Raw genomic sequence first — 57,671 nt, forward strand, 5'->3', positions numbered from 1 at the left:
CGCGACAGCCGCTCTTTCGCCGCTTACTACGAAAGCATCTCTAAGGTGCTTAGCCAACAGTTGGAAATTTCGGCTCGTGCTGGCCAGTACCATCCGGTTGAGCTTATCGAATGCGAAACGTTCGAAGCTGTGGAACAGGCCATAATCCGTGGTTTAGTTCGTGATTTGCTCGATAGCAGTAAAGCGCTAGACCGGGTTCAGTTTGATACGGTCTTATCAAGACGTCTTGCTAGCCACTGGACATTATCACGCAAAGAATACTTCGCAATTTATGAAGCTATCCGCAACGCTGAAGAGTTAATGCACTTGCGAAATCGCTATGTGGATGGGTTCCACTTTGATAACGCGAAAGCAATGTACGACGCCTATACCACAGACATTTATCGTTTTGACCAGGCTTACCGTTTGTTCAATGAGCATGTGCACTCTGTATTGAGTAAAGGTGCAGACATACTGCGTCAGCTCGACGACGAAGTCGAAAGCATTTATACCAACTGGTACTTATATGAGCTTGGCCTTGCCTGGGATCGTCACTTGGCCAATGAGAAATTACTTGAAAAGTGGCAGATTTCTGGCGTACCGCACCAGTATGGCTTCTATCAAAAAGAAGTTCGCATACGACTGAGTCTGAAACAGACAAAACGCGTGTTTGTGATCATCTCTGATGCCCTGCGTTTTGAAATTGCGAATGAGCTTGGCGCTATCATTAACAACGAGAAGCGATTTAAGGCTGAGGTGTCTACGCAGTTGGGCGTTTTGCCGAGTTATACCCAACTTGGGATGGCGGCATTATTGCCTCATAAGGCGCTCAGTTATCAGCCAGAGCAAGGCACGGCTGTTTATGTGGATGGTATTTCTTCACAGGGTTTAGACAACCGCAACGCCATCCTACAAAAAGTAGGTGGTATGGCAGTGAGTTCTAAGGAACTGATGAGTTGGAGTAACCAGGAGGGGCGTGACAAGATTCGAGACGTAGAAGTCGTTTATATCTATCACGATACCATTGATGCGATTGGTGATAAGGCTGCAACTGAAGAGAAAACGTTTGAAGCCTGTCGTAGTGCCATTGAAGAGCTAAAAGACCTCGTTGGGCGGGTCATCAACCGTCTAAACGGCAGCCGAGTTGTGATCACCGCTGACCATGGCTTCCTCTTCCAACAGAAAGCACTTGTAGCGGCTGATAAAACCTCATTGAAAACTAAACCTGCTGGCGCGATAGAAGCCAAGAAGCGTTACATCGTTGGTAATAACTTGCCTTCAGATGAAGCCTGTTGGAAAGGCTCAATTAACGATACCGCTCATGGCTCTAGTGGCTCTTCATATCAGGCAGAGTTCCTACTTCCAAAAGCGGCTCAACGCTTCCACTTCGTTGGTGGTGCCAAGTTTGTGCACGGCGGAGCGATGCTACAGGAAGTCTGCGTCCCGGTACTGCATGTGCGAGTGCTACAGAAAGAACAAGCAGCAAAACATGAGAAACAACCGGTAGGTGTTGTAGCAGCCACTCAGCCCATTAAATTAGTAAACAATATCGACAAGGTCAGATTTATTCAGACAGACCCTGTAGGCGAGCGTTTTGTCGCACGGTTGTTGGATGTCTATATCGTCGATGCACAAGGTAATGAAGTCTCCAGTCGTGAAACGATTAACTTTGATAGCGTGAGTAAAGTGATGGATGAACGTACTCGCGAAGCCAGGTTAAAGCTTATTGGCTCTCAGTTCGACAGGAACGCTCAATACACATTAGTTCTTGAGAATGCGGAAATGAGAACCCGTTATAGCCAATACGCGGTAACCATTGATTTGGCATTCCAAGATGATTTTTTCTAAGGCTGGGGTGAAACATGACAACTGATTTTTCACAAGATCATAAAGACGAAAAAAATCAGATGCCTACATCTGAAACAAAAGGCGCCGACTTAGACGTATTGCTCAACCAATATTTTAAAGGCCGTGTCGTTCGAAAAGATCTGACAAAGCAATTGAAAGAAGGCGCTAACGTCCCTGTCTATGTGCTGGAGTATTTACTAGGGATGTATTGTGCGTCCGATGACGACGAAGTTGTAATGCAAGGCCTTGAGAATGTGAAAAAAATCTTGGCTGAGAACTATGTCCGACCTGATGAAGCGGAGAAAGTGAAGTCACTTATCCGTGAACGCGGCACGTTTAAAATCATCGACAAAGTAAGTGTTAAGCTCAATCAGAAAAAAGACGTCTATGAAGCTGCGTTGTCGAACCTGGGGATCAAGGATGCCCTTGTACCGACCAAAATTGTACAAGACAACGAAAAATTATTAACTGGCGGCATCTGGTGCATTATTACCGTCCAGTATTTTTTTGAGGAAGGTCAGAAGACATCACCTTTCTCCATTATGAGTTTAAAACCGATACAAATGCCGTCCATGAACATGGATGAGGTGTTTTCAACCAGAAGACATTTTAGTACCGATCAGTGGATGGATGTGTTGCTTCGTTCCGTGGGTATGGAGCCAACCAACTTAGAGCATCGGGTGAAGTGGCATCTTATTACTCGCATGATCCCATTCGTTGAAAACAACTACAACGTTTGTGAGCTCGGACCAAGAGGGACAGGTAAAAGCCATGTCTACAAAGAGTGCTCACCAAACTCATTGCTTATCTCGGGTGGACAAACAACTGTGGCGAACTTGTTCTATAACATGAGCTCACGCCAAGTTGGGTTGGTCGGAATGTGGGATGTTGTCGCCTTTGATGAAGTAGCGGGTATTAACTTTAAAGACAAAGACGGCGTCCAAATAATGAAAGATTATATGGCGTCAGGGTCTTTTGCCCGTGGTCGTGATTCAATCGAAGCAAAGGCTTCCATGGTATTCGTCGGTAACATCAATCAAAGCGTTGAGACACTGGTGAAGACCAGTCATCTGTTGGCACCTTTTCCTGATGCCATGATTGACACTGCTTTTTTTGACCGTTTCCATTCCTATATCCCTGGATGGGAAATACCGAAGATGCGTCCTGAGTTTTTCACCAATAGTTACGGATTAATCACAGACTATCTTGCTGAATACATGCGTGAAATGCGCAAACGAAGTTTTGCGGATGCTATCGATAAGTTTTTCAAACTCGGCAATAACCTTAATCAGCGTGATGTCATTGCTGTGCGAAGAACTGTGTCGGGCTTGTTAAAGCTACTACACCCCGACGCACAGTACACAAAAGATGATGTAAGAGCCTGCCTGACCTATGCGCTGGAAACTAGACGTAGAGTCAAAGAGCAATTGAAAAAGCTTGGCGGAATGGAGTTTTTTGATGTGCACTTTAGCTACATCGATAACGAGTCATTAGAAGAATTCTTCGTCAATGTACCGGAACAAGGTGGCAGCAAGCTAATTCCTGAGGGCTTACCTCGCGCTGGTGTTGTGCACTTGGTTACTCAGGGAAGTACTGGGCAGCTTGGGTTATATCGCTATGAAACCCAGATGATGGCTGGTTCTGGTAAACACTCAGTGTCTGGCCTTGGTTCGAATACCGCAGCGAAAGAAGCTGTGCGTGTTGGCTTTGATTATTTCAAAGGTAACCTGAATAGAATCAGTGCGTCGGCGAAGTTTTCTGATCATGAGTATCACCTCCATGTTGTTGAGCTCCACAATACGGGGCCAAGTACAAAGTCATCGCTCGCTGCATTGATTGCGTTCTGTTCAATTCTGATGAACCGACCGATTCAAGAGCAGATGGTTGTTTTGGGTGAGATGACTTTAGGTGGTGTTATAAATCCTGTTCAAGATCTTGCAGGCAGTCTTCAGTTAGCTATGGACAGTGGCGCAAAGCGTATTTTGCTCCCAATGGCCTCAGCCTCAGATATTCCAACGGTTCCTGCTGAGTTGTTTTCAAAATTCCAGATCAGCTTTTATGCAGATCCCGTCGATGCCGTGTTTAAGGCGCTTGGGGTTAATTGATTAGGTGTCGTTTGACGCGCCATTTTATGGAGTCATTACAGGTATGTTTACCAAAGCTCGTTTCTTTAAATGTGCATTGCAGGTGAATCCGGCAGGGTACATAAAATATCGTGGGCAACAGCAGACCATCACGGAAGATGAATATAACCAAAATCTGCTTGCGGCATCACTGGAAGCGGGCATAGAGGTCATTGGATTAGCTGATCATGGTTCAGTAGCCCTTTGAATCCACAGTACCGAACGCAGAAGCAAACAGTTTTTCAGAAAATCGCCGCTTTTGTTGAAAAATTCAAAGGTGTGGGGGGTCAATTATAAGCTGAACTCCATGGTATAATTAGTGCCAATTATCAGTAAGCGTTGATGATTTCAATGTGATTGTTTGTAGATAATCAACGTCGTGGTTGACAATATATTGCGTTATTCAATGTACAACGCTGATTATAAGGTCATCTAATTTAGAGAGCTTTTTTTTTTAAAAATCAGTTATACTAAAACGGATACTTGAGAGGTTCTACTATAGATGAGGTGACATTTATGAATAAGAGCCTATCTCAATAGGGATTAATTACCGCATAAAAAATATATTATTACTGTAACCAAAACCTTATACAGCCTGACTTTTAAGCATTGATATAGCTGGGTAAGTTCATGAATTTACCTCCTATTGAGATAGGCTCTAAAGCTCTATTTGCCGGTATTATTACAATGTCTTTAATGGCAACTTCCGCTTTCGCAACAACGGACACTAAACCTGTAACGGACACTAAACCTGTAACGGACACTAAACCTGTATCGCAATGGAAGTGTGAAGACTTTTTGGTCATCGATGACAACTTTTATCCAACCGCCATTGGTGCAGCAGAGATTGTGACACAAAAAGGAAAAGTAGAAGACCCCACTTTAAATATTAGTGGTATCGAAACGGTAACTCCCTTGATTGTCGATGCGTGTAAAAAAGCCCCTAAAGAGTCATTTATTCAAAAAGTCGAAGAATATTTGAAAAAATGGTGAGGTAAAAAGCGCTGGGGTAATCAGACAGTAAAAATAAATAATTAGATGATATAAGTGAATTATTTTTCAAGGATTGAGCTTTGTTTTAGGCTTAATCCTTTTATTTTATAGCAGTAAGAGCCAATAAGGGCAAAAAACGATTAAAAGCCTGTGTGAATGAATACACTGAACCGCGAACACGCTTATGGTCTTTTGAAGTCAAAAAAGAATTAATACAAGCAACAATTGCAGATAAAAATAGCTAAAATATCGAAATTATTATCACTGTTTTTTTATAAACGAAATTACCACAGATAAGAAATAGTAAAGTAAGAACAAGAAGTTAGTGTTACGATCTAAAACGCAATAATTATTTTGGTAAGAATATGGAATTCAAACAATTAGTTGATGACTTTATCCCTGAACTAACGAGGTTATCGAAGAAATATGATTTTACTGATGAACTCAATGATGCAGTAAAAACACATAATGAATTTAAGCTTAGATTTCCATTTATCGGTTCATTCAGTACAGGCAAATCGACGCTGATTAATACTTTTTTAGATGACAAATTGCTCGGAGTACAAGTGACACCTGAGACTTGTCTACCCACAGAGATAAGATATGCAGAACATGAAAGTATCAATTTATGCAACAGTGACGGAGTTGTATCAATTATTTCAAGAGAACAGCTGAAGGAACAAGACTTTCCTTTATCTGATAGTAATCGTGATTATTGGGTTGAAATAACTCTACCGAATGAAAGTTTGAAACCGTATCCTGAGTTGACACTGGTGGACATGCCAGGTTGGGAATCTGGTATTCAGGCACATAGTCAGGCAATAGATAATTATATTTCACGTAGTGGAACTTATTGCATTGTTGTCAGTGCAGAGGATGGCACACTGAAACAAAGTATGAAACAAGTGTTACAAGAATTAAAATTATTCAGAAAGCCTATTTCACTCGTGATATCAAAATGTGACAAGCGGCTTCCAGAAGAAATTGACGCAATAGTCTCATCAGTAAAAATTGGAGTGGAAAATATATCTGGTCAGCCTCCTATAGTAACGATTGCCACTAGTGCAAGAAAAAAACAAGTGTCGGGTTTCGAACAGATGCTTCAGAAAGTGATTGAACAATCAGATATCATATATTACCAATCAGTTGGATATAAAATGACAGATATAATAGAGCGTATTCAGCGTAGAATTACTACACAAATGAATAATGATAATCTGACAATTGAACAGATCCGTAATGCTTGTGCACAAATACCACTAGAGTTAGCTCAGATTCAGCAACAACTTTCTACTATAAAACAACAGATTGATGACACAATTCCATCCTGCCTTAATAGTGCAAAAAACAACCTTGAAGTATTACTTCGCAACCAATTATCCAGTCTAACAGATGCACTAAGATTTAATGGTGATATGAATGGCATAATAGGAAATACACTGAGAGAAGCGTTTATTACTGTTATGGAACAAGAGTTTAAACCTACTGTTGCCAGAAAAATGAATACACTGCAAGACTGTGGCGAGTTTGTACCATCCAATATAGATATCACTCACGGATTTAAACAAAGTGATAGTCTCAGTGATTTAATTTCTGTTACATCCATTGTCACCTTCGTCGTTTCTAAACTCATTACACTGATCCCTCAGCTAAAAATAATCGGTCATGCTCTCACGGCGATAGCTACACTGTTCACCTCTAGTGTAAAAGAAAAAATAAAGAATGCAGAACAACAGGAAGAAGCTCAAAACTATGTTATCAAAACACTCATTCCTCAAATTATCAGCCGTGCTGAACCTGAGTTTCGTAAATGTTTTTACGATATGTCAGAGGAAATAAAAGCAGAACTTGATAAAGAAACACAACAAAAAGCTGAAGATAAAAAACAATCACTACAAATACTTGAGAAATCATTATTAGAAGAACAACAGGCTGATGATGCCAAACGAGAAGAATTCGCTCGTGATAATACAACATTGTCCTTATTTAAAGAGAATATTGCGAGAGTTGTGCAATGATATCAATTGATTTAACTGAGGAACAAATAGCTGAACGCTATAAATTGTTTTGTGCAGCAAGCGACTTACAAAGTCAGCAGCCAGAACCACTGAAAGAAGCGTTGTATCAACTTAATAAACTGATACAAAATGACTTAATAGAATTATCACGAAGTAATCCACCAAGTGATATTACTCGTATTTTAGCATCATTGAATGAAGAACTACACCGATTTGGTCTTTTTTGTGAATTTCCTCATCTTGCAACAAAATCAGTCGTAGGCTTCGGCGGAGGATTCAGTGCAGGAAAATCCAGTCTGATCAACCGACTTATTGATAGAAAATACCTCGCTGTTCAGGTTGATCCAACAACATCGATGCCCGCATATGTATTGCACGATAAAGAGGAAAAAATACAAGCAATCAATCTTCATGATAATTTGATTGAATTAACAAGTACTCAACTAAGCTCTTTAACTCATGAAGAAAAATACCTGTATGGTAGCCAGATTGGTAGTTTATTACAGGCAGCGTACATTTCACTTCCTGATTTCCCATGGCATAACTTGGCATTTCTCGATACTCCAGGTTATTCCAAACCTGATGACGATGGTTGCAATGAAAAAACGGATGCCGATAGAGCTGAACTACAGCTTAAAAGTGCCAATTATATTATCTGGGCTGTATCACTTGAGCATGGCACGATCCCTGAAGCTGATATTCAATTTCTTGCTAAACTAAATGATATTCCGAAATGTATTGTTATTACACATGCTGATAAACGGCTCCCTGACGATGTAGTTGCGATCGAGGCCTTAATCCGTCAGACATTGCAGGAACGAGGTATCTCTTTTACGACAATAATTCCATTTTCCCGAAAGAAGAAGAGTGAGTTTTCACTACAACCGTTATTAACACAGTTTGATGAATGGAATAAAAAACCCAGAGCAGTTCAATTTGCTCAAAACTTCAAACGATTATTTATCGATTACAGAACACACTTTAATAAACGTCGCTCAGAAGAAGCGAAACGACTCAATATTCTGAATAAAGTGGTAGCATTAATTGATGATGAAAATACAAGCAAAGAAGCCGAAATTCTCAGACGTCATGCTCAAGGTGAACTCACTAAAATTGAATCATCAAGTAAAGATCTTAGTGAATTAGAAGAAGCATTTTTTACATTACTAAAAAAAATTGGCGATGAGGTCAACATTGAATTACCTGAGCCTCATGATCTAGATTTACTTGATTTAAGGCCTATTAATCTTTCAACACTACTGGAAAATTACTGCAAAGAATATCAAATCAATAATGTGACATATGACTATTTTGCAGATTTACCTCCAATAACTCCAAATAAAACTAAATTACAATCATTATTAAGGTGGAAAAAGCAGTCAGTTATTGAATGGAGCGATGATTTCACGGCCTGCCCTGAACAAAAGAAAGCATTATTGCGCCAAGTGGAAAAAATAAAGTATGTTTGGGAAATAGATGCTATTCCTGATCCCAATATCCTTCGTAAGCTATTACGTAAAAAACAGTATAACGAAAATATTACTCATCTTATCGATCAACTATGATATCAAAAGGTATTGGAATGAAAAATTTACAAATGTGGATAGATACATTTAGTGAAATACATGAAGAAAAACAATTACCGTTTAATACACACTTCGCAAAAAAACAATTGTCTGAAGATGAGTGCCAAATATATACTATTTTTCATGCGGCAGTATTATTAGCTGACGGTGTGATTACTGATGAACAGCGACGACTTTATAAATTTTGGCTACCTTCAATAAGTGATAATACATCGCTCAGCGAGCTTCTTCAAAGCGCATCAAACTTTTCACCAGAAGACTTAAAAATAGCAATTAATATTATCGAGAAAGATAATTTATTTATTCATTTCATTCTTGATACCTTAGTTTTTTGCTATATATCTGGAGAGATTAATCATGCTCAAAAAGAAATAATCAATGAGATTATTAACATATTAAATATCGATAAAAAAGATTTCAATAATATTATAAAAGCAACTCAATCTGTACTTGGCATTAGCAATGAAGAAAAAGTATTTATTGAAAAAAACAGTATTATTAACTCTCTATCTCAATCTTCATGGACTGAATTTTCAGTAGGAAATATTTTTTTTAAAAGATGAAGCTTTAATAACAATACAAATAAGAACGAAAAATTCTTCCGATCTTTTCTTATGGCCTATAAATAGGTCTTCTGAATTTAAGTTAATCGTAAATAGAGGTAATATTATTCATTCAGGTGAAGTGATAGCCATAAATAAGAATAATAAGAATGATAAGATTTCATCTACTTTCAGTGGTTATATTACAGCGATTACTCTAAATGATCTCTACAGCGAGATACAGTTTAAATATCACCCAATTATTATTTAGCAAAAGGTTTATTTATAATGTCTAACTACAAAACTTGGATTAATTCTTTAGATAACCTGATTGAAAAACGCCAACCTGCGTTTAGAATTCATGTGCTAGCAGATAAATTAAATTCATCTGAAAAAGAAAGTTACCTGAAATTTCATGCTGCATTTCTATTACTAAACGGTAGTATAAGTGCTGAGCAAAAAAGACTTTATGAATTTTGGTTGCCTTCATTAAACCAAGAACAGGCAATTAGCGATATTTTAGAACAAGCATTACATTACAGTGAAGAAGATATTTCAGTATTCATTAATTTGATAGAACAGCATAAAATACTGGATATTTTTTTATTGGATATTCTAGTCTTTTCTCAGCTATCAGGAAAATTATCAGCCGAGCAAAAATCGATATTAAATAGAATATTAAACGTGCTGAATGCAGAACAAGAGTTGGTTGATGATGTTATATCTTTTAGCCGAATGATACTTGAAAATAATCTGATTGATAAAAATAACAAATCAGAAACCATATTAAATCTACTTCTTAATAATGTTTGGCATGAGTTTTATCTTAATGATATTACAGAAGATAACCTTCATAAAATAGAAGGGGGATTTTGGAGATTAAGTGAATCCATTGAAGTAAAAAATAATGATATCACTTGGAATAATACGCTGATTGTTTATGGTGATAACTGTAATCTCAATATCAGCAACAGTAATTTTCATATATCAGGCTCAATATTATTAAACCCCATAAATAAATTATTACACTGTGAACTAAAAATTGATGATTGCTATATACATGGTGAATATAGAAAAGAAAATACCATTACTGTATATGAATCTATAAATACACAGTCCATTAATATAAAAAATACCGCTTTTTTAACAATGAACGCAAGAACATTTTATTTTGATGAAGGAAAGACTACTGGCTTAATAGAGGAATGCTCATTTAAACAATGTGGCCATCCGGAGTTGCTTGGTGGTGCTGTAAATTATCAATCAGGTATTATTTTTAAATCTAGCTTATTTAAAAATTGCACTGCTAAGTTGGGTGGTGCAATTTTCGCTAAAAAACCATTACATAAATCTTTCGATAAAGTCTATTTTCAAAATTGTCACTCAGTCTATAAAAAAGCATGGAATGAGCCTGGAGGGATCTATATAACTTACTCAGAGAGAGGTGTTTTTTCAGAATGTTCGTTCGATACACCTGTTTCCGTTTATGCTCTACCTAACTGTCAGGATTATGATTCAAATTCTGGTCTTATGATAAATTCATCTGTTAATACAACTGTTTATTATAATTGCAGTCAATGGGGCACATCAGTACTCAATGATGAATCGGTCAAGCAAAGTGGCTGGACTAGTCGTAGTCAAAAAGCTAAATATGCAGAAATATCAAATTGGGAAGGATGCCAAAATTTATGATGAAATTTAACAAATCAATTCAAGATTTTAATACCGCTCATAGTGCACTGATAGATGCCATAAACACACTCACTGCCAAACAAAAGCGTTTGCAACAGGAGCAACAACTACTGAGTATCGGTATTATGGGGCAGGTTAAAGCAGGGAAAAGTAGTTTTCTTAACGCTTTGCTTTTCGGCGGAAAACCAATACTCCCAGAAGCTGCTACGCCCAAAACAGCAAACCTGACAAAAATTAGCTATGGTAAAAAATATACACTGACCGTCGAGTACTATTCTGAAGAAGAATGGAACGAACTATGTCGACAAGCTAATAGCCCAGATCAGTCCGTCAGTGCAATTGTTGCAAGAGAGCTTGTCGCTATGTCTGAACGCCTCAGAAAAGATGAAATAATCCGTTGTTTGGCACAAGAAAGGGACACTTTTGAAAGTATCGACCTCAATGGATTACAAGGTTTGCTAAACGCTTACACTGGCAATGACGGCAATTATACTGCTTTGGTAAAAAGCACTGGGATTACATTACCTGATACTGCTCTAAAGGGATTTGAAGTCGTAGATACCCCAGGTATGAATGATCCTGTTCAAAGCCGTACTCAGCAAACTCGTGAGTACATGTCTAACTGTGATGTAGTTTTTTTCCTATCACGGTGTAGTCAGTTCCTCGATAAATCAGACTATGATTTGCTCAGTAATCAGTTACCCAATAAGGGGGTCAAACGCCTAGTGCTCGTTGGCGGACAATATGATTCTGCTATTTTAGATGATGGTGCAGATCGTGGCTCTCTCATCGAAACAGAGCAAAACTTGATCAAACGGCTAACTCGTCAGGCAATAACAAAAGGTAGTGAGATTACAGCAATAAAATGTGGACCAGAATCACAACAAAAGTTGATTGAAAGTAGCTTCTCAAAACCCATCTTTGCAAGCACATTTGCCTATGGCTTTGCACAATGGCCACAAGCTAATTGGTCAAAAACGATGTTGCATGTACACCAACAGTTACAGGAATTGGCTGAAGATGAATGGGATTATGCCTTTACGCAGGAAGATTGGTTACGTATTGCCAATTTTTCAGTATTAAAGCAAACTTATGAACAGGCAAAAACGGATAGAAATTCACTCCTTGAAGAGCAATATAAAAGTATGTTACCTGATGGTTATCGTGCAATTATCAGCGCCCTTGAAGTGCTACAATTGAATATTAACGAACGGATCAAAATTATTCAGTCAAATGATATTACTGACATCAAAAATACAGAAACATCCTATTTACAAAGAACAACTGCCATCAGCGTAGTCCTCCGTGAGACACTGAATAAAACACGGGAATCAGCTCGTAAAGATGCACAAGCATTGCTAACACAACTTCAGCAGGATCAGCTTAATTTTTCAAAACTAACATCACGAACGGGCAGTCGTTTAGAATCATACAGTTATGAAATTAGTACTTCTCGTTGGTATAACCCTTTCTCATGGGGAAGCTCAGAAACTGTTCACAGCACACGGAGCGTAGCATATCATTATGTCAACGCCAGTGATGCAATTGAACAACTGAATCAATATGCAGCAGATTGTTCTATGCAAATCGAATCTGCATTCAGCCGATTAATCTCACCCACCATAATTAAACAAGAACTTCGTCAAACATTGCTCAGCGAGCTTGATACAAAGAGCAGTGATTTCAATCCATTGTTATTCCGCTCTATGATTGAAGACTTTATAGAAAAATTAACACTGCCATTATTTTCTATAGATCTTGGAAACATTACTAAACTGATCGTTGGAGAATTTTCGGGTGAAATTACACAGAAGGATAAAATCAGTGAATTGCAAAACCAATTAATATCAGGTTTGCAACTTATTTTTGTTCGGATTCGTAGTGAATTTAAAAAACAATTTGATGAAATAATGAATAAGTTAATTGAGGCAGGTAAATCATTGGAGACTGAGTTAACAAAAGACATTAATGAGCAATTAGATGCTTTAAAATTACAGATAGAGCGTAAGACGAATACAATTTCTGACTACACTGAATTATCGTCAGAAGTAGAGAAATACAAAGTTGAATACATTAAAAAATTAGAGATGTTAGTTTAAATATATAGTTACAAAAACCATCCTACTTTCTATATAAGTGCCTTTTTAGATCATCCTATAAATTAATCTAAAGAAGGCACTTTAATGAAAAAACATTATCAAAACCATCACTTCTACACAGTTAAAAGAATTATATTATTATGATAAATTATTCATTAACCTTGAAAACTCACTCATGCATATATGTATATTTTTCACCCGTTCTTCGGCGGTGCTATTGTAATCATTCGGGTGTACCTTATCAGTGAGTATATATAACTCAACATGTTCCAAATTTTTTGTCACTTTATCTTTTATTTCAATAAAATTACTTCCATTATTTAATTTTGTCGAAACTACTACATGATATTTTAAATTATCAGAAAAAAACCATTCTTTTTTTCTTTAGTTATCCCATCATTGAAAGTGAAACTCGTTCCTTTTAACTTATCTATTTTTTTATTCCACGTATCACAAAATGAAAAAACATCATTTCTAGACCATCCAAAATCAAGCTTTAAGTCTACGATATCGCGACTTATTTTATCATTCATAATTAATATGTCTGGGAAAAATCGTATATTTGCTGCTGATGAAAACAATTGCTGGTCTACGAAATATTGATTACTATCAGGTAAATTTTTTGATAAATAATCAGCAAATAGATCTTCAAAAATACCCGAGACAGAATGACTACGCCCACGAAACACTCTCTTGTTTTCAACATATGTTTCTCTTGAGTTTTGATAGGCATATATCAAATTCTCTATAATGTCTTCTGGTGACTCATTTTTATTTTTTAATTTATTTATTAGCATTTCTATTCTCAAACTAGTTTTATCATTACAGTTACTCCCAACATATACTGAAGTTATCAGCTATCTAATCATAATACTAAGTGGATAGTAAAACTTAGCATTGAATGCGCAATTTACCTTAGGAAAACTTAGGATCTAGGTATTAGAAAAACGTTAGGATTTGTTAGGATTTAATGTCTATATTTGTCGCTATCAGCCTCTATTTACAACCTTTCTAACGTGTCCGAAAACTTATTGCTAGCGCGCCTGAAAATCATTAAAAAAAGGATACTATAATAGCCATCTTCACGGATATCCGTAAAGATGGCTTAAAATAGAGTTTAGTTTGATTAACGTTCTAGCTTATGGATATCATTGGGGTACCACAGCATTCTTTATTTCCCGCCTTAAGAGATGAAAGCGGTTTGACTCTCATGTTGTTGTCCTATCTACTCACCCGTATGATAAACATATCCTCCACTGTGAAAAATGCCGCCTTGTTCAAGACAAACATCACGTCCATAGCGTTCATAGTCAAAGTAATGGGATAAATGACCCAGTTGGGCTAAATCATAACAACCACTTTCTTCTATCCAGTAATAACCTAAATCATATTCATTATTGACCCCCGCTAATTGCTGGAAAGAATCTAAATTATCCGCTAAATGAATTAAATCATGAATTGAACTCGCTGAAGAACCGATTTCAATTGCCGCCTGATAAAGGTCAATTTCATCAGGCGATAACATGGCTAATCGCGAGGCTAACTCGTTCAACTCATCTAAAAGGCTATATTCTGAAATGTAAGAAGAAAGGCCATCAATTGAAGATTCATAGTCCGTCAAGAAATACTCTTCATACTGAATACCATCAATGCCAATCCGCATTAAACAGTGTTCGATCTCTTTTAAGGTTGCAGGAAGCTCAAGCCACTCACCAACCAGTTCACCTTCGTTATATTTACCTAAATTCGTAATAAAAACAGAAATCATCCCCGATTTTAGGCATGGGGAAGCCGTCGCTGTTATGCGCATATTCGTGTCCTATTATTGATGTATTGAGTTTAATTAATGGCGATATTTTGATAAAGGGAGCTATTTCCCTTTAGAAGATGATATTGATATAAAAAGCCAATCAGCTGAAAAACAGACAACTCGCTTTAAAATGATTAATGACGTTTTAGAGCAGGATAATGAGTTGCCTTACAATCCCGATAAGATGTTATGCTTTCTATCATGATCTCAATTTGCGTGGGTTAAAACGAAAAAAGCCCCTGTCCAATAAACTAGGGTCAGTTCAGACTCACAGACTCCTAAGAGATGAAACCCCATCAGGGGTTTCCGTTAACTTATGGCTATCAATCAAACGTGTATTCACACTCGATACATTCATAACGATCAAATACCACGCCATCTAAAGCTGAACCACTCACAGCCCCAGCAGTAGCTCCAGCTACTAAACGTCCAAATAGAGCGCCTACCGCAGCACCAGCAATCGTCCCTATAATAGGAACAGCAGAGCCGATAGACGCTCCAGCTAGTGCGCCTGATACGCCACCAGCAACAGCTCCTGTCTTTTTCCCGATATGACGTTCACGAATACGGGTTGAATCGCAGGCCGGGCAACGAATGTAATTTTCCATGATAATTTCCTTTTAGGTTGATTAAAAAGCAAAAAAGCCCCTGTCCGTGAGGACAGAGGCTTTCAGTGATAAAGCTTTTTTATTGAATGAAATGTATTACGATAAATCGTGGTTAGTTATCATGCGTTTTGACGATGAAAATTCCCATGAACAATATTGCCACCATTTCGCAATGAATCGATATAGTCGGCATACCACTGCATCATTTCACGTCTCCCTGCCAAATATTGCGCCATGGTTATAGGTTCCACGTATCGCATTTTTATTGCTATGCGCCAGCTGTGTTTCAATCCAAGCGCTGTTAAAACCTTTCTCACGATAATCCTCATCTCGTGGCGGAGACCGTGTCCTGTTAGCCTTCCTTCATACCTAAGCAATTAAATCGCTTTCTTGACTAACCAGCTTTTGATGAGTATCTAGCAAGGTATGCAAAACTGTATCTGCAAGCCTCACACTATCTCATTGCCTAATTTAGCAAAACTAAACGGCGAAATTTCCCTTTCCCTATTCGCATCCAGATAATCAGCCCACCATTGCACCATCAGTCGTCTTTCCTCAATATGCTCAGCCTTATGAATATAAGCAGCTCTTACTGAATTGCGTTCTTGGTGGCTCATTTGCCTTTCTACTGCATCCTTCGACCATAGCCCTGACTCAATCAACGAGCTACAAGCCATCGTTCTGAAACCATGTCCACAGACTTCCGTCTTAGTGTCATAGCCCATCACACGTAACGCGTTGTTAACTGTGTTTTCACTCATTGGTTTTCTAGGATTGTGATCGCCGATAAAGATCAGTTCGTGGTTGCCACTGAATTGATAGATCTGTTTTAAGATCTCAATGGCTTGTCGGCTTAAAGGGACTAAGTGAGGAGTACGCATTTTTGATCCACGATGAGAGTGCTTAACCCCTTCTATCGCTTCGCGTTCAGCAGGGATCGTCCACATGGCATTATCAAAATCGATTTCATCCCAGCGAGCAAAGCGCAATTCACTGGAACGAATAAAAACTAACAAGGTAAGTTTGACAGCAAGTTTAGTTAAAGGTCTTCCCTTATAATCATCGATACGTTGTAAGAACTCGGGTAGACGTTTAAGCTCTAAAGCGGCTCTGTGGACTCGTTTACCTGTCGCAACTGCACCCGCCATGTCTTGCGCTGGGTTATAGTCGATTAAACCGCTTTGTACGGCATAACGCATTATGGCTGTCACACGTTGTTGTAAACGTGCTGCAACCTCAAGACGTCCAGACATCTCTACGGCTTTAATCGGTTCAAGGAGATCACGAGTGTTTAGTTCGGCAATATTGCGTTTACCAATAGCAGCAAAGATATTGTCCTCAAGGCTTTTAAGGACTCGATGGCTATGCCCTTCTGACCACTTTTTATTGGTCGCGTGCCAATCACGAGCTACCTTCTCAAAGGTGTTAAATTCCTTTTGCTGTTCTTCCTTTAATTCTTTCTTGAGCTCGCGAGGATCGATACCTAAAGCGACTTGCTTTCTGGCAGCATCCCTTCTTTCTCTTGCATCCGCTAAAGAAATTTCAGGGTATACACCAAAAGCCATCAAGTGTTGTTTACCGCCAAAGCGAAAACGGAAACGCCAATATTTAGAACCATTGGGGTGAATATAAAGAAACAAGCCATCACTGTCTGTCAGTGTATAAGCTTTATCTTCAGGTTTAGCTGCACGAACTTTTGTATCGGTTAATGCCATATTCTTTATCCTCTTCACCCCAGAGTGAGTATATAAACGAGATATCTCAGATTACAGTCGATGATTTCGAGTTACATAAACAACTAAGTATCTACGCCAAAGGCTGCGCCTGCATTGCTTTAGCATTGGTAATTCAAGATATAATGAGTATACAAACATTATCGAAGCGAAGATATACTCAGTTATATACTCACTCGGAGGTTGATGTGGGTTGAGTTAAGTTGACATACATTGACTGAAAACGCGGGGGAAGCCTTGCAAATACTGGATTTTAGATACAAAAAAAGACGTCAGTTGACGTCTCTTGATGTTCTTATGGTGCCGAAGGCCGGACTCGAACCGGCACACCCGAAGGCGGTTGATTTTGAATCAACTGCGTCTACCAATTCCGCCACTCCGGCACGAAGTGATGTGTTTCTTGGAAAACGGTGCCATTATACTTGCCTTATGCTGACTGGCAACATTTATCTTGAACAATCAGGTTGTTCGATTAAAAAAAAAGCACCTGAAAAAATCTTTCCATAAAAAGCGCAATATCCCCTGTTATGTTCAACAACATTTGAATATCTATGCTAATTTTCCTAAGAGTATTTTCATTGTCTTAACCCTTCGGTGACTGGCGACAAAGCATAATTTTTGTTAGTTTATCCGCACTCTTATGTAAAATTATAAAGGCATATTTTATGGGCTTTGTTGGATGGATAGCCACTGGTCTGGTTATTGGCATCTTAATTGGTGTCGTCATGAAAATTTTCTCAAAGAAAAAATAAATATTGGCTGAAAAGTCTTTTATAAACAATCATATCGGCTGGCTTCAAACATGAAGAAAACGTTTCTTAAAATTTTGTCGGTATCCGCACTGTCTGCGGCATTGATGGCCTGTTCCTCAACGACAGAAAAAACCGCGCAAAGCTCACCAAGTGGCATGCTTGCAGGTAACTCCGAGTGGCAAATATTCGAAGGCGATAGAAGAACTTACGAGCGTGTCACCAAAATCGTCGATATGTATGCCAATCGAATTTATAACGAAAGCGATGCCCGAGGCATGGCGATTATCGTCATTGATAACAACCAAACTCTCGCTCGCTATTATGGTGAAACCGCACCGGGTAATGGACAAAAACCGGGACCTAACTCCCTGATCCGCATCGCTTCTGTTAGCAAATTAATGACCAGCGAAATCTTAATTAAGCTGGAGCAAGATAAAAAATTAGCGATCACCGACCCGCTACAGCAATACAGCTACAACGGTGTTACCGTGCCTGATAACAACAGCGGGCAACCTATCCGACTGTATCATTTAGCGAGCCATACCAGTGGCTTGCCTCGTGAACAACCGGGTGGAAAATGGGGTCGCCCTGTCTTTATTTGGCCAACTCAAGAGAACCGTTGGACATGGCTGAAAACCGGTAAACTCGATTTTACACCGGGTACTGAAGCCGCTTATTCCAACCTCGCCTATGATTTACTCGCTGATGCGATGGTCAAAGCGACGGGGCAGTCATACCCGCAATTGTTCAGCAAATACGTGACATCTCCGGCGAAAATGACGGATACCACCTACACCCCAAGCAAAGGTCAGTGCGCCCGTTTAATGGAAGGCACCAAGCCAAGCCCTTGCCATAACACCCTTGCAGCAGCAGGAAGCGGTGGTGTGTATTCTACTCCGGCAGATATGCAAAAGTGGATGCAGCAATTTTTATCCACGGATAATAACCTGCGTAAAGCAACCGCAGCCCGCGAACAAGGTATTTTCTTCCCGCGTGAAAAGCTGTTAGATGCCAAAGGGATGGACGTGGCAGGTTATGCTGATGGACTGGGTCTTGGCTGGGTGTATATGAAGCCTAAAAACGGTATTCCGGGGATCTACCAGAAAACCGGCGGCGGCGGCGGATTTAATACCTATATGGCGATGATCCCACAGCAAAATATTGCAGTATTCGTGGTGATGACTCGTAAAGATGGTAGTAAGTTCAGTAAGTTGACCGCAGGTGTGAATGATATGGTTGCTTCATTATCATCTAACCATGCGTATGGGAAAAATTGAAAGGGTACCGCCGACGCGATTAATGCACTGGCGAGTTATGCCCCTACCTTAAAACGCGGATTTGTGCGCGTACTTACGTTTATCGTGACAACTGCCTGAGCCCTTCAGGCAGTTTTTTATTCGTTGTTATTTTTGTTAGACGACTGCTTTTTTTGATAGACGTCTGCTTTTTATGCAATATTTTAGTATGACCTTTCGCTACTCTTAGGCCTTATTACTTATGATTAGCAAAGGAACTAAGATGAAAATTATCCCGCTTTTCGCTCATAACATAGTGCGCCCCAGCTCCGTAAAATCAGGAAGGAACACTATTTCTGAATTAGTACAGCAACTCAGAAATGTACGTAATCATCCAGAAATCTGTCCACAACCTAAAAAAACCAGACTATGTCGAAATAGATTTTTCAAGACTGGTTAATGAAAAAGCGGATAATCCGAACATTGAAGCAACGGCTGAGTATAAAAAGTTACTCACAGATACCATAAACGAAGCAAAGCAATCATTCATTCATTCAAGCAACCAGGCAAGCAACCTGGAAAAATGCTTACATGATTGAAAAATCATACAGTGCCAATGGCGGTGCTTTCTCTTATGCACAACAGATTGCCAACAAGAGTGGAAAAAATGTGATTGGCATTATCGGTGAATATACATCTCAGACGAAACAAAAAAGGATCCAGCAAGTATTATTTAAGCCACAAGGAAAAATTCAATCGATGCTGAGTAATTTCGGTAATTTTATCTTCAGCAGAAAATGAGTGTGTTCTTGAAGTGGAGAGTTGCCATCAGCAATAAAAAAGGCTGTAAAATCATTCGATTCTACAGCCTTTTTCAATTTAAAGGGAATGGGCTATTTTCGTTTAACTAACAAGAAGATACTCACGCCCAAGAACAAGACACTCGGCAGCGCTGCCGCAAGTACTGGCGGAATGGAATAGACCAAACTCCAGTTACCAAAGCCTTGGTTTAAGATGTAAAACAAGAAGCCGCCCACAATCCCTGAAATCACACGCACACCCATTGGAACCGTACGCAGAGGTCCGAAGATAAAGGAAACCGCCATCAACATCATGACTGCCGCAGAAAGTGGCGCTAGGATTTTTTGCCACATACTCAGCTGATAAACCGAAGCAACTTGCCCACTCTCTTTCAAATAGGTGATGTACTGATACAGACCGCGAATCGAAAGCGAATCCGCATTCAGAGAAACGATACCTAATTTCTCTGGGGTTAAATTGGTTTTCCAATCATAAGTTAAACGCTGTGAACCCGTAATTTTTTGCTGGCTACCCAAGATAGATTCTTGAACTTGGGATAACACCCACAGCTTTTTATCCGCATCATAAGTTCCGCGTGCGGCAAACATCACAGACTGTAATTTGCGATGGTCATCGAAGCGATAAACAGAAACATCTTGGATGGTGCTCGCATCTTTAATACGTTGGATATAGATAAAGTCATGGGCATCTTTCGCCCACATGCCTGAATCCGTAACCACCAAAGAGCTACCAACAATTTTTTCTGCACGATAGTTACGCGCCCACTGCTCGCCTGCAGGTGCAATCCACTCCCCCATGACCATCGTAACGATAACCAATGGAATCGCTGTTTTCATCACAGACATCGCAATTTGCAAACGGGTAAAACCCGACGCTTGCATCACCACCAGCTCACTGCGGGAAGCTAACGCGCCTAACCCCAGCAATGCGCCCAATAATGCCGCCATTGGGAAGAAAATATCGATATCTTTGGGAACAGTTAATAAGGTAAAAACCCCTGCGCTCATTGCTGTGTAATCACCGTCACCCACTTTGCGAAGTTGCTCGACAAACTTGATGATCCCTGAAAGCGAAACCAACAAAAACAGCGTCATCAAAATCGAATTGAGGATGGTTCGACCGATATACCTATCTAAAACACCAAACATCAGGCAACCCCTCTGGTCAACTTAGCACGCACTTTGCGCATTGGTACGGTATCCCATAAATTCAGTATCACTGCTAATAGCAAGTAACCGAAGTTAACCGCCCACATCGCATATTTAGGGTCGACATCCCCCTTGTCTGCGCTATTACGTAACGTACTTTGTAATAAGAAGAAAATCAGATACAGCAGCATCGCAGGGATCATACTGAGCACACGCCCTTGACGCGGGTTCACTTCACTCAGAGGAACCACCATCAACGCCATCACGACCACGGAGAACACAATGGTTAGGCGCCAGTGGAATTCAGCATTGACCTCAGGATTGCTCTCATTCCACAGCTGCATCATGGTTTTTTGTTCCACTTTATCCGTACTGACATCTGTGGCTTTATGGTCAACAACGGCTTGGTAATTTACGAAGTCGGTGATGCGGAAATCTCTCAGCATTGCCGTGCCTTCGTAGCGAGTACCTTGGTCTAGCACCACCATCTGGCGACCATATTCGTCTTCTTTCATATAACCGCTATCCGCGACCACAACGGAAGGACGCTGCTCATTGGCTGTACGCAACTGAGCTAAGAAAACATTTTTAAAATCATTGCCTTTGACTTCGCCGATGTACAACACAAAGTTGCCATCTTTGGTGGTTTTAAACTGCCCTTCCACCATCGCCGCTAAACCGGGGTTGGCTTTTGCATCTGCCAAAACTTGTTCTTGATACTGAGATGACCAAGGCAACATCCAAGTAATATTGGCAACGGCGACTAAGGCAGTTAATGCAGCAAGTACCAGCGCCGCTTTCACAAGCACACTTTTACCTAGGCCGCAGGCATGCATCACAGTAATTTCGCTTTCTGTGTACAATTTGCTGTAAGTCATCAATAGCCCAAGGAATAGGCTCAAAGGTAAGATAAGTTGCGCCATCTCCGGCACACCCAATCCTAATAATGGAAGAACTAAATTCGAAGGAATATTCCCCTGAACAGCGGCACCTAAGATGTCGATGGACTTTTGACTAAAAAAGATAAGCAGCAGGACAAAAAGTATCGCCAGCTGGCTTTTCAGGGTTTCCCGAACCAAATATCGAATAATGATCACGCTTATTACGCCTGTGAAAACTTGTCTTTTGGGATGAAAATGGCTAAGTTCGTTCTATGACAGCCATTTACTAAAATATACTCTGGTTTATTGTTTGGCTAGAATGATATAAAAGCATTATCTATACTAAGTGCTATATCGGAATATGCTTAATATAAGCGAAACTAGGTATTTGCTCAATTTAACACAAAGAGTTCATTCTCTATAAGCCAGATCATGCGAAAGGCTAATTTTAACTGGAGCATCGACCTTTGTCTTTAAGATTCAGGAGAACGCATGGAGTTTAGTGTAAAAAGTGGTAGCCCGGAAAAACAACGTAGCGCTTGCATCGTTGTCGGAGTCTTTGAACCACGCCGTCTGTCCCCTATCGCTGAACAGCTGGACAAAATTAGTGACGGATATATCAGCGCCCTGCTGCGCCGCGGTGAGCTTGAAGGTAAAGTAGGTCAATCCTTGCTGCTGCATCATGTGCCTAACGTTCTATCTGAGCGTATTTTACTGATCGGTTGCGGTAAAGAACGTGAACTCGATGAGCGTCAATTTAAACAAATCATTCAGAAAACTATTAGTACTCTGAATGAAACTGGCTCAATGGAAGCCGTTTGTTTCTTGACTGAGTTACATGTAAAAGGTCGCAACAACTACTGGAAAGTTCGCCAAGCCGTTGAGACAGCGAAAGAATCCCTGTATGTCTTCGACCAGCTGAAAAGCAACAAAACTGAACACCGCCGTCCACTGCGTAAACTGGTCTTCAATGTACCAACACGCCGTGAACTGACCAGCGGTGAGCGTGCTATCGCCCACGGTTTAGCTATCGCCTCTGGCGTTAAAGCGGCTAAAGATTTGGGTAACATGCCACCAAATATCTGTAACGCTGGCTATTTAGCATCACAAGCTCGCCAACTGGCAGACATTTCTGACAGCAAACTGACTACTCGCGTGATCGGCGAAGAGCAAATGAAAGAGCTGGGCATGAACGCGTACTTAGCAGTGGGTCAAGGTTCTCAGAACGAATCTCTGATGTCCATCATGGAGTACAAAGGCAACCCAGATCCAGAGTGCAAACCAATTGTACTGGTCGGTAAAGGTTTAACCTTCGACTCAGGCGGTATTTCCATCAAGCCTGCTGATGGTATGGATGAGATGAAATACGACATGTGCGGTGCCGCGACCGTTTACGGTGTCATGCGCTTTATCACTGATCTGCAACTGCCAATTAACGTCGTCGGCGTACTGGCTGGCTGTGAAAACATGCCGGGTGGGCACGCATATCGTCCTGGTGATGTCCTAACCACTATGTCTGGTCAAACTGTCGAAGTGTTAAACACGGATGCGGAAGGTCGTTTAGTCCTGTGTGATACCCTGACTTACGTTGAGCGTTTCGATCCAGAACTGGTTATCGATATCGCCACATTAACAGGCGCATGTGTGATTGCTTTAGGTAGCCACTACACTGGTTTAATGTCCAACCACAACCCACTGGCTCACGAGCTGTTAAATGCTTCAGAGCAAGCTGGCGACCGTGCTTGGCGTTTACCGTTAGCTGACGAATACTATGAGCAAATCAGCTCTAACTTTGCTGATTTAGCGAACACGGGTGGTCGTCCGGGTGGTGCTATTACCGCAGGCTGCTTCTTAGCACGCTTTACAGGTAAATATAACTGGGCGCACTTGGATATCGCAGGTACTGCATGGCGTTCAGGAAAAGCTAAAGGAGCAACCGGTCGTCCGGTTTCTATGTTAGCTCAGTTCTTACTGAACCGCGCTGGCTTAAATGGTGACGAGTAATTTCAATTACGATTAAACATCGCCATTGATTAAGTTGTTATTATAATATCCCGATGAGCAGGTTCTGCGATTCGGGATATTGTTTTTAAGCAACAAGCAGTTAGGTCACACTCGCCACACCATTTTGAGGCTGTGGTAAAAACGAGTATAATTCAGCGCAGATTTAATCTTGCTGAGACCTTGGGAGCATACATAAGTATGTGACCGAGGCGAGAGAGCGCAGCCAACACCCCTACAAATTGAAGTATGACAGTTTACGGTTATACCCTAGATAATTCAGTTTGTAGGTAAGCGGCAAGTGATTGAGACCTTGGGAGCATACATAAGTATGTGACCGAGGCGAAAAAGCGTAGCCAACACCCCTACAAATTGAAGTATGACAATTTACGGTTATACCCTAAATAATTCAGTTTGTAGGTAGGCGGCAAGTGATTGAGACCTTGGGAGCATACATAAGTATGTGACCGAGGCGAAAGAGCGCAGCCAACACCCCTACAAATTGAAGTATGACGGGTACAGACGGGTATATGAAAAAAGGTACATTCTACCAACTCCAACAGCCCTCCCCACAAGCGGAATATGAAGCCCACGAATGGCTCGCTTGTGAACTTGCTGCAGAGGCATGGCGCAACGGAAAACGCGTTCTGATTGCCTGTGAGGATCAGCTGCAAGCTGAAAAAATGGATGAGGCGCTTTGGCAACGGGATCCTCACCAGTTTGTACCTCACAATTTGGCGGGGGAAGGTCCTCGTTATGGTTCGCCGATCGAAATTTGCTGGCCAAATAAACGCGGCAATACACCTCGCGATATCCTGATTAATTTACAAAGCCAATTCGCAGATTTTGCAACGGCTTTCCATGAAGTGATAGACTTCGTGCCTATCGATGAAACTTTAAAACAGTTGGCGCGTGACCGGTATAAAATTTACCGGAGCGTCGGCTTCAATTTGACCATGGCGACGCCGCCAACTTACTGAACACAAAGATAAAAATGGAAAAGAAACCAGACAACGCAATGATCGAGCCATCCCTCGATAAAACTTATAACCCAGCGGAAATCGAACAGTCCCTGTATACCCACTGGGAAAAAAGCGGTTACTTCCGCCCGAACGGTGATACCTCAAAAGACAGTTTCTGCGTCGTGATCCCACCACCGAACGTTACGGGTAGCCTGCATATGGGTCACGCCTTCCAACAAACCATTATGGATACCATGATCCGTTATCAGCGTATGCAAGGGAAAAATACCCTATGGCAGACGGGTACTGACCACGCGGGTATCGCAACTCAAATGGTGGTTGAGCGTAAAATTGCGGCTGAAGAAGGTAAAAACCGCCATGACTACGGTCGTGATGCGTTCATCGACAAAATCTGGGAATGGAAAGCAGAATCTGGCGGCACTATCTCTCAACAAATGCGCCGTTTAGGCGACTCCGTTGACTGGGATCGCGAACGCTTCACCATGGACGAAGGCTTATCTAAAGCCGTTAAAGAAGCTTTCGTTCGTATGTACAAAGAAAACTTAATCTATCGTGGTAAGCGTCTGGTTAACTGGGATCCGAAACTGCACACCGCAATTTCTGACCTGGAAGTTGAAAACCGCGAAGTTAAAGGTTCTATGTGGCACCTGCGTTATCCGCTGGCTGACGGCGCGAAAACCGCTGAAGGGAAAGACTATTTAGTGGTTGCGACCACGCGTCCAGAAACCATGCTGGGTGATACCGGTGTGGCTGTTAACCCTGAAGATCCACGTTATAAAGATTTAATTGGCAAAGAAATTATTCTGCCAATCATTAATCGCCGCATTCCAATCGTGGGTGACGAACACGCCGATATGGAAAAAGGCACCGGCTGCGTGAAAATCACCCCAGCCCATGACTTCAACGACTACGAAGTCGGTAAACGTCACCAACTGACCATGATCAACATGATGGACTTAGATGGTAACGTTCGTCATGAAGCGGAAGTGTTCGACACTAACGGCAACCCATGCACCGATTACAGCAGCGAAATTCCAGAAGCCTACCGTGGCATGGAACGTTTCGCAGCTCGTAAAGCTATCGTCGCTGAATTTGAACAATTAGGTTTACTGGTCGAAGTCAAACCTCACGATTTAACCGTACCTTACGGTGACCGTGGTGGCGTGGTTATCGAGCCAATGCTGACTGACCAATGGTACGTGCGCACCGCGCCTTTAGCGAAAGACGCTATCAAAGCCGTTGAAGATGGTCGTATCCAATTCGTTCCGCGCCAATACGAAAACATGTATTTCTCTTGGATGCGTGATATCCAAGACTGGTGTATTTCTCGTCAATTATGGTGGGGTCACCGTATTCCAGCTTGGTATGACGACAAAGGCAATGTTTACGTGGGTCGTGATGAAGATGAAGTTCGCCGCGAAAACAACTTAGGTGCCGATGTGGCACTGCGTCAAGATGATGACGTATTAGATACGTGGTTCTCTTCTGGTCTGTGGACATTCTCAACCTTAGGCTGGCCAGAAAATACCGATGCGCTGAAAACTTTCCATCCAACGGATGTATTGGTCAGCGGCTTCGATATTATTTTCTTCTGGATTGCCCGTATGATCATGATGACCATGCATTTCATCAAAGATGAAAATGGCGAGCCACAAGTTCCATTTAAAACCGTGTATATGACAGGTCTGATCCGCGATGAAGAAGGTCAGAAAATGTCTAAATCCAAAGGGAACGTTATCGACCCGCTGGATATGATCGACGGTATTTCATTAGAAGCTTTACTGGAAAAACGTACTGGCAACATGATGCAGCCACAACTGGCTGAGAAAATTGCTAAACGTACTCGTAAAGAGTATCCAGACGGTATTGAAGCACACGGTACTGATGCCCTACGCTTTACTTTAGCGGCGCTGGCATCAACGGGTCGCGATATCAACTGGGATATGAAACGTCTGTCCGGTTACCGTAACTTCTGTAATAAATTATGGAATGCGAGCCGCTTTGTGCTGATGAATACCGAAGGTCAAGATTGCGGTCAAAACGGCGGCGAAATGAGCTTCTCATTGGCTGATCGCTGGATCATGGCGCAGTTCAACCAAACCGTGAAAGCGTACCGTGAAGCGTTAGATACTCACCGTTACGATATCGCAGCGGGTATTCTGTATGATTTCACATGGAATGAATTCTGTGACTGGTACTTAGAGCTGTCTAAACCTGCGGTTCATAAAGGTAATGAAGCCCAAGTTCGTGCGGCACGCTTCACCCTGATTGAAGTACTGGAAGGCTTACTGCGTCTGGCTCACCCAATCATTCCATTTATCACCGAAACCATCTGGCAGCGCGTGAAAGTGGTGAAAGGTATTGAAGCTGACACCATCATGCTGCAAGCATTCCCAGAGTTCGATGCGGCGAAAGTAGATGAGCTGGCTCTGAGCGATTTAGAGTGGATTAAAGAAACCATCGTAGCTGTACGTAATATTCGTGCAGAAATGAACATCGCGCCAGGTAAACCATTGGATGTCATGCTGCGTAGCACCTCTGCGGATGTTGCTCGCCGTGTGACTGAGAACGAAAACTTCCTTCGTTCAATGGCGCGTTTAGCAAGCATTCGCGTGCTGGCTGAAGGCGAAGAAGCCCCAGTTTCTGTGACTAAATTAGTGGCAGGCGCTGAAGTGTTGATCCCAATGGCAGGTCTGGTTGATAAAGACGCTGAGCTGGCTCGTTTAGATAAAGAGCTGGAAAAAGTGGTGAAAGAAATTGATACCATCGAAAGCAAGCTGGCAAACGAAGGCTTTGTGAGCCGTGCTCCTGCTGCCGTGGTTGAGAAAGAGCGTGCGCGTTTAGCGGAAAATATCGAAGCGAAAGCGAAGATTGAAGCGCAAAAAGTGACCATCGCCTCTTTATAATCATTAAGCTTTAAATCTCTAGCCCTGACTTGTCATTGATGAGTTAGGGCTTTTTTTTGTTTATGGATTTTTTGTTTATGGGTGTTGAAAAGCGTTATCACATGCTCAATATCATAATTATTGCACCAGCAAATGATGCAATTAAAAATATAAATAATGCAAATAAAAAGAGATATTCTTATGACAACAAGCACAACCTCAACTGTTCAAGTTCGTTTAATTCAACCTCAAGACAATCCAGGGATCGCCGCTGTTATTCGTGAAGTTTCCGCTGAACATGGGCTCACTGCCGATAAAGGTTTTGCGGTCGCGGATCCTATTTTAGATACGTTGTATGAAGTGTATAGCAAGCCACGTAGCGCGTACTGGGTGGTGGAAATGGACGGTAACGTGGTTGGCGGTGGCGGCATTTCACAAGTCGCTGGTGGTGATGAACATACTGCTGAATTACAAAAAATGTATCTCTCTTCTGTGCTGCGCGGAAAGGGTTTAGCCAAGCAAATCGTTTTAATGTCTTTAGAATTTGCTAAGCAGCAAGGCTATACCCGCTGTTACTTAGAAACCACCAAAGAGCTACAAGCCGCCATTAAACTGTATGAAAAACTGGGCTTCGATTTTATCGACGAACCATTAGGCAATACTGGCCATAGTGACTGCGAAATTCGCATGCTAAAAGCGCTGTAGTCCCCGCTCCCAATAAAAGGATACTGTAGCTAATGATCTCACAGTATGAAGACGCCCTTTATGAAGATCCTAAGCTCGCTCGCTTCTATGATTTAGATAACAGCTTGCAGCGGGCAGACTACGCGGCATACCTTCAGCTAGCCTCTTCAGCGTCTCATATTTTGGATTTAGGCTGCGGTACTGGCACGTTACTCACCGCCATTGCGGAGCAATATCCACACACCACGTTGGTCGGTGTCGATCCCGCGCAAGCGATGTTGGATATTGCTCAACAAAAAACCAATCACGTTCGTTGGGTGAACAGCACGGCTGAGGCGCTCTGTCTGGACATAAAATTTGATTTGATCATTTTATCTGGTCACGCCTTTCAGGTTTTTTTGACTCAAGAACAGCGTATTGCCGCATTGCAAACCATGCAGCGACATCTCACCGCCGATGGCACGATTGTATTTGATAGCCGCAATCCCACGGTTGAAGAGTGGAGAGAGTGGACACCTGAATTATCTCGTGAATCACTCTCGACCCAAGAATTTGGCGAAATCATTCTTTGGAATGATGTTGCCGAACAAAATGGCATTGTTCGCTATCAAACATTCTACCAACAAGGTGAGAGTGGCTCGATATTCCGCGCTGAATCGGATATTGCCTTTCCGACACTCAGCGACATTACTCAGACCCTTGAATCTTGCGATTTAAAGATTCGTCATCTCTATGGCGACTGGCAACTCAATGCTTTTCAAGAGAACTCCCCTGAGATGATATTTACGCTTGAGCACACAGACCCTTTATTGGTGAAATCATGATGATGAACTCAATGATCAATAACGAGCCGCTCGTCATTGAACCTTTAGAGGAAGCAAACATTGATAGTGCTAACACGCTATTTTATGAAGCCTTTTCTTCTAAATTTAAAACCATTCACGATATGCCAGAAGCCCAGCGTCAGGGGGTGTTATCTCTATTTTGGCAACGCGGTCTGAGTGACCCCTATGATAGACACTTTCAGGTTAAATTAAATGGCAAGCTAGTCGCCGTTTATGGCATGACTTACGGCGTAAAACGCATTCAAGAACAAGCACCTACCCCCGTGCCATTAATACAGATTCTGCGTAAAGCAGGTTTTTTCCGCTTTATGAAAATTTGGCGCATTTTCCAGTTATTTGTACACAAACCAAGAGCAGACACTGCCTATCTTTCTTACTTATGTGTCGATAATAAGTTGCGAGCTATGGGAATTGGTAATCGCGTGTTAGATCACATTGAAACCCAAGCAGCCGCAGATCCCAAGCTCACCCGAGTTTCTTTGTATGTATCTGATTTGAATACCAAGGCAAGAGAGCTTTATTTGCGCCGTGGCTATATCGATGAAAAGTATGAAACCTCTCGCACGACATTACGCTATATGGATATTTACGGCTGGCACTATATGGTGAAAGAGTTAGCATCTTGATATAAAACAAAAAAGCACTGACGATATTCTCAATCAGTGCTTTCTTATCTTTCAATTCAGCGATATTACCCGCTATTGAAATTTGAAAAATCAATTAGTGAACGCGATTTTCGGACTCATCGTCCCCTTCGTCGTCGCCGTCTTCATCATCATATTCTGCGTCTGGATCTTCAAAATAGGTGCCCCAACCATCGTAGTTCACACCGATTTTTTCTGCTAATTTCATTAACTGCTCAACTTGCGCGTCGATCAATTCTGCATTTAACGCACTTTCGCTGATCACATCGCAACACATCAAGGTTTCACCGGTTTCAATTTCCAGTTCTTCCGCATCAGTCACTTCATAACCCAGTTTGAATGCTTCAACAGCCGCTTTTTCTAACAATTCAAAATTGTCCGCAGAGAAGTGATGCTCAATCGCGTACAGCGCATCAGGATCACTTCCATCTTCCAGTAACTCTTCAATGATCAGGCGAGTTTCTTCGTACTGCGCATCAAATTCAGCTTTATCTACCATCTCCACACCCCTTGTTCCGTGGTATTAGTCTCCGGCTCATTCTCCCATAGGGTCGAGGGTGAAACCATACCTAATAAAATAATTTCTTTTGCATGAGGGGTTGATTTTGAATTTTTATGAATATAAATTGAATATTAATTCAATTATAAAAGGCTGTGATTTATGAACTCCCTACATGGAAAGCATTTTTTAAGACTATTGGATTTTACCTCTAACGATATTCATGCATTATTAAAACTCTCCGCTTGGCTAAAATTAGCCAAAAAATCTGGCACTGAGCCACCTTTATTATCGGGTAAGAATTTTGCGCTGATCTTCGAGAAAGATTCAACACGGACGCGCTGTGCATTTGAAGTGGGTGCTTTCGATCAAGGGGCGAGAGTCACCTATCTTGGACCATCAGGCAGCCAGATTGGGCACAAAGAGACCATGAAAGATACCGCCAGAGTGCTGGGGCGGATGTACGATGGTGTGCAATATCGGGGTTACGCGCAAAGCACCGTCGAAACATTAGCGCAGCATGCGGGAGTGCCTGTCTGGAATGGATTAACTAACGAATTCCATCCCACACAGTTATTAGCCGATTTGCTTACCATTCAAGAACATAAGCCCAACACACCGCTTTCTGACATCAAATTCGCCTACCTCGGGGATGCGCGTAACAATATGGGAAATTCGATGCTAGAAGCCGCCGCCCTCACGGGGATGGAGCTGCGTTTAGTGGCACCAAAAAGCTGTTGGCCAGAGGCTGAATTAATTGAAGAGTGCCAGAAAATAGCCAAAACCACCGGCGGAAAAATTATTCTGACTGAAAACGTGGCTGAAGGCGTTAAAGACGCTGATTTTCTGTATACCGATGTCTGGGTTTCGATGGGAGAACCGAAGGAAGTGTGGGCTCAGCGCATTGCCTTAATGAAACCGTACCAAGTGAATATGGACGTGGTCAAACTAACTGGCAACCCAGAGGTGAAATTCTTACACTGCCTGCCAGCATTTCATAATGAAGACACCACATTAGGCGCTCAGCTTGCCAAAGAGTTTAATCTTTATGGCGGGCTGGAAGTGACGGAAGAGGTGTTTGAATCCCCTTACAGTATCGTTTTCGACCAAGCGGAAAACCGCCTGCACACCATTAAAGCGGTAATGGTAGCGACAATTGCGCCTGAATTACCGATAAATATATTCTAAATCTACCGACCAAGTAGACCCCCTACTTGGTCAGTTTGAATGGAGACTTAAGTCTCGCTACGGTCTTTCACCGTTTGCTAATCTCACGTTGATTTCGTCAATCACACGAGGAAGATCTGCTAACGTATCAATCACATAATGCGCACCAGCCGCATACAGTTTGTCCGCGGCTTGCTGGCGTAATGGGGAAATTTCTTCTTGGCTCATACCTTGATATTCATCCCATGTTTTACCAAATTCATTACCCGAAATAGCCAGACCAATACTCCACATTCCCGCATTACGTCCCTCTTCAATGCCCGGCACTGCATCATCCACCTTCACACAATGGGAGACGGAATTGACCGACAGTTCAATCACATTTTGCAGCGCCATCCACGGACCCGGACGTCCGCCAGCCGCGAGATCATCACTGGCAATCCAATAATCGGGCTGATAACCCAATTTCGCGGCTGCCGGAACCAACTTTTCCATCACCGCTCTTGGATAACCCGAACAAGAACCTATTTTGATCCTCTGCTCACGCAGCGTTGCAATCGTGCTGACAACTCCGTCGATTGGCGCTGCAAAATCGACAACTTTGGCAATCTGTAACGGCATAAACGTTTGGTAGATAGCATCGATATCTTCGCTGGTCATTGAGCGTCCAAACTTTGCCTGCCACATGGCATCAATTTCTGGTAATTTTCCCAACGCTTCAATATGTTGCCATTTTCCTAACCCCATAGGGATGCGGGCTTGTGCCAGTGTAATATCCATATCAAACGCGATTTTAAATGCTTCGATAAAAATTTGCGTCGGTGCAAAAGAACCAAAATCCACCGTCGTTCCTGCCCAATCCAAAATAACAGCTTCAATACGGTTCATGATTAATCCTTATTTTTCCAATACATCGCATTCTTAATTGCCACCAACAGCGCATCAATATTGTGCGGGTACACTTCCCCTATATTGCCAATACGGAAACAATCACTCTTTGAGACTTTCCCCGGATAGATCACAAACCCTTGGGCTTTGAGCTGCTGATAAAATTGGTTAAATTGATAATCTTCGGCATCTGGCGAATAAAATGCCGTGATAATCGGCGATTGTTGACTATCGTCTAATAATGTACGAAATCCTAACTGGCGCATGCCTTCCACCAGCTTGCGCTGATTTTGCTGATAACGCTGGAAACGGGCGCTCACTCCACCTTCTTGAGCTAGCTCTTTCAGCGCTTGAGCGAAAGCCAGCACCGTGTGTGTTGGGGAAGTAAAGCGCCATTTCCCATGAAATTGCTCCATGCAGCGCCATTGTGCATACAGGTCAAGGGATAAAGAACACGAGCGTCCTGCACATTTTTCCAGTTCACTGGTACGCGCTATCACAAACCCAAACCCCGGAACCCCTTGGATACATTTGTTGGCCGAGCTGATCAGAAAATCAATATTCAGTGCCCCCACATCCAGTGGGATCCCCCCGAAACTGCTCATCGCATCCACGATATAGCGTTTTTGATAGCGCTTGGCTAATACCGCCACTTGCTCTATCGGGTTTAAAATACCGGTGGTGGTTTCACAGTGCACCATCGCAATATGGCTGATTTGGCTATCTTGCTGTAGAAGCTGCTCAATCACTGCCACATCGGGCTTAGCCACTTCACCGCAATCATAAACATGGTGTGAAATGCCCATTAACTGCGCCATTTCTGCCATTCGCGCCCCATAAGCGCCATTGCTGACAATCAGGATTTTATCTTGTGGTGCGAGTACCGATCCCAGCACCGCTTCCACGGCGTAGCTCCCACTCCCTTGGAGTAATACGCTGGTATACCCCGTTTGGATTGTCGCTAATTCAACTAGCTGTTGGCGAATACGTTGCACTACCTCTAAGTTGTAATCATCGTCCCATGTGCAGCTATCAAACAGCATCGCCTCTTTCACGGTTTGCGACGTGGTCAAAGGTCCTGGTGTTAACAGCAGATATTGATTCATTGTCATTTAAATTCACCATTGGTCTATACCAGATTGATATTATAATGACGGCAGATGAACAAGAAGGTCAAAGGAAAAGACGCCCTGCAACAAAAAATTCATATTGGCGTGTATAATGGATAAAAAATTTTACAACAAAAAACGGATACATTATCGATGGATGAACAGCCACAGTACCTTCTTATCAAAGCTCAATTACAAGCAAGAATTCAGAGCGGCGCGCTGAAAAGTGGCGATAAACTGCCCTCTGAGCGCGAACTGTGTGCCATCTTCAATACCACCCGCGTCACTATTCGAGAAAGCTTGGCACAACTGGAATCCAGCGGTGCTATTTACCGTTCCGAGCGTCGTGGCTGGTTTGTGACTCCCGAGCGTTTATGGCTCGATCCAACGCAAAATACCAACTTTCATAAGCTATGTTTAGAGCAAGGCCGCCAGCCCAAAACCAAGCTGTTAGAGGGGAAAGTCATCACCGTGCCTGTCGAAGCCATGACGCCACTGCAATTGCAGCCTTTCGAACAAATCTACCTACTCACTCGCCTGCGTTATGCAGACGATCGCCCCGTCTGCTACAGTGAAAACCACTGTCTTCCCGCTCGCGTACCTGAGCTATTAAGCCATGATTTGAATGGCAGCCTCACCGAAGTGTATGAGCAGCAATATGATTTGATTTACACCAGCATGCACTTATCGTTTTATCCCACAGCCATGCCACCGCAGGCGGCCAGCGCATTAGGGGTTGCAGTCGGGCGCCCAGCCCTGCTATTGCAACGTTTAAACTACGATCAACACGGGCGAATTCTGGATTATGATGTGGAATATTGGCGTCATGATAGCCTACGCATCGAGGTCGATACCCTCTAACTTCCACTTCAAAAATAAATTTTTGCTTTCTCGGTAGATTTCATTTTTCTGTCACATAAACCCGTTAGCGTAAAAACACTGGTATATACCAGATAACTTTAACGACTAACTGGAGAACTGGAGATGAAACGTAAAATGAAGCCTACCCCTCTTGCTGTGTTACTCCTTGCCGCCCTAGGCTCTACCTCGATTTTTGCCGCCCCTGTCGTCACGGTTTACTCCGCAGATGGTCTTCATGATGGCAATAACAGCTGGTATCAAGCGCAGTTTGATGCTTTTACCCAGCAAACAGGGATTAAAGTGCAGTACGTCGAAGGCGGCTCCGGTGCTATCGTTGAGCGTTTAGCCAAAGAACGCACTAACCCACAAGCGGATGTGCTCGTCACTGTTCCCCCGTTTATCCAACGTGCCGCTAAAACCGAATTACTGGCAAAATTCACACCGGATGCCGCGGTAAGTATTCCTAACTCAACGGAGTACTACACCCCCATCGTGAATAACTACCTGACCTTTATCTATAACGACAAACTGCTCAAAGCTCCACCAGCAACGTGGAATGAACTCCTCGACGCCCGTTTTAAAAATAAACTGCAATATTCCACACCGGGACAAGCGGGAGATGGTACCGCCGTCATGTTGCAAGTGTTCCATAGCTTCGGTGGCAAAGAGGCCGGTTTTGATTACCTCGGTAAGTTACAAGCCAACAACGTCGGCCCATCCGCCTCAACAGGGAAATTAACTGCGTTAGTGAACAAAGGTGAGCTGTACGTCGCCAACGGCGATTTGCAGATGAACCTTTCCCAAATGGAACGCAATCCGAACGTGAAAATCTTTTGGCCAGCCGATGAAAAAGGCGAACGCAGCGCGCTGGTTCTGCCTTATGTGGTTGGTTTAGTCAATAACGGTCCTGAAACTGAAAATGGCAAAAAGCTGATTAACTTTCTGTTAGACAAACAAGCCCAAAGCCACGTTAGCGAACTGTCATGGGGAATGCCGGTACGCTCAGATTTGACGCCAAACGATCCGCAATTCCATAAAGCCACTGAAATCCTCAAAGGCGTCAAAACATGGCAACCGAATTGGGACGATGTTGAAGTGTCTCTTTCGAACGATATTACCCGTTGGCACAAAGTGACTGAAAGCGAGTAAATGAGTTATGTTGATGAAAAGAAAGATAGAAACACCAAGCCAGCGCGCTGACCATTCAGGTATTGTACTGGAATCTCTGCGGGTTTCTTACCATAATAATGTGGTACTCAAGCCGTTATCTCTGACCATCGAACCTGGCGAAATACTAGTGTTGATTGGCCCTTCAGGCTCCGGTAAAACCACCGTGTTACGGTCAATTGCAGGCTTTGCACAACCGGATAGTGGACGCATTTTAATGGGTGATACGGACATCACCCACCTTCCTCCATATCAACGGGGGCTGGGCATGGTAGTACAAAACTATGCCCTCTTCCCCCATATGAAAGTGGAAGATAATGTTGCTTTTGGCTTACGCGCCCAAAAACAGCCTAAAGCGCTGATCAAAGAGCGAGTGGCAGAGGCATTAAACATTGTCGGTATGAGCGACTATGCCTCCCGCTACCCGCATCAGTTATCCGGTGGACAGCAGCAGCGTGTTGCCATCGCCCGCGCTATAGCTGTTCGCCCACGAGTACTTTTACTCGATGAGCCGTTATCTGCCCTCGATGCGCAAATTCGCCATAATATGGTGGAAGAGATTGCAAGGCTGCACCGCGAATTACCTGAGCTGACCATTTTGTACGTCACCCATGACCAAACTGAAGCGCTCGCCTTAGGGGATAAAATTGGCATCATGAAAGATGGCTATTTGGTGGCACACGGAGAGAAAAATGACCTATACCATCGCCCACCTAACCGCTTTGCCGCCGAGTTTTTAGGTCGTGCCAATATTCTGTCGGCAACTGCCTTGGGCTTTTCCTCCATGCCTTCCCAAGTCAGTGTGAGCTGTGGCGGTACGCTTATTGAAGCGCAAACTCAAGGAATGCAGCACAATAGCCGCAAATTAATCTGTATTCGCCCGCAACATATTAGCCTCACCCCACGAGCAGATACCTCAAACCAGTTACACGCCACCTTACAATCTATCCGCTGGCAGGGGGATATTACCCATTTATTGTGTGATGTGGCTGGGGAAAAGGTGACGGTTGCTGTCACCCATTTATCCCCGTTACCGCAAGCCGGAGATAAACTCACGCTGTGGTTTTCTCCCTCCGATACTGTGTTGATTGAGGAATAATATGTCGGCTATCAACCTGTCTAAGCCATCATCCATAAACCTAAAACCGTTTTATTGGATAGCGCCACCGCTGCTCGTTTTAGCGACGTTATTTTTCTACCCGCTGATGCTGATTGGCGAGCAAGCCATTCAAAGCCCCACTGGTGGCGTAAGCTTAGAAACATTCTGGCAAGTAATTGAATCTCGTCGGTTTATTAGCGGGCTATTTAATACGCTACAAATTGCCTTTTTTGCCACTCTCGGTTGCTTGGTGCTTGGCTCGGTTCTATCCCTGATTTTGGTATTTATTCCTTTTCCTGGAAGCCGTTTTATTACCCAAGTCATTGATACCTTTATCGCACTCCCGACTTTTTTGATCACTCTCGCGTTTACCTTTATTTATGGTTCGGCGGGGTTACTTAATGGCACATTAATGGCGCTGTTTGATTTTGAACTGCCCCCCGTGGACTTTTTGTACTCGATTAATGGCGTGATTTTGGCGGAGATCACCGTCTTTACTCCGCTCGTGATGCGCCCTCTTATGGCGGCACTACGCCAAATCGATAAAAGCCAGTTAGAAGCCGCCAGCATTTTAGGGGCGCCCCCTGCCCGCGTGATCAGCCAAGTGATTTTTCCGGCGGCACTTCCTGCATTACTCGCAGGTGGCAGCTTATGTTTGCTTCTGACCACCAACGAATTTGGCATCGTGCTGTTTATTGGGGCAAAAGGGGTGAATACCTTGCCGATGATGGTCTACAGCAAAGCGATTCTAGAATCTGATTACAGCGTCGCGTGCATGATAGCGCTAATTAATATTCTGCTGTCTGTGGGGCTATTTAGCCTATATCGCATGGCAACAACCCGTTTCGGAGTGAAAAAATAACCATGTTAATTTGGTCTAAAACTGGGCGAGCCATTTCAACCGCCATCGCCATCACGCTGTTTTCTTGCTTGTTTTTGCTGCCATTAGTGATGATTTTAATGTCCAGCTTTAGCCGACAATGGAACGGTATTTTACCCTCCGGTTTTACCTTCGAACATTTTGTGAATGCGTTTCAAGGACCTGCATGGGAAGCAATTCTATCCAGCCTGATTATTGGCTTTTGTGCCAGTCTGTTTGCACTATTTTGCGGTTTGTGGGCAGCCCTAGCCTTACGCCGCCATAGTGCCAGAGTACAAAAATATCTGGGTATCGCGTTCTATTTACCGAGTGCCATTCCATCGGTTTCAATTGGATTGGGGATCTTAGTGGCATTTAGCCAAGGCTATTTGCAGATGAACGGCACCTTCTGGATTGTTTTTTCCGCCCATTTTGTTCTGATTTCAGCGTTCACCTTCAGCAATGTCTCTACAGGATTAACCCGCATTTCTGCGGACATTGAGAATGTGGCATTCAGTTTAGGCGCTTCCCCGTGGTATCGCCTGTGCCATATCACCCTACCGCTGTTGATGCCGTGGATGATTTCCGCTGTAGCCTTGAGCCTGTCTTTGTCCCTCGGCGAGTTGGGTGCCACCATGATGCTGTATCCCCCAGGCTGGGCAACATTGCCAGTGTCAATTTTCAGCCTTACCGACCGCGGAAATATTGCCGACGGCTCCGCACTGACTATTGTCCTAGTCGCGATCACACTACTGTTGATGATGAAATTGGAGAGAGTGGCAAAGAGATTGGGGCAGAGGTAAGTAGCGAAAAGATAATATAAAAACAAAGCCCTAAATGGGCTTTATAAACGTAATGGCTATATCCAATAAATTAAACACTAATTTAATAATTATGGCTGCAACCAATCTTCTAGTTTCAATCCCAAAACTCGAGAAAACTCTCGGGTATTGTTAGTTACCAATATAGAGTTAGTTGCTAATGCATGACCGGCTATTGCAGTGTCATTATTTCCAATAGGCGTTCCTGCTTCGGTTAATGCTTTCTTAATTGCAGTTGTTGCATCAATCGCATCTTTATCCCAAGCGAGAATCCCATCAAGACGCTCACAAAATGCATCGACTAAAAAATTATGCTTAGGCGAGGCTTTCTTACCTATTGCACCAAAGCGCATTTCTGAGTAAGTAATCGCAGATATAACAATAGAATGTCGATGCATAACACAATCTTGCAGTTTCTGTAGTAGATACATGGGTTGCTCTCTCATAATGAAAGAGCAAATATTGGTATCAAGCATGTAGAGTTTTGTCACAAAACTATCCTTCCATCTTCAATCACGTCTTCACGTTCAAGTAAGAAATCTTTGTCTGCTTTATCTTCATCTCTTAGTGATAGCCAATTAGGTTTAACTGGACGAAGAATAATACGATTCCCTTCACGACTAATCTCTAATTCATTTACACCTTCAAAATCAATATCTTTAGGTAAACGAACTGCGCGATTATTACCATTTTTAAATACAGCAACAATTTTAGTTACCATAATTCCTCCTTAAATGCCGAAAGAATAAACATATGTTGAGTATATGCCCACTCATACATATGTCAACATATGCTAAAAACAAAAAATTCCATTTTTCTGTTAGCAAACGCTTGCGTCATTGTGCCACACGCGTATAATGCGCCACAATTTGCCGGGAGAAACCATGAACGCTGCTGCTCTATTTTTGAAAGAGAACACCGACACCGCACTGCCATCACGCGGTCAGGACAGCCTGTTTTTCCCCGCCGTATTGATAAAAAAGCCCCTCATTGAGGGGCTTTTTTTTGGCCTACTAGATAGCAAGTCTTGCTGATACAGGAGAATCACGATGCCGAATCCGTTATATCACCGCGACATAATCTCAATTAACGATTTAGATAAAACTGACCTTGAATTAGTCCTTAAGGTGGCAGCTTCATTAAAACAGCAGCCTCAACCTGAGTTTCTGAAGCATAAAGTTATCGCCAGCTGTTTCTTCGAAGCATCGACGCGTACCCGTCTGTCATTCGAAACCGCCATTCATCGTTTAGGGGCATCTGTCGTCGGCTTCTCTGATAGCGCCAACACCTCATTAGGTAAGAAAGGCGAGACGCTTGCAGACACCATTTCCGTTATCAGCCAGTATGTTGATGCGATTGTGATGCGACACCCACAAGAAGGTGCCGCGCGTTTAGCTAGCCAGTTCTCAGGTTCCGTTCCGATTATCAACGCAGGGGATGGCTCTAACCAGCACCCTACCCAAACCCTGTTAGACCTGTTTACTATCCAAGAAACTCAAGGCCGCTTAGAGAACCTGAAAATCGCGATGGTCGGTGACCTGAAATATGGCAGAACGGTGCATTCACTGACTCAAGCGCTATCGAAGTTTGAAGGGAATCACTTCTACTTTATTTCCCCAGAAGTGCTGTCGATGCCAGCTCATATCCTGAATATTCTGGATGAAAAAGGTGCAACTTACAGCCTGCATAACAATGTCGATGAAGTGATCCCTGAAGTGGATATTCTGTATATGACTCGCGTTCAAAAAGAGCGCTTAGACCCATCAGAATATGCCAACGTTAAAGCACAATTTATTTTGCGCGCCCAAGACCTGCACAGCGCCAAAGATAACTTAAAAGTGCTGCACCCGCTTCCGCGTATCGATGAAATTACCGTGGATGTGGATAGCACCCCTTACGCTTATTACTTCCAGCAAGCAGGGAATGGGATCTACGCGCGCCAAGCGCTACTGTCTCTGGTATTAAATAAAGAACTGGCAATCTGAGGAGAAGACCATGACACACGACCATAAATTACAAGTTGAAGCCATCCGTTGCGGCACTGTCATCGACCATATCCCTGCTCAAATTGGGTTCAAATTACTGAAGCTGTTTAAGCTCACCAAAACCGATGAGCGCATCACTATCGGGTTGAATTTGCCCTCCAGCAATCTGGGCAAAAAAGACATTATCAAAATCGAAAATACCTTTTTAACCCCGGAACAAGCTAACCAGTTAGCGATGTATGCACCGGAAGCTACTGTTAATCGTATTGAAGATTATCAAGTGGTGGAAAAATTAGACCTAAAATTACCAGAGCAAATCGACAGCGTTCTGGTGTGCCCAAACAGCAATTGCATTAGCCATAATGAGCCGGTTTCCAGCAGTTTCCGCATTAAAAAACGCGCGAAACATGTGGCATTAACCTGCAAATTCTGTGAAAAAGAGTTCGATAGAGACGCCGTGATCAATAATCAGTAAGGTATTTAGGCGTAGACTGCGTCTTTGTGTGGATGCCGTTCCATGTCTATAATAGCGTCCAAACCCTTTTTTACGTGATAAACGGAGAAATTATGTCATACGAAATCAGCACCGAAAATGCACCAGCCGCTATTGGTCCTTACGTTCAAGGCGTCGATTTAGGCAGTATGGTTATGACTTCAGGTCAAATTCCTGTTGATCCAAAAACCGGTAATGTTCCTGAAGATATCGCAGCACAAACTCGTCAATCACTGGCGAACGTGAAAGCGATTTTAGAAAAAGCAGGTCTGGGCGTTGCCAACATCGTAAAAACGACCGTTTTTGTGAAAGATTTAAATGATTTCGGTACTGTTAACGCCACTTACGAAGAGTTTTTCAAACAACATAATGCGTCATTCCCTGCGCGTTCTTGCGTTGAAGTTGCGCGTCTGCCAAAAGATGTGAAAATCGAAATCGAAGCTATCGCAGTACGTAAATAGTTTTATTCAGTTTCAGATTGTCAGTCTGATAGCCTGCTAACCCATTGTCAGCAGGCTTTTTTTCATCATATAAAACTGCTCAACTAAAAATAGCAACCCGCTTTTAGGCTATTCTCTGTATCCCAAAATGCCCTTCTCTTTTTCTCGCTGTTTTGTCACGATAACCCTCGGGATATATCCGCAACATCACTTTATGACTTATTCAATTCAGGACAATGTTTAGCCCCTGCGGATACCTATATGCAAAATAAAATACGTTTATTACTGCTCAGCCTGTCACTGGCTGTGTTTGGCGTGATCACCACCGAAGTGGCGGTGATTGGTTTATTACCACAATTAACTCAGCAGCTTCATATCACAGCGCCACAAGTTGGTTTTCTCGTCAGTATCTACGCAGTGGTAGTGGCCATTTCAGGACCTTTTATCACGCTATTGCTTGGGCGTTTTAATCGCAAAACCGTTCTGTTGGTCATTATGATGCTATTTATTATCTCCAATAGTATTTATGCCCTCACCGAAAACTATCATATGATTTTGGTGTTTAGAGTTTTACCCGCACTGACCCATGCGATCTTTTTTGCCATCGCCCTAAACCTTGCAGCCAATGCCATGCCGCCCGAAAAATCGGCCAAGGGCGTGGCCATTGTGTTTTCCGGTGTCGCGGTGGGGATGGTTTTGGGATTACCCCTCAGTGCCTTTATTGCAGAAGCCTTTTCCCTGACTGCCGCCTTTTGGTTCGGCGCGTTAACCAGTTTGCTAGCATTTATGGGGATCGCCATTCATGTGCCGTCAACTCCCGTCACCACACCGCTGAAAGTCCGTGAACAAGTAGCGATTTTAAAACGTTTGCCTGTTTGGTTATGCATATTGACGGTGACACTGATTTTCAGCGCGATGTTCGCGAGTTTCAGTTATATCGCCGATTATCTTATCAAAATCACTGGATTTTCGAACAATGCGACCAGCACGCTACTGGTGGTGTTCGGCGTCAGCGGGTATATCGGTAACTTTATTTTTAGCCACTTTCTACAGCGCAGCCAAACTGCGACCACCTTGCGTTATCCCGTGTTATTCGGGGTGATTTATTTCGCGGTTTGGCTCTTTGGGCATCAGCCGATAGTGATGGTGGCGTTGGTGATTTTATGGGGGGCTTCCCATACATCCGGTTTAATCATCAGCCAAAGTTGGTTAATGAAAGAAGCCAATTCAGCCCCTGAGTTTGCCAATAGCCTGTATATTTCATTCTCAAATTTAGGGATCACCATTGGCACTATGATTGGAGGCTGGGCGATTTTATATGCAGGGGTTGCTGCCATTATTTGGGTGGGAATTGCGTTCTCTGTCCTGGCATTAATCAGCATTTGGGTAAAAGTGAAGCTAACCCATTCGGCGCCAGCACTCGCTTGCCATTCCCTTAATTAAATTGCCTTTCTTTTGCCGCCTTAAGCAACATATCAATCAAATAGCGTGTTTTTGGCGGCATACTACGCCCTTTCGGCCACAACAGATTAATCGGCGTTTCATAGCCTTCAGACTCTGGCAAAATGCGCTGTAATTGCTGGTTTTTCAGATAATCATCGACCAACCACAATGGTAACTGAGCAATCCCTTTTCCTTGAAGCACCGCTTGGAGCATCGCATCGCCATCAGCGAGTTCATAAAAAGGGCGTGGAGCATACTGGATGACAGTTCCTTCTTCACATAAGCGCCAATAGAAAGGTGCTCCTTGTCGGATCCCCACAATGCAGCGATGATTCTCCAGCTCTTGAAGATGCTGAGGCGCCCCGTATTTTTCAAGATACTTTGGCGATGCACACAGGACTTGGTTTTGTGTGGTTAACTGACGAGCCACAAGATGAGCGCTGTCGGGTAAAGGACCAATACGCACCATCAAATCCAAACCTTCCTCAAGGGCATCCACAAACTGCTCATTAAACGAAACGCTCAACATCAATTGGGGCTGCTCATCCATCAGTTGCATCAAAATAGGCATAATGCATTTACGCCCAAATGCGGCAGGAAGATCTAGGCGCAGCTTACCCATCAAGGTATGGGTATTCTCTTGAAGCTGCTGACCCGCTTTATCTAATAAATCCAGCGCAGCTGAACATTCGTGAAAGTAGCGTTCCCCTTCCGTCGTGAGCGAAATTCCCCGCGTGGTTCGGATTAATAGGCTAATACCCAAATGTTCTTCGAGCTTAGTGACACGCTTGCCGACGGCGGATTTGGTGATCCCTAAACGCTCTGCCGCTTCCGTGAAGCTCCCTGATTGAACCGTCGCTACAAATGCAGTAATACCGGTGAGTGAATGGATGGGGATCATAATGCGCTTTTTAACCTCATCAACTGCTAGCCTGCCGCTTTTTTTCAATTGATTCATTCTAGAGCAAATTCCCAAACCCTTAAATCAATCTCTAAATTTAATTAATTCCTGCCCGTTTGATATTCATATAAATTATTTTTTTCTTTGTTTTAAATCAAATTACCGTCATCTAAAAAAAGGCAATATCCTACATATTGTGCTTTAATTAATTCATTAGACACTATATATAGTAAAAATTCACATTTCTTTCACAGGGATGCCCCATACTGATAAAGGATCATGGACGCTATCGCCAGTCCTGTGAGGGATTAAATAAGGAGTATGACAGTGAAAACGGTGGTTATAAAACGAGATGGTTGTCAGGTCAATTTTGATCTCCCACGCATTCAAGAAGCGGTGCGACGTGCAGCCGCTGCTGTGGACGTCAAAGATGATGATTATTGTCTGCAAGTTGCCACGGTTGTCTCTGAGCAGTTGTGCAATCGCGAAAAAGTGGATATCGCTGAGATCCAAGATGCTGTCGAAGACCAGCTCATGTCGGGGCCTTACAAGGATCTGGCTCGAGCTTATATTGAATACCGCCATGACAGAGACAGCGAACGCGAAAAACGCAGCCAACTTACTCACGAGATCCGCGGCCTAATTGAGCAAAGCAACTTATCCTTACTCAATGAAAATGCGAACAAAGATAGTAAGGTGATCCCAACCCAGCGTGATTTATTAGCCGGGATCGTCGCTAAGCATTATGCAAAACAGCATATTTTGCCACGCGATGTTGTACTTGCTCATGAAAAGGGTGAAATTCACTATCATGATCTCGATTATGCCCCTTTCTTCCCGATGTTTAACTGTATGCTTATCGACCTTGATGGCATGTTAACCAACGGCTTTAAGATGGGAAATGCGGAAATTGAGCCACCAAAATCCATTTCTACTGCCACTGCCGTTACTGCACAAATTATTGCCCAAGTGGCTAGCCATATTTATGGCGGAACCACCATTAACCGCATTGATGAAATTTTGGCGCCTTATGTCGCTATTAGTCATGAAAAGCATTTAAAAGTAGCCAAAGAATGGGGAATTGCTGACGCTGAAGCTTACGCCCAAAGTCGCACTGAAAAAGAGTGTTACGATGCGTTCCAATCCTTAGAGTATGAAGTGAATACACTGCATACCGCGAACGGGCAAACCCCCTTCGTCACCTTTGGATTTGGGTTAGGCACATCCCAAGAAGCACGACTTATCCAACAGTCGATTCTTAAAAACCGTATTGCGGGACTGGGTAAAAACCGCAAAACCGCGGTTTTCCCAAAACTCGTGTTTGCTATCAAAGATGGGCTGAACCATAAATACGGCGATCCTAACTACGATATCAAACAGTTAGCTTTAGAATGCGCCAGCAAACGCATGTATCCAGACATCCTCAACTACGATCGCGTGGTTGATGTCACTGGCTCCTTTAAAACACCGATGGGCTGCCGCAGTTTCTTAGGTGTCTATGAAGAAGATGGCAAACAAATTCACGATGGGCGAAATAACCTCGGCGTGATCAGCCTGAATTTACCGCGTATTGCGCTGGAAGCTCAAGGTAGCGAAGAGGCATTTTGGGCGCTTCTCGATGAGCGTTTAGCCATCGCTAAAAAAGCATTAATGACCCGCATTGCGCGCTTAGAAAATGTCAAAGCCCGCGTAGCCCCTATCTTATATATGGAAGGTGCCTGCGGCGTTCGCTTAAAAGCCAATGACAGCGTAGCGGAAATTTTCAAACATGGACGCGCTTCAATTTCATTGGGTTACATTGGGTTGCACGAAACCATCAATGCCTTATTTGGCACGCAAACTCATGTGTATGACAGCGAGCAATTGCGCGAAAAAGCCGTCGCTATCGTCAATCGTCTACGCCAAGCCACTGACGAATGGAAAGCCCAAACAGGTTACGGTTTCAGCTTATACAGCACGCCGAGCGAAAATCTGTGCGACCGTTTCTGTCGCTTAGATACCGCTGAATTTGGCGTTATTGATGGCGTAACCGACAAAGGCTACTACACCAATAGCTTCCACTTAGATGTGGAAAAACAGGTTAATCCTTACGATAAAATCGATTTTGAACAGCCTTATCCAGCGCTCGCCAATGGTGGTTTTATCTGTTACGGCGAATACCCGAATTTACAGCACAACCTCAAAGCCCTCGAAGATGTCTGGGATTACAGCTATCAGCATGTTCCTTACTACGGTACTAACACGCCAATCGACGAATGCTATGACTGCGGTTTTTCCGGTGAATTTTCCTGTACCAGTAAAGGCTTTACCTGCCCAGCTTGTGGCAACCACGATACTAACCGCGTTTCCGTGATCCGCCGTGTCTGTGGCTATCTAGGCAGCCCAGATGCCCGACCGTTTAATGCAGGCAAGCAAGAGGAAGTGAAGCGCCGTATCAAGCACTTGGGTAATGGACAGCTCGGTTAACAGCGGATAAATGCCATGAATTATCACCAATATTATCCTGTGGATGTGGTCAATGGACCCGGTACCCGCTGCACATTGTTTGTCTCGGGCTGCGTTCATCAGTGCCGAGGCTGCTATAACCAAAGCACATGGCGCGTGGATTCCGGTATTCCCTTTACCCAAGAGATGGAAGACCAAATTATCCAAGATTTGCAAGATACGCGTATTCGCCGCCAAGGGCTCTCCCTCTCAGGGGGGGATCCTTTGCACCCTGCCAACTTGCCTGCCATTCTAGCGTTAGTAAAGCGAGTGAAAGCCGTCTGCCCAGATAAGGATATCTGGATGTGGACGGGCTATAAATTGGATGAATTGACACTAGAACAGCAAAAAGTGGTGAGTTTGATCAATACGTTGATTGATGGAAAGTTCGAACAGACACTGTACGATCCCGCGCTGCTATGGCGCGGTAGCAGTAACCAAGTTATTCATCGACTACGTTAAGCTTCACGCAACCAATGTAATTTGGTACCAAACCCCAGCGTGTTATCCACCATTTTCACCGTCTGTAATTGGAGCTGCCAAATCGGCAGCTTCGCCTCTAGGGCGACAGGAAATCTCTGGCAATAAAATGCTTTCTGCATATCCGCCTCTTCACCGTCAAATTGACGAATTTCTCCCACAAATTGAATACCTTGAATTTTGCCCACTTGCTTAGTTTGTGCGGAGATAGTCCCTGCCACACGAGGATTTTCCTGCATTAATTGACCATGCTGAGAATCGGGGGATGTCATGAAAATTAAGCGCATATTTTGGCGGTCAAAGGCGTAATAGCAACTGGCAGCCCAAATATCATCTTGGTGAGAGGTAAACAGAGAAAAAACGTGTTGGCGAGCAATATAGCGCTGGATGTGTTGTAAGGTGTTTTCGGGTGTCATTGCGAATGTCCATGTTAGACCGTTCAGAACACGCCCATAAAAATGGCTGGGCGTGCTTAAGCTGTTCTGAACGTTATCTGTACTTAATTCGCACTACTATAACTTACTCATTCGAATTGCACCTAACATAAGGTTCTATATCAACAATGCTAGCATTCGAAGTTACTAATACTTCCCCTCTAATCCCTCTCGCTTTTACTCTAAATAATTCGAGTTGCAGCTAGGCGGCAAGCGAACGAGTCGCTAGGAGCATACACTAGTATGTGACTAGTGGGAGTGAACGCAGCCAACAACGCTGCGGCTCGAAATATGACGAGTAAAATTATTTATAGATAGCCGCAGTACCACTCATCTCATTCTCACCGCTTGCAGAAATCACGCGGAAAGATTTTGCGCCAGCTTCATCAGCTTTTTTGGCTAATTGTGCAGTCAGGTCATTTACACTTGCAGCACCACTTACAGACACATAACCTACTGCTGGCTCGCTAGCTTGTCTAACTTCTTCAGCCGCCATTGAACCAAATGATACAGCACCTAAAGCTAAAGCAGCAGCAAATAATGTTGATTTTTTCATGGTAAACTTCCTCATTGTATGTTTGATATTTACAGGGGTTTTTTCATGTTTCCCTGTGATATGGATCATACTATGCCCTTTATTCGGAGATGAAAATTAGCTAATTTTGCTATAGTTATTCAAATTAATTGAACAATAACCTATATTGAGGTTACAAATTTGTGACAGGTTTATATCATTTTTTATTTATAATTTAGTATGTTATAAACTTTATGATCCGCGAGAAAATTCGCTAGAAGCCAACTAAATTCTCCTTATAAATCAGCACAGAATGCTAAATTCAGTGACAAGAAAAACAAAATGACACAGCAAAATTGGTCTCTTTACTTAATTCGGCAGAAAAATAACGCGTTATATTGTGGGATCACCACCGATGTTCAGCGGCGTTTTCAACAGCATGAAGCGGGAACTGGTGCCAAGGCACTAAAAGGTAAAGCGCCTTTGACCCTCGTTTTTCATTGTACTGCGGGGGATCGTTCTGAAGCATCTCAATTAGAGTATCGAGTGAAGCAATTGAGTAAGCAGGCAAAAGAAAGGCTGGTCACTGACCAGCCTGATGATTTACAGCATTATTTAGCGGATTACACATTATCAAAATGCGATGAGTAAGTGACTTCGCCTTTATGCTGGTCAATTGCACCGTTTTCGAGTCCGTAGACAAGAAAATGTTTTTGTAGACTTGGCCATTGGCAACGTAATTCGTGGTTGGAAGCGGGTTCGAAACCAAAACGCCCGTAGTAACCCTCATCACCGAGAACGACGACAGCCCCATAACCAAATTCATTTAAGCTATCTAACCCTTCATAAACCAATTTTTCCGCGATACCTTGGCCTTGATAGGCTTTTTTAACGGCTAATGGGGCGAGTCCTACCCATTGAACATCTTCACCATTCACATCAACCGGGGTAAACCCGACATAGCCAATAACTTCGCCGTCATCGTTGGTTGCCACCACACCGAGGGTCAGTAACCCATCTTCACGCAGGTGCTGAACAAGATCTGCCTCGCCCTCAGTTGGGAAGGTTTCACGTAATAGCGTGTCGATACCCATGGCATCAACCGGGATTTCTACACGTATCAGCATGAGGTTAACACAGGCGTTTTATGCTCTGCGTCCTCACTGTCTTGTACCGTTTTAATCACATCAGCGAGCTGTAATAGACCAAAGCGTAAAGGCGCAGGCATATTTTCAATTTCGAAGGCATCCATCAGGTTTTTAACATACAAACCTAACTCAGTATCCCCTTCAATCACCAAACGACGTTGGAAAAAGAGCGTATCGGGATCTTCTTTGCGGGCTGCGATCAATACCAGATCATTGGCATTGCCGCTGACACTGACATCCGGTTCAGCCTGCTTTTGTACCACCAGCTGACCCTCTTGTAAGCTGATAAACCAAACAAGCTCTAAATCTCGGATCTCAACTTTCAGCCATTTCCCTTCCAGAAAATCGAGTTCGCCTTCTTTAACAGATTCACGAAACTGCCAACTTAATAGTTGTTCGAGTATTTGACGCTGTACGACAAATGGGGTCACTTTCAATGGAAACTTCAAAAATGAAGGGCCTTGAGTGATCAGTTGAGAACGAATTTTACCAAACACAGTACTAACTCCCGTATCAATTATCTGTCCACCACGCATAACTACTGATTAAAGCAGCCGCTTGGACAATTTTAATACCTATAATGACTAAGATTATAGATAACATTGATGTGTAGATGTAAAGATAGTCAGAGATATATCGTTATTTATCCGATATAAGGACATATTTTGCCAAAAAATAACGTGATGATACCGATCCTATATCAATCTTTATCCATCTCGCCAATATTTATTTCCAATAATCTCTACACTTTTATAATAGTCACGAAATAACTATCTCGCCTACAACATTCCAAGCTTCTCTGCGCTAAATCAAAACCTCTACCAGACCCCTTGTCTAGAATGATCAATTGCTAAATTTTTATACAGAGAAAAAGCCAATGGAATTACTCTGCCCTGCGGGGAATTTGCCTGCCTTAAAAGCGGCTGTTGATAATGGTGCCGATGCGGTGTACATCGGACTCAAAAATGATACTAACGCGCGCCATTTTGCAGGTTTGAATTTTACGGAAAAAAATCTGCATGAAGCAGAGCGTTATATCCACCAGCGTAAACGTAAATTGCATATTGCGATAAACACCTTCGCTCATCCTGATGGTTATCAACGCTGGCAGAACTCTGTTGATTTAGCGGCTGATCTAGGAGCCGATGCCCTGATCCTCGCCGATATTGCTATGTTAGAGTACGCCGCCAATAAATACCCGCATATTGAGCGCCATGTTTCTGTGCAAGCTTCCGCGACCAACACGGAAGCCATTCGTTTCTATGAGCGTAACTTTCAGGTACATCGCGTAGTGCTCCCTCGCGTGTTATCCATTCACCAAGTTAAACAACTCGCCAAAACCAGTCCTGTACCGCTGGAAGTATTTGCTTTTGGTAGCCTGTGCATTATGGCTGAAGGTCGCTGTTATCTTTCTTCCTACTTAACGGGAGAATCCCCGAATACCGTCGGTGCTTGCTCTCCTGCACGTTTTGTTCGCTGGCAACACACTGAAAATGGCATGGAATCACGACTGAATGATGTGCTAATCGACAGCTACAAAAAAAATGAAAATGCCGGTTATCCAACGTTGTGTAAAGGGCGCTATGTGGTGGATGAGCAGAAATATCATGTACTTGAAGAGCCCACCAGCCTCAATACCATTGAGTTACTCCCAGAACTCATGAGCGCCAATATCGCCTCGGTAAAAATTGAAGGTCGTCAGCGCAGCCCTGCCTATGTCACCCAAGTGACCAAGATTTGGCGTCAGGCAATCAATCGCTATAAATCCAATCCAGACGGTTTTGTGACGGATCCTAGATGGCTCAAAGCCCTTGGCGACCTTTCTGAAGGCAGCCAAACCACCCTTGGTGCGTATCACCGTAAATGGCAATAACTGGCGCACATCATTCATCAGCATGGATTAATGGGTAACATAATGAAATATGCATTAGGCTCAGTACTGTACTACTGGCCAACATCAACCTTACAGGATTTTTATCAGCAGGCAGCAGACAGCGACGCGGATATTATTTATCTCGGGGAAACGGTATGTAGCAAGCGCCGTGATATGAAACCCAATGACTGGATTGAGCTTGCTAAGCAGCTAGCGGGAAGCGGTAAACAGATTATTCTCAGCACTCTAGCCCTGCTACAAGCGCCCTCTGAGCTGAAAGAAATCAGTAAGTTAGTCGATAATGGCGAGTTTTTAATTGAAGCGCACGATTTTGGTGTCGTCAATATGCTGGCTGAACGCAAATTGCCTTTTGTGGCAGGTCATGGGCTTAACTGTTATAACGCTCCCTCACTGAATATTTTGCTACGCCAAGGCATGATGCGCTGGTGTATGCCCGTTGAACTTTCCCGTGACTGGCTGGTGAATTTACTCAATCAATGTGAAGAGCTAGGTATTCGCGATAAGTTTGAAGTGGAAGTTTTCAGCTACGGTCACCTACCACTGGCTTATTCTGCCCGCTGTTTTACCGCTCGTTCGGAAAATCGCCAAAAAGATGAGTGCGAAACCTGCTGCATTAATTACCCGCAAGGGCGCAAAGTGATGTCACAGGAGCAACAGCAAGTGTTCACGCTTAATGGCATCCAAACCCTGAGCGGCTACTGCTATAACTTAGGCAACGATATTTCGTCCATGCAGGATTTGGTGGATATTGTGCGGGTTTCCCCTGAAAGCCTTGAGTCCCTCGATGTGATTAGGCAGTTTAAAGCTAACCAACATGGGCAGTCCCCACTGAGCATTCCCGACCAAAGCTGTAATGGCTATTGGCGCAATATTGCCGGATTGACCCTAGAGGCGTGATGAATTTTCTATTTATGAGAGGCTCTCTAGCGAGCCTTTTCATTCCATGGCCAATCACCAACAAAAACCTGCGCAATTTTTCATCAATAACCTGTCTATACCCAGAATATCCCCCAAACAGATACAGAGTTATCTCCTTTGAATTCGGTTGACGTACGGTAGATTAGATAAACAACCAAACTCACAGACTAATAAGGAAATACCCGTGATAAAACGTACCCTGCTCGTCATGACACTTTTTTTAGCGGGATGCTCAACATCCCTTGAGTACACCAAAGCTGATCTCGAAAAAAACCAAGAAGTGGGTTACTCCGATTCTGGGTACTATCGCGTGGTATTTAAAGGGAAAAAAATTCTTTCCGTGCCTGAAAATGCCCATATTGTGGCAGGCACTGAAGATAACGTGGTTGGAAAATTGACCCAAGATGGCAAAACTGGTGAGTTTGTGATTGCGGGGCTTGCCGCCAAAAGCAATGGCAACATTAGTTCCCAAGTGGGTGGCCACGATTATAATTTGAGTTTCCTATTAACCGATGAAAATGATTTACCACTTTCATCAGTCAATTACATCATTATCAATGACTGTAATGGGGAAGCCTATTCGGGCAAAACCAATGCTAACGGACGCACATTTTCGGTTTCAACGCCCAAAGAGTGCAACTTAAGTCTCAGCGTTGTAGAGTAAAATGTACCGGAATAAAAAATTGTGACGTAACTTTTCAAAATAAGAGGTTGGAAACCAACCTCTCTGACGATTATTTATAGCTATTTATGAAAATGCTTGCGCCAGCGGTGCACTGCATGGCTAATCTGGCGTAACTCACCATCTCGTAACATGCCAATAAACACACCGATAAACGAGTAAATCACCCCAAGCACCAGCATCATCACAATATCCATCAAGATATCTCTAAATGGCAGCCCCATTTGGTTGATCCCCGCCATGGCGTTAGTCGCCCATGTGGATGGCAACGCCGAGGCTATCATTCGTACCCAATCCGGCATGGCTTGTAATGGCCAAATAGTCCCAGACATATAGAATACCGGCGTGGTGATAAACGCCAATGTCAGGTAGATCATCTCCACACTACGCAAGCATTCCGTGACCAACTTCCCTAACCCAATAACGGCGAGTAAGAATGGGAAGGTCAGCATCCAAATTTGGTACAACGGCGCTTCTTGTCGATAACCCAAAATCCATGGCCATAAGGCAAAAAACACGGTCGAAAGAAATAACCAGATAGGTACCAGCGCCGACAACGCCCCCAGATAAACCGCTAATGGAGGTTTACCTTTTGGTGTAGAGCGAATGGCAATACTGACCCGCACACACGCAATTAATAAGGAGTGCTGCAATAACATCACCAGCAAGCCAGGGAAGATAATCGCCGCAAAGCTAATTCCGGGGTTATACAGTGGCTCGGTTTCACTGCGAACAGGGGCAATAATCACTTTCGCTTGTTCAGGACTGAAACCCGCCTTTTCCAGTAACTGGGTGTTATAGGCGCTCAATAGCGTTTGATACGCTTTCGATAGCTCTTGCTGGATTTGCCCGCTGGCTAAGCGGTTTGTGGCATCCCCATAAACCGGTACCGTGATATTTTTGCCACTAAGCAAATGCTTTTCAAAATCCGTAGGGATGATTACGATGGCAAACAGCTGCCTCGCAATCATATCCTGCCGCGCTTGAGCTAAATTATCGTAACTGTGTAGCTGGACTTTGGGCGTGGCGTCTAAATCACGGATCAGTTCACGACTTGCGCCTGAGTGATCCATATCGATAACCGCCACAGGCAAATCCCACAGGACAGGACGCGCGTACACCAAACTCATAATACAGAGAGAAACGAGCAGCAACAGCCACATCGGTTTCTCCAGCATGCCCAGCAGTACCTTTTTAAACGTCGCAAAATAGACCGTCATCATACGATACTTCCTTGGGTTTCAAGCCGTTTCACTAAGCGTTTACGGATCAAAAATGCCGTCAGTAACGGGTAAATCAGCAAAAATAGACACACTTGCACAATACGCTCAAACGAAATTTCCCGTAAGAAAATATCAAACATGGCGTTTAAGGTGTGAGTGAGCGGCTCCGCGTTCGAAATAATTCGTGCGGGTAGAATCATCGAGAGTTCCGGCACTGCCATGCCAGAAAACGCCAAGGCAATACTCACCAGCATCCCGATTAAGCTGTAAGCCATTATCGCGCTGGACGTGAAGCTAAAGAGTAGTAACCCAATACTCTGCGCCGCTATCACATAGAAGAAGCCCACCAGCATCATATACAGAGGGTTCCCCACCACTTTTGCGTCGAAAATAGTGACCAATGCCGCCAGTTCCACAATCAGTAACGTCGTAAAAAATAACGTATAAGGTGCCATTTTACCTAGCAGTGCCATTGAAAATGGCTTCACACTTTGAAGAATGGTGCCGCGAGACATGGTGTAAATAGTGGCTGTGACCACAAACAGTTGCAGCATGTGGATGGTCGCCGCAAATTGTTGGTAATAAATATAGCTGCCACTTGGGTTAAAGAGGCTATCGTAAGAGAGCGTGACTTGCGCCAATGCCGGTAGCGATTGCCCCATCGATTTTGCCATTTCTTGGCGGTATTTGGCGTTAAGTTCCGCAACTAAGCCGCTAAAATCTTGAATAGCATAACTGCCAGATGCGTAAAATAGTGCATTGTAGTACATGCGCAATTCAGGCTGGCGTCCTCGCAATATATCCTCCTCAAAATTTTGGGGGATATAAAGCAAGGCATAATCTTTGGCACTCCCCAGCTGCTTGATGGATGTCACTAAGTTGCCATCAATCGCTTTCACTTCCGCATGAGGGCCCGCATCAAGGTCGCGGATAATTTGCCTTGAAACCGGGCTGTTATTGCTATCGACCACCGAAACTGGCACATCCATCAGCGTTCCCTCAGAGAAGTTAGCGCTGATTAACGTAAACAGCATCAAAGGGAATAGCCAACTCAGCCAGTGAAAGACTGGGCTGCGGATCGCCATTTGGGTTTCGCGGCTAAAGGCATGTTCAAAACCATGCCAAGCGAATTTGAGTTTCATGGCGTCACCTGTTATTTATCCCAGTGCCACAAGACGCTCATCCCCGGTCGCAATCCTTCAATCGGTTGTTGTGGATACAAGCGAACTTCAAAGGTTTTCAGGTCGAAATCCCCTGTCGCACGGGTGGCTCGTTTAGTCGCGTAATCCCCTTTCGGTGCAATATAGCGAACTTCGGCTTCCACGGTTTTATCCCCTAAGGCAGGAACCGTCAGCTCAATTTTGTCCCCTTTTTTCACACCCACTAAAATGTCTTCACGTAGGTTATAAACAAAATAGGCTTGAGGGAGGCTGATCAATGAGATTAGTGGGCTACCTGCATTGAACAGTTCACCAATTTCCGCAGGAATTGGACCAACTTCACCATCCACAGGGGCTTTCACTTGCAAGTCATCCAGTTGAACTTGGAGCTCAGCCAGTTTTTGCTCTGCTTGGTCCACTGCCGCTTTATATTGTTGACGCTGCTCGATACGATCGCCGTTTTTCCCTTCTTCCAAACGCGCCTTAGCACTTTGGACTTGTTGGAACGCAACATCTTTCGCTTTACGGGCGGTATCTAGCTCATTTGCTGAAACATACCCTTTACCTGAAAGATTATTTAAACGGGTAAATTCACGGGAGGCATTTTGGTATTGCGAATTTGCTTGAGCAACCGCAGCTTGTAGGTCACGCAGCGTCTCTTCACGAGTTCCATTCAAGGATTGGTCGAGTTGAGCTTGAGCTTGGTCCTTAGCCGCTTTTAATGCCGCGTATTGGGCTTGTAACTCAGGGCTTTCTAAGGTGAGCAATAACTGCCCTTTCTTCACATCATCCCCGCGTTCTACATGGCGTTCAATGACTCTGCCTTTGGCTTTTGAAGTCACGATGACCTCCGGTGCGTCCACTTCCCCTTGCAATAATAAAAATTGATTATGGGAATGAAAAAGCGCCGCAGCAGCAATTAAGATCAGCATAAGCAAGATCAGTATGATGGTTCTTTTTTTCATTATGTATGTGGGCCTTGAATAATAACGGAGGAAACTACTTTTTCATTATGACAATAAATTAACACTAACGTTAAGAAATTTGTGCGCAAAATCACGCTTTAGCGGTCTTTTTTAGTCTGAGGGGCTTTGACGCTTATGTCAAATAATGATGTTTTACTAATTATTAAATGACGATTACTTAACCAGCCCAATAAGATACAATATCCCCCAAAGTATATGGCTAAGCCCACTGAGCGCAGCCCCCATAATGTGAAATATGACGAGCATGTACAAAAGTATGTGACTTAAGTAGCTGAACGTAGCCAACACCCCCATAATGTGAAATATGACGAGCATGTACGAATTCGATTTGATTTTATTACTACTACAACAAATGTGCGTCTACCTCGTTATCGCTTGGGCACTCAGCCGCACTCCTCTGGTCACCCCTCTTCTTAAGGTGACCATTCGCTTACCTCATAAAGTGATGTGCTACCTTATTTTCTCAGTATTTTGCATCATCGGTACTTATTTTGGTTTACATATCAATGATTCCATAGCTAATACTCGTGCTATTGGCGCTGTACTTGGCGGATTGTTAGGCGGCCCTGCGGTGGGTTTTGCTGTTGGGTTTACTGGTGGGGTCCACCGGTACTCTTTGGGAGGAATGAGCGCTTTCGCTTGTATGATCTCTACCATTGTCGAAGGCTTAATTGGGGGGCTGGTCCATCGCTACTATATGAAGCGAGGGGAAATTAATAAAATTTTTAACCCTGTTACCGCTAGCTGCGTTACCTTTTTCGCTGAAATCATCCAAATGCTGATTATTTTGCTCATCGCCCGCCCATTCGATGAAGCTTATGAATTAGTGAAAAATATTGCCGCACCGATGATCATTGCCAATACCATCGGGGCTGCCATGTTTATCCGTATCTTGCTGGATAGGCGCGCCATCGTCGAGAAATACACCACGGCATTCTCCGCGCAAGCCTTGAAAATCGCCCTATGCACTGAGGGTATTTTGCGTAAAGGTTTCAATGCGGATAACAGCATGAAAGTGGCAAAAATTATTTACCAAGAATTAGATATTGGTGCCGTCGCCATTACGGATAGAGAAAAAATTCTCGCGTTTATCGGGCTAGGCTCCGATCACCACATTCCAGGGACACCTATCTCATCCATTCAATCCAGGCAGGCCATTGATAATAATGAAGTGGTTTATGCCGATGGTAACGAAACTCCATATAAATGCTCGTTAAGTCCCTCGTGCAAGCTTGGTTCCACCCTCGTCATCCCGCTTAGAGGGGAAAACCAACGGGTGATTGGTACTATTAAGTTATACCAAGCCAAGAATAGCCTCTTTAGCTCCATCAACCGTACCTTAGGGGAAGGAATTGCCAGCCTGTTCTCTGCCCAAATTTTAGCGGGGCAATATGAGCGCAATAAGCAATCTTTACTGCAATCGGAAGTCAAACTGCTTCACGCACAAGTGAACCCGCATTTTCTCTTTAATGTGCTCAACACATTACAGGCAGTGATCCGCAAAGATAGCCAGCAAGCGGGACAGCTCGTGCAGTATATCTCCACCTTCTTTCGTAATAACTTAAAACGTCCAGAACAGAATGCGACATTAGGGGAAGAAATCGAGCATATCAATTCATACCTGCAAATTGAAAAGGCGCGATTCCAAGATAATTTACAGATCCATTTAGATATCCCCGATGAAGTTAAACAGGTGGAATTACCCGCGTTTACGCTGCAACCTATTGTCGAAAATGCAATAAAACACGGCACTTCACAGTTATTAAATACCGGATACATTACAATACGTAGCTATATTCGCTGTGAACATGTCTATATTGAAATCGAAGATAATGCCGGTTTATACCAGCCAAGTGGGCAATCTGACGGCTTAGGGATGGGCTTAGTCGATAAACGCTTGCGCCTGAAATACGGTGAAAAATATGGAATAGGCGTGGAGTATGAACCTGAAAAATTCACCCGCGTGAAAATCCGCTTGCCCTACATGTCCACTTAATCACATTGCACATAATAAATGATAATAACGCTATGAATGTACTGATCGTTGATGACGAACCCCTAGCCCGTGAAAACGTGCGCTGCTTACTTGAGGAACATGACGATAT

Annotated in this window: 55 protein-coding genes, 1 tRNA gene and 1 pseudogene (2 of these 57 running past the window's edge); 36 read left to right on the top strand and 21 right to left on the bottom strand. The window is 43.3% G+C overall.

Annotated features, from left to right (window positions below; genetic code table 11):
- The 9 genes from pglZ to ACIH2S_RS17520 form a co-directional block, all read left to right on the top strand.
- On the top strand, positions 1–1,827 hold the 3' portion of the coding sequence (gene pglZ / locus ACIH2S_RS17480; RefSeq protein ID WP_430247804.1) for a BREX-1 system phosphatase PglZ type A. Its footprint begins 843 nt before the window's first position; the window shows 1,827 of its 2,670 coding nt (coding positions 844–2,670); its start codon lies beyond the left edge, outside the window; its stop codon occupies positions 1,825–1,827.
- Positions 1,828–1,886: 59 nt separating this feature from the next.
- A complete protein-coding gene (brxL, locus tag ACIH2S_RS17485) occupies positions 1,887–3,932 on the top strand; it encodes a protease Lon-related BREX system protein BrxL (RefSeq protein ID WP_430248590.1) in 2,046 nt (681 codons plus the stop codon).
- A gap of 43 nt (positions 3,933–3,975) precedes the next feature.
- On the top strand, positions 3,976–4,158 hold the full coding sequence (locus tag ACIH2S_RS17490; protein WP_430248595.1) for a hypothetical protein: 183 nt from the start codon (positions 3,976–3,978) through the stop codon (positions 4,156–4,158).
- Positions 4,159–4,580: 422 nt separating this feature from the next.
- Entirely contained in the window at positions 4,581–4,943 is a 363-nt protein-coding gene (gene hdeA, locus ACIH2S_RS17495) for an acid-activated periplasmic chaperone HdeA (RefSeq protein ID WP_430247805.1), read from the top strand.
- A 365-nt stretch (positions 4,944–5,308) separates the two neighbouring features.
- Positions 5,309–6,961 (top strand): dynamin family protein, encoded by a 1,653-nt coding sequence (locus ACIH2S_RS17500; RefSeq protein WP_430247806.1) that lies wholly within the window; start codon positions 5,309–5,311, stop codon positions 6,959–6,961.
- On the top strand, positions 6,958–8,526 hold the full coding sequence (locus ACIH2S_RS17505; protein WP_430247808.1) for a dynamin family protein: 1,569 nt from the start codon (positions 6,958–6,960) through the stop codon (positions 8,524–8,526). The genes ACIH2S_RS17500 and ACIH2S_RS17505 overlap by 4 nt, the downstream gene beginning before the upstream one ends.
- 17 nt (positions 8,527–8,543) lie before the next feature.
- Entirely contained in the window at positions 8,544–9,110 is a 567-nt protein-coding gene (locus tag ACIH2S_RS17510) for a hypothetical protein (protein ID WP_430247810.1), read from the top strand.
- A 267-nt stretch (positions 9,111–9,377) separates the two neighbouring features.
- Entirely contained in the window at positions 9,378–10,781 is a 1,404-nt protein-coding gene (locus ACIH2S_RS17515) for a hypothetical protein (RefSeq protein ID WP_430247812.1), read from the top strand.
- Complete coding sequence (locus ACIH2S_RS17520; RefSeq protein WP_430247813.1) at positions 10,778–12,880, top strand: dynamin family protein; 2,103 nt, start codon at positions 10,778–10,780, stop codon at positions 12,878–12,880. Before ACIH2S_RS17515 ends, ACIH2S_RS17520 begins: the two co-directional genes overlap by 4 nt.
- A 350-nt stretch (positions 12,881–13,230) precedes the next feature.
- On the opposite strand, the gene ACIH2S_RS17525 is transcribed toward ACIH2S_RS17520, so the two are convergent.
- From ACIH2S_RS17525 to ACIH2S_RS17550, 6 genes and pseudogenes are all read right to left on the bottom strand, one after another.
- Positions 13,231–13,677, bottom strand: coding sequence for a hypothetical protein (locus tag ACIH2S_RS17525; RefSeq protein WP_430247814.1), 447 nt, complete (start codon positions 13,675–13,677; stop codon positions 13,231–13,233).
- 428 nt (positions 13,678–14,105) lie between these two features.
- On the bottom strand, positions 14,106–14,690 hold the full coding sequence (locus ACIH2S_RS17530) for an antirestriction protein ArdA (RefSeq protein WP_430247816.1): 585 nt from the start codon (positions 14,688–14,690) through the stop codon (positions 14,106–14,108).
- A 323-nt stretch (positions 14,691–15,013) separates the two neighbouring features.
- The gene (locus ACIH2S_RS17535; protein WP_430247817.1) at positions 15,014–15,298 is read right to left on the bottom strand and encodes a hypothetical protein; all 285 of its coding nucleotides are present in this window, start codon (positions 15,296–15,298) and stop codon (positions 15,014–15,016) included.
- A gap of 119 nt (positions 15,299–15,417) precedes the next feature.
- A pseudogene (locus ACIH2S_RS17540) lies at positions 15,418–15,666 on the bottom strand (tyrosine-type recombinase/integrase); the annotation flags it as partial.
- 81 nt (positions 15,667–15,747) lie between these two features.
- Positions 15,748–17,013, bottom strand: a complete 1,266-nt coding sequence (locus ACIH2S_RS17545; RefSeq protein WP_004915968.1) for a tyrosine-type recombinase/integrase — start codon at positions 17,011–17,013, stop codon at positions 15,748–15,750.
- A gap of 316 nt (positions 17,014–17,329) precedes the next feature.
- Positions 17,330–17,414, bottom strand: a tRNA-Leu gene (locus tag ACIH2S_RS17550).
- Between the two features lie 419 nt (positions 17,415–17,833).
- On the opposite strand from ACIH2S_RS17550, the gene ampH reads away from it, so the two are divergent.
- Positions 17,834–19,060: a D-alanyl-D-alanine-carboxypeptidase/endopeptidase AmpH gene (gene ampH, locus ACIH2S_RS17555; protein WP_154602992.1), complete on the top strand. Its 1,227-nt coding sequence runs from the start codon at positions 17,834–17,836 to the stop codon at positions 19,058–19,060.
- Between the two features lie 549 nt (positions 19,061–19,609).
- Positions 19,610–19,819 carry a hypothetical protein gene (locus tag ACIH2S_RS17560; RefSeq protein WP_430247818.1) on the top strand — a complete coding sequence of 70 codons (210 nt, stop codon included), beginning with the start codon at positions 19,610–19,612 and terminating at the stop codon, positions 19,817–19,819.
- 92 nt (positions 19,820–19,911) lie between these two features.
- Here the strand turns inward: ACIH2S_RS17560 and lptG are convergent, their stop codons facing one another.
- Both lptG and lptF read right to left on the bottom strand, forming a co-directional pair.
- On the bottom strand, positions 19,912–20,988 hold the full coding sequence (lptG, locus tag ACIH2S_RS17565) for an LPS export ABC transporter permease LptG (RefSeq protein ID WP_108478847.1): 1,077 nt from the start codon (positions 20,986–20,988) through the stop codon (positions 19,912–19,914).
- Positions 20,988–22,085: an LPS export ABC transporter permease LptF gene (gene lptF / locus ACIH2S_RS17570; RefSeq protein WP_108478846.1), complete on the bottom strand. Its 1,098-nt coding sequence runs from the start codon at positions 22,083–22,085 to the stop codon at positions 20,988–20,990. The genes lptG and lptF overlap by 1 nt, the downstream gene beginning before the upstream one ends.
- Positions 22,086–22,361: 276 nt before the next feature.
- Here lptF and pepA point away from each other — a divergent pair, with 276 nt between their 5' ends.
- The 6 genes from pepA (at position 22,362) to ACIH2S_RS17600 (ending at position 29,893) form a co-directional block, all read left to right on the top strand.
- Entirely contained in the window at positions 22,362–23,873 is a 1,512-nt protein-coding gene (gene pepA, locus ACIH2S_RS17575) for a leucyl aminopeptidase (protein ID WP_036949149.1), read from the top strand.
- A 527-nt stretch (positions 23,874–24,400) separates the two neighbouring features.
- A complete protein-coding gene (locus ACIH2S_RS17580; RefSeq protein WP_036949276.1) occupies positions 24,401–24,850 on the top strand; it encodes a DNA polymerase III subunit chi in 450 nt (149 codons plus the stop codon).
- 38 nt (positions 24,851–24,888) lie between these two features.
- On the top strand, positions 24,889–27,759 hold the full coding sequence (locus tag ACIH2S_RS17585) for a valine--tRNA ligase (protein WP_196712511.1): 2,871 nt from the start codon (positions 24,889–24,891) through the stop codon (positions 27,757–27,759).
- A 180-nt stretch (positions 27,760–27,939) separates the two neighbouring features.
- Positions 27,940–28,443: a GNAT family N-acetyltransferase gene (locus ACIH2S_RS17590; protein WP_036949147.1), complete on the top strand. Its 504-nt coding sequence runs from the start codon at positions 27,940–27,942 to the stop codon at positions 28,441–28,443.
- A 32-nt stretch (positions 28,444–28,475) separates the two neighbouring features.
- Positions 28,476–29,246, top strand: coding sequence for a class I SAM-dependent methyltransferase (locus tag ACIH2S_RS17595; protein WP_108478844.1), 771 nt, complete (start codon positions 28,476–28,478; stop codon positions 29,244–29,246).
- Positions 29,243–29,893, top strand: coding sequence for a GNAT family N-acetyltransferase (locus ACIH2S_RS17600; protein WP_430247820.1), 651 nt, complete (start codon positions 29,243–29,245; stop codon positions 29,891–29,893). The genes ACIH2S_RS17595 and ACIH2S_RS17600 overlap by 4 nt, the downstream gene beginning before the upstream one ends.
- Positions 29,894–29,987: 94 nt before the next feature.
- Here the strand turns inward: ACIH2S_RS17600 and rraB are convergent, their stop codons facing one another.
- Positions 29,988–30,410: a ribonuclease E inhibitor RraB gene (gene rraB, locus ACIH2S_RS17605; protein WP_036949139.1), complete on the bottom strand. Its 423-nt coding sequence runs from the start codon at positions 30,408–30,410 to the stop codon at positions 29,988–29,990.
- A gap of 162 nt (positions 30,411–30,572) precedes the next feature.
- On the opposite strand from rraB, the gene argF reads away from it, so the two are divergent.
- On the top strand, positions 30,573–31,598 hold the full coding sequence (gene argF / locus ACIH2S_RS17610; protein ID WP_036949137.1) for an ornithine carbamoyltransferase: 1,026 nt from the start codon (positions 30,573–30,575) through the stop codon (positions 31,596–31,598).
- Between the two features lie 57 nt (positions 31,599–31,655).
- Here argF and phnX read toward each other — a convergent pair whose 3' ends face one another.
- Both phnX and phnW read right to left on the bottom strand, forming a co-directional pair.
- Complete coding sequence (phnX, locus tag ACIH2S_RS17615; protein WP_108478842.1) at positions 31,656–32,465, bottom strand: phosphonoacetaldehyde hydrolase; 810 nt, start codon at positions 32,463–32,465, stop codon at positions 31,656–31,658.
- A 2-nt stretch (positions 32,466–32,467) separates the two neighbouring features.
- Positions 32,468–33,577 (bottom strand): 2-aminoethylphosphonate--pyruvate transaminase, encoded by a 1,110-nt coding sequence (phnW, locus tag ACIH2S_RS17620; RefSeq protein ID WP_108478841.1) that lies wholly within the window; start codon positions 33,575–33,577, stop codon positions 32,468–32,470.
- 150 nt (positions 33,578–33,727) lie between these two features.
- On the opposite strand from phnW, the gene phnR reads away from it, so the two are divergent.
- The 5 genes from phnR (at position 33,728) to phnV (ending at position 38,363) form a co-directional block, all read left to right on the top strand.
- Positions 33,728–34,435: a phosphonate utilization transcriptional regulator PhnR gene (gene phnR / locus ACIH2S_RS17625; RefSeq protein ID WP_321146323.1), complete on the top strand. Its 708-nt coding sequence runs from the start codon at positions 33,728–33,730 to the stop codon at positions 34,433–34,435.
- 135 nt (positions 34,436–34,570) lie between these two features.
- A complete protein-coding gene (phnS, locus tag ACIH2S_RS17630; RefSeq protein WP_154610100.1) occupies positions 34,571–35,584 on the top strand; it encodes a 2-aminoethylphosphonate ABC transporter substrate-binding protein in 1,014 nt (337 codons plus the stop codon).
- Positions 35,585–35,591: 7 nt separating this feature from the next.
- Positions 35,592–36,701, top strand: coding sequence for a 2-aminoethylphosphonate ABC transport system ATP-binding subunit PhnT (phnT, locus tag ACIH2S_RS17635; protein ID WP_108478839.1), 1,110 nt, complete (start codon positions 35,592–35,594; stop codon positions 36,699–36,701).
- A gap of 1 nt (position 36,702) precedes the next feature.
- Positions 36,703–37,563 carry a 2-aminoethylphosphonate ABC transporter permease subunit gene (gene phnU, locus ACIH2S_RS17640; RefSeq protein ID WP_108478838.1) on the top strand — a complete coding sequence of 287 codons (861 nt, stop codon included), beginning with the start codon at positions 36,703–36,705 and terminating at the stop codon, positions 37,561–37,563.
- Positions 37,564–37,565: 2 nt separating this feature from the next.
- On the top strand, positions 37,566–38,363 hold the full coding sequence (phnV, locus tag ACIH2S_RS17645; RefSeq protein ID WP_270103734.1) for a 2-aminoethylphosphonate ABC transport system, membrane component PhnV: 798 nt from the start codon (positions 37,566–37,568) through the stop codon (positions 38,361–38,363).
- An 89-nt stretch (positions 38,364–38,452) separates the two neighbouring features.
- On the opposite strand, the gene ACIH2S_RS17650 is transcribed toward phnV, so the two are convergent.
- A complete protein-coding gene (locus ACIH2S_RS17650; RefSeq protein WP_036949118.1) occupies positions 38,453–38,872 on the bottom strand; it encodes a type II toxin-antitoxin system VapC family toxin in 420 nt (139 codons plus the stop codon).
- Positions 38,869–39,102 (bottom strand): type II toxin-antitoxin system VapB family antitoxin, encoded by a 234-nt coding sequence (gene vapB, locus ACIH2S_RS17655; RefSeq protein WP_036949116.1) that lies wholly within the window; start codon positions 39,100–39,102, stop codon positions 38,869–38,871. The genes ACIH2S_RS17650 and vapB overlap by 4 nt, the downstream gene beginning before the upstream one ends.
- Positions 39,103–39,265: 163 nt before the next feature.
- Here vapB and ACIH2S_RS17660 point away from each other — a divergent pair, with 163 nt between their 5' ends.
- From ACIH2S_RS17660 to ACIH2S_RS17680, 5 genes are all read left to right on the top strand, one after another.
- Complete coding sequence (locus tag ACIH2S_RS17660) at positions 39,266–39,415, top strand: hypothetical protein (RefSeq protein ID WP_165906943.1); 150 nt, start codon at positions 39,266–39,268, stop codon at positions 39,413–39,415.
- Between the two features lie 15 nt (positions 39,416–39,430).
- Complete coding sequence (pyrB, locus tag ACIH2S_RS17665) at positions 39,431–40,366, top strand: aspartate carbamoyltransferase (protein ID WP_036949114.1); 936 nt, start codon at positions 39,431–39,433, stop codon at positions 40,364–40,366.
- Positions 40,367–40,376: 10 nt separating this feature from the next.
- Positions 40,377–40,841 carry an aspartate carbamoyltransferase regulatory subunit gene (gene pyrI / locus ACIH2S_RS17670; RefSeq protein ID WP_108478835.1) on the top strand — a complete coding sequence of 155 codons (465 nt, stop codon included), beginning with the start codon at positions 40,377–40,379 and terminating at the stop codon, positions 40,839–40,841.
- Between the two features lie 92 nt (positions 40,842–40,933).
- On the top strand, positions 40,934–41,320 hold the full coding sequence (gene ridA, locus ACIH2S_RS17675; RefSeq protein WP_108478834.1) for a 2-iminobutanoate/2-iminopropanoate deaminase: 387 nt from the start codon (positions 40,934–40,936) through the stop codon (positions 41,318–41,320).
- Between the two features lie 240 nt (positions 41,321–41,560).
- A complete protein-coding gene (locus ACIH2S_RS17680) occupies positions 41,561–42,742 on the top strand; it encodes an MFS transporter (protein WP_108478833.1) in 1,182 nt (393 codons plus the stop codon).
- On the opposite strand, the gene ACIH2S_RS17685 is transcribed toward ACIH2S_RS17680, so the two are convergent.
- The gene (locus ACIH2S_RS17685) at positions 42,735–43,700 is read right to left on the bottom strand and encodes a LysR family transcriptional regulator (RefSeq protein ID WP_320205281.1); all 966 of its coding nucleotides are present in this window, start codon (positions 43,698–43,700) and stop codon (positions 42,735–42,737) included. The genes ACIH2S_RS17680 and ACIH2S_RS17685 overlap by 8 nt on opposite strands.
- Before the next feature lie 270 nt (positions 43,701–43,970).
- Between ACIH2S_RS17685 and nrdD the strand changes: the two genes are divergently transcribed.
- Together nrdD and nrdG are read left to right on the top strand one after the other, a co-directional pair.
- Positions 43,971–46,109, top strand: a complete 2,139-nt coding sequence (nrdD, locus tag ACIH2S_RS17690; protein ID WP_108478832.1) for an anaerobic ribonucleoside-triphosphate reductase — start codon at positions 43,971–43,973, stop codon at positions 46,107–46,109.
- A gap of 15 nt (positions 46,110–46,124) precedes the next feature.
- The gene (nrdG, locus tag ACIH2S_RS17695; RefSeq protein WP_108478831.1) at positions 46,125–46,589 is read left to right on the top strand and encodes an anaerobic ribonucleoside-triphosphate reductase-activating protein; all 465 of its coding nucleotides are present in this window, start codon (positions 46,125–46,127) and stop codon (positions 46,587–46,589) included.
- Here the strand turns inward: nrdG and ACIH2S_RS17700 are convergent.
- Together ACIH2S_RS17700 and bhsA are read right to left on the bottom strand one after the other, a co-directional pair.
- A complete protein-coding gene (locus tag ACIH2S_RS17700; protein ID WP_108478830.1) occupies positions 46,586–47,023 on the bottom strand; it encodes a YhbP family protein in 438 nt (145 codons plus the stop codon). The genes nrdG and ACIH2S_RS17700 overlap by 4 nt on opposite strands.
- 322 nt (positions 47,024–47,345) lie before the next feature.
- A complete protein-coding gene (gene bhsA / locus ACIH2S_RS17705) occupies positions 47,346–47,597 on the bottom strand; it encodes a multiple stress resistance protein BhsA (RefSeq protein ID WP_036949095.1) in 252 nt (83 codons plus the stop codon).
- Between the two features lie 300 nt (positions 47,598–47,897).
- On the opposite strand from bhsA, the gene ACIH2S_RS17710 reads away from it, so the two are divergent.
- Positions 47,898–48,206 (top strand): GIY-YIG nuclease family protein, encoded by a 309-nt coding sequence (locus ACIH2S_RS17710; RefSeq protein ID WP_108478829.1) that lies wholly within the window; start codon positions 47,898–47,900, stop codon positions 48,204–48,206.
- Here the strand turns inward: ACIH2S_RS17710 and ACIH2S_RS17715 are convergent.
- Together ACIH2S_RS17715 and ubiT are read right to left on the bottom strand one after the other, a co-directional pair.
- On the bottom strand, positions 48,179–48,682 hold the full coding sequence (locus ACIH2S_RS17715; protein ID WP_036949091.1) for a GNAT family N-acetyltransferase: 504 nt from the start codon (positions 48,680–48,682) through the stop codon (positions 48,179–48,181). The two genes, ACIH2S_RS17710 and ACIH2S_RS17715, sit on opposite strands and share 28 nt — an antisense overlap.
- Positions 48,676–49,200, bottom strand: a complete 525-nt coding sequence (ubiT, locus tag ACIH2S_RS17720; RefSeq protein ID WP_036949089.1) for a ubiquinone anaerobic biosynthesis accessory factor UbiT — start codon at positions 49,198–49,200, stop codon at positions 48,676–48,678. Before ubiT ends, ACIH2S_RS17715 begins: the two co-directional genes overlap by 7 nt.
- A 380-nt stretch (positions 49,201–49,580) precedes the next feature.
- Here ubiT and ubiU point away from each other — a divergent pair, with 380 nt between their 5' ends.
- The 3 genes from ubiU (at position 49,581) to ACIH2S_RS17735 (ending at position 52,179) form a co-directional block, all read left to right on the top strand.
- Positions 49,581–50,576: a ubiquinone anaerobic biosynthesis protein UbiU gene (gene ubiU, locus ACIH2S_RS17725; protein WP_108478828.1), complete on the top strand. Its 996-nt coding sequence runs from the start codon at positions 49,581–49,583 to the stop codon at positions 50,574–50,576.
- A gap of 42 nt (positions 50,577–50,618) precedes the next feature.
- Positions 50,619–51,494 carry a U32 family peptidase gene (locus tag ACIH2S_RS17730; protein WP_036949086.1) on the top strand — a complete coding sequence of 292 codons (876 nt, stop codon included), beginning with the start codon at positions 50,619–50,621 and terminating at the stop codon, positions 51,492–51,494.
- 205 nt (positions 51,495–51,699) lie between these two features.
- On the top strand, positions 51,700–52,179 hold the full coding sequence (locus ACIH2S_RS17735; RefSeq protein WP_234413556.1) for a hypothetical protein: 480 nt from the start codon (positions 51,700–51,702) through the stop codon (positions 52,177–52,179).
- 80 nt (positions 52,180–52,259) lie between these two features.
- Here the strand turns inward: ACIH2S_RS17735 and ACIH2S_RS17740 are convergent, their stop codons facing one another.
- Genes ACIH2S_RS17740 through ACIH2S_RS17750 form a run of 3 tightly spaced genes read right to left on the bottom strand, consistent with a single transcriptional unit; the run spans position 52,260 to position 55,545 of the window.
- On the bottom strand, positions 52,260–53,417 hold the full coding sequence (locus tag ACIH2S_RS17740) for an ABC transporter permease (RefSeq protein WP_036949268.1): 1,158 nt from the start codon (positions 53,415–53,417) through the stop codon (positions 52,260–52,262).
- The gene (locus ACIH2S_RS17745) at positions 53,417–54,562 is read right to left on the bottom strand and encodes an ABC transporter permease (protein ID WP_108478826.1); all 1,146 of its coding nucleotides are present in this window, start codon (positions 54,560–54,562) and stop codon (positions 53,417–53,419) included. Before ACIH2S_RS17745 ends, ACIH2S_RS17740 begins: the two co-directional genes overlap by 1 nt.
- Before the next feature lie 11 nt (positions 54,563–54,573).
- Positions 54,574–55,545: an HlyD family secretion protein gene (locus tag ACIH2S_RS17750; protein WP_036949070.1), complete on the bottom strand. Its 972-nt coding sequence runs from the start codon at positions 55,543–55,545 to the stop codon at positions 54,574–54,576.
- 334 nt (positions 55,546–55,879) lie between these two features.
- On the opposite strand from ACIH2S_RS17750, the gene ACIH2S_RS17755 reads away from it, so the two are divergent.
- On the top strand, positions 55,880–57,562 hold the full coding sequence (locus ACIH2S_RS17755) for a sensor histidine kinase (RefSeq protein ID WP_036949266.1): 1,683 nt from the start codon (positions 55,880–55,882) through the stop codon (positions 57,560–57,562).
- A 32-nt stretch (positions 57,563–57,594) separates the two neighbouring features.
- Positions 57,595–57,671, top strand: the 5' portion of a protein-coding gene (btsR, locus tag ACIH2S_RS17760) for a two-component system response regulator BtsR (protein WP_108478825.1). Its footprint extends 640 nt past the window's final position; the window shows 77 of its 717 coding nt (coding positions 1–77); its start codon is at positions 57,595–57,597; the stop codon falls past the right edge of the window.

This window comes from Providencia lanzhouensis (assembly GCF_050469745.1).
Classification (GTDB): domain Bacteria; phylum Pseudomonadota; class Gammaproteobacteria; order Enterobacterales; family Enterobacteriaceae; genus Providencia; species Providencia lanzhouensis.

Bases quoted from the DNA above. Each gene is read 5' to 3' on its own strand.
- ACIH2S_RS17510 (WP_430247810.1), top strand. From the start codon at position 8,544: ATGAAAAATTTACAAATGTGGATAGATACATTTAGTGAAATACATGAA.
- ACIH2S_RS17740 (WP_036949268.1), bottom strand. From the start codon at position 53,417: ATGACGGTCTATTTTGCGACGTTTAAAAAGGTACTGCTGGGCATGCTG.
- nrdG (WP_108478831.1), top strand. From the start codon at position 46,125: ATGAATTATCACCAATATTATCCTGTGGATGTGGTCAATGGACCCGGT.
- phnX (WP_108478842.1), bottom strand. From the start codon at position 32,465: ATGAACCGTATTGAAGCTGTTATTTTGGATTGGGCAGGAACGACGGTG.
- bhsA (WP_036949095.1), bottom strand. From the start codon at position 47,597: ATGAAAAAATCAACATTATTTGCTGCTGCTTTAGCTTTAGGTGCTGTA.
- ACIH2S_RS17685 (WP_320205281.1), bottom strand. From the start codon at position 43,700: ATGAATCAATTGAAAAAAAGCGGCAGGCTAGCAGTTGATGAGGTTAAA.
- vapB (WP_036949116.1), bottom strand. From the start codon at position 39,102: ATGGTAACTAAAATTGTTGCTGTATTTAAAAATGGTAATAATCGCGCA.
- ACIH2S_RS17525 (WP_430247814.1), bottom strand. From the start codon at position 13,677: ATGCTAATAAATAAATTAAAAAATAAAAATGAGTCACCAGAAGACATT.
- rraB (WP_036949139.1), bottom strand. From the start codon at position 30,410: ATGGTAGATAAAGCTGAATTTGATGCGCAGTACGAAGAAACTCGCCTG.
- phnU (WP_108478838.1), top strand. From the start codon at position 36,703: ATGTCGGCTATCAACCTGTCTAAGCCATCATCCATAAACCTAAAACCG.
- ACIH2S_RS17585 (WP_196712511.1), top strand. From the start codon at position 24,889: ATGATCGAGCCATCCCTCGATAAAACTTATAACCCAGCGGAAATCGAA.
- ACIH2S_RS17590 (WP_036949147.1), top strand. From the start codon at position 27,940: ATGACAACAAGCACAACCTCAACTGTTCAAGTTCGTTTAATTCAACCT.
- pyrB (WP_036949114.1), top strand. From the start codon at position 39,431: ATGCCGAATCCGTTATATCACCGCGACATAATCTCAATTAACGATTTA.
- phnW (WP_108478841.1), bottom strand. From the start codon at position 33,577: ATGACAATGAATCAATATCTGCTGTTAACACCAGGACCTTTGACCACG.
- ACIH2S_RS17500 (WP_430247806.1), top strand. From the start codon at position 5,309: ATGGAATTCAAACAATTAGTTGATGACTTTATCCCTGAACTAACGAGG.
- ACIH2S_RS17730 (WP_036949086.1), top strand. From the start codon at position 50,619: ATGAAATATGCATTAGGCTCAGTACTGTACTACTGGCCAACATCAACC.
- ACIH2S_RS17715 (WP_036949091.1), bottom strand. From the start codon at position 48,682: ATGCTGATACGTGTAGAAATCCCGGTTGATGCCATGGGTATCGACACG.
- ACIH2S_RS17530 (WP_430247816.1), bottom strand. From the start codon at position 14,690: ATGCGCATAACAGCGACGGCTTCCCCATGCCTAAAATCGGGGATGATT.
- ACIH2S_RS17750 (WP_036949070.1), bottom strand. From the start codon at position 55,545: ATGAAAAAAAGAACCATCATACTGATCTTGCTTATGCTGATCTTAATT.
- ubiU (WP_108478828.1), top strand. From the start codon at position 49,581: ATGGAATTACTCTGCCCTGCGGGGAATTTGCCTGCCTTAAAAGCGGCT.
- ACIH2S_RS17755 (WP_036949266.1), top strand. From the start codon at position 55,880: ATGTACGAATTCGATTTGATTTTATTACTACTACAACAAATGTGCGTC.
- phnV (WP_270103734.1), top strand. From the start codon at position 37,566: ATGTTAATTTGGTCTAAAACTGGGCGAGCCATTTCAACCGCCATCGCC.
- lptG (WP_108478847.1), bottom strand. From the start codon at position 20,988: ATGTTTGGTGTTTTAGATAGGTATATCGGTCGAACCATCCTCAATTCG.
- ampH (WP_154602992.1), top strand. From the start codon at position 17,834: ATGAAGAAAACGTTTCTTAAAATTTTGTCGGTATCCGCACTGTCTGCG.
- ACIH2S_RS17600 (WP_430247820.1), top strand. From the start codon at position 29,243: ATGATGATGAACTCAATGATCAATAACGAGCCGCTCGTCATTGAACCT.
- ACIH2S_RS17745 (WP_108478826.1), bottom strand. From the start codon at position 54,562: ATGAAACTCAAATTCGCTTGGCATGGTTTTGAACATGCCTTTAGCCGC.
- phnS (WP_154610100.1), top strand. From the start codon at position 34,571: ATGAAGCCTACCCCTCTTGCTGTGTTACTCCTTGCCGCCCTAGGCTCT.
- ACIH2S_RS17560 (WP_430247818.1), top strand. From the start codon at position 19,610: ATGATTGAAAAATCATACAGTGCCAATGGCGGTGCTTTCTCTTATGCA.
- ACIH2S_RS17680 (WP_108478833.1), top strand. From the start codon at position 41,561: ATGCAAAATAAAATACGTTTATTACTGCTCAGCCTGTCACTGGCTGTG.
- ACIH2S_RS17490 (WP_430248595.1), top strand. From the start codon at position 3,976: ATGTTTACCAAAGCTCGTTTCTTTAAATGTGCATTGCAGGTGAATCCG.
- pepA (WP_036949149.1), top strand. From the start codon at position 22,362: ATGGAGTTTAGTGTAAAAAGTGGTAGCCCGGAAAAACAACGTAGCGCT.
- phnR (WP_321146323.1), top strand. From the start codon at position 33,728: ATGGATGAACAGCCACAGTACCTTCTTATCAAAGCTCAATTACAAGCA.
- ACIH2S_RS17700 (WP_108478830.1), bottom strand. From the start codon at position 47,023: ATGACACCCGAAAACACCTTACAACACATCCAGCGCTATATTGCTCGC.
- ACIH2S_RS17520 (WP_430247813.1), top strand. From the start codon at position 10,778: ATGATGAAATTTAACAAATCAATTCAAGATTTTAATACCGCTCATAGT.
- ACIH2S_RS17660 (WP_165906943.1), top strand. From the start codon at position 39,266: ATGAACGCTGCTGCTCTATTTTTGAAAGAGAACACCGACACCGCACTG.
- ACIH2S_RS17580 (WP_036949276.1), top strand. From the start codon at position 24,401: ATGAAAAAAGGTACATTCTACCAACTCCAACAGCCCTCCCCACAAGCG.
- ACIH2S_RS17545 (WP_004915968.1), bottom strand. From the start codon at position 17,013: ATGGCATTAACCGATACAAAAGTTCGTGCAGCTAAACCTGAAGATAAA.
- ACIH2S_RS17710 (WP_108478829.1), top strand. From the start codon at position 47,898: ATGACACAGCAAAATTGGTCTCTTTACTTAATTCGGCAGAAAAATAAC.
- ACIH2S_RS17535 (WP_430247817.1), bottom strand. From the start codon at position 15,298: ATGGAAAATTACATTCGTTGCCCGGCCTGCGATTCAACCCGTATTCGT.
- argF (WP_036949137.1), top strand. From the start codon at position 30,573: ATGAACTCCCTACATGGAAAGCATTTTTTAAGACTATTGGATTTTACC.
- ACIH2S_RS17505 (WP_430247808.1), top strand. From the start codon at position 6,958: ATGATATCAATTGATTTAACTGAGGAACAAATAGCTGAACGCTATAAA.
- ACIH2S_RS17515 (WP_430247812.1), top strand. From the start codon at position 9,378: ATGTCTAACTACAAAACTTGGATTAATTCTTTAGATAACCTGATTGAA.
- pyrI (WP_108478835.1), top strand. From the start codon at position 40,377: ATGACACACGACCATAAATTACAAGTTGAAGCCATCCGTTGCGGCACT.
- phnT (WP_108478839.1), top strand. From the start codon at position 35,592: ATGTTGATGAAAAGAAAGATAGAAACACCAAGCCAGCGCGCTGACCAT.
- ACIH2S_RS17595 (WP_108478844.1), top strand. From the start codon at position 28,476: ATGATCTCACAGTATGAAGACGCCCTTTATGAAGATCCTAAGCTCGCT.
- ridA (WP_108478834.1), top strand. From the start codon at position 40,934: ATGTCATACGAAATCAGCACCGAAAATGCACCAGCCGCTATTGGTCCT.
- hdeA (WP_430247805.1), top strand. From the start codon at position 4,581: ATGAATTTACCTCCTATTGAGATAGGCTCTAAAGCTCTATTTGCCGGT.
- brxL (WP_430248590.1), top strand. From the start codon at position 1,887: ATGCCTACATCTGAAACAAAAGGCGCCGACTTAGACGTATTGCTCAAC.